Annotated in this window: 56 protein-coding genes (1 of these 56 running past the window's edge); 16 read left to right on the forward strand and 40 right to left on the reverse strand. The window is 67.3% G+C overall.

Annotated elements, in window-relative coordinates:
• Positions 1-101: 101 nt before the first annotated feature.
• Positions 102-320 (reverse strand): hypothetical protein, encoded by a 219-nt coding sequence (locus J2852_RS25195; protein ID WP_209880995.1) that lies wholly within the window; start codon positions 318-320, stop codon positions 102-104.
• A gap of 720 nt (positions 321-1,040) precedes the next feature.
• On the opposite strand from J2852_RS25195, the gene J2852_RS32430 reads away from it, so the two are divergent.
• Positions 1,041-1,454 (forward strand): DUF6626 family protein, encoded by a 414-nt coding sequence (locus J2852_RS32430; RefSeq protein WP_425514405.1) that lies wholly within the window; start codon positions 1,041-1,043, stop codon positions 1,452-1,454.
• Here J2852_RS32430 and J2852_RS25200 read toward each other — a convergent pair.
• Entirely contained in the window at positions 1,381-1,575 is a 195-nt protein-coding gene (locus tag J2852_RS25200; RefSeq protein WP_209880997.1) for a hypothetical protein, read from the reverse strand. The two genes, J2852_RS32430 and J2852_RS25200, sit on opposite strands and share 74 nt — an antisense overlap.
• Before the next feature lie 189 nt (positions 1,576-1,764).
• On the opposite strand from J2852_RS25200, the gene J2852_RS25205 reads away from it, so the two are divergent.
• Together J2852_RS25205 and J2852_RS25210 are read left to right on the forward strand one after the other, a co-directional pair.
• Positions 1,765-2,235 (forward strand): DUF6641 family protein, encoded by a 471-nt coding sequence (locus tag J2852_RS25205; protein WP_209880999.1) that lies wholly within the window; start codon positions 1,765-1,767, stop codon positions 2,233-2,235.
• Entirely contained in the window at positions 2,232-2,573 is a 342-nt protein-coding gene (locus J2852_RS25210) for a DUF3768 domain-containing protein (RefSeq protein ID WP_211112333.1), read from the forward strand. Before J2852_RS25205 ends, J2852_RS25210 begins: the two co-directional genes overlap by 4 nt.
• Positions 2,574-2,768: 195 nt before the next feature.
• On the opposite strand, the gene J2852_RS25215 is transcribed toward J2852_RS25210, so the two are convergent.
• The gene (locus tag J2852_RS25215; RefSeq protein ID WP_209881001.1) at positions 2,769-3,818 is read right to left on the reverse strand and encodes a patatin-like phospholipase family protein; all 1,050 of its coding nucleotides are present in this window, start codon (positions 3,816-3,818) and stop codon (positions 2,769-2,771) included.
• 209 nt (positions 3,819-4,027) lie between these two features.
• Between J2852_RS25215 and J2852_RS25220 the strand changes: the two genes are divergently transcribed.
• Complete coding sequence (locus tag J2852_RS25220; protein ID WP_343206819.1) at positions 4,028-4,297, forward strand: hypothetical protein; 270 nt, start codon at positions 4,028-4,030, stop codon at positions 4,295-4,297.
• Between the two features lie 53 nt (positions 4,298-4,350).
• On the opposite strand, the gene J2852_RS25225 is transcribed toward J2852_RS25220, so the two are convergent.
• A complete protein-coding gene (locus J2852_RS25225; RefSeq protein WP_209881002.1) occupies positions 4,351-4,773 on the reverse strand; it encodes a flagellar basal body rod protein FlgC in 423 nt (140 codons plus the stop codon).
• A 216-nt stretch (positions 4,774-4,989) separates the two neighbouring features.
• On the opposite strand from J2852_RS25225, the gene J2852_RS25230 reads away from it, so the two are divergent.
• The gene (locus J2852_RS25230) at positions 4,990-5,814 is read left to right on the forward strand and encodes a PP2C family protein-serine/threonine phosphatase (protein ID WP_209881004.1); all 825 of its coding nucleotides are present in this window, start codon (positions 4,990-4,992) and stop codon (positions 5,812-5,814) included.
• On the opposite strand, the gene J2852_RS25235 is transcribed toward J2852_RS25230, so the two are convergent.
• The 8 genes from J2852_RS25235 to hyfB form a co-directional block, all read right to left on the reverse strand.
• Positions 5,811-7,388, reverse strand: coding sequence for a protein kinase domain-containing protein (locus J2852_RS25235; RefSeq protein WP_209881006.1), 1,578 nt, complete (start codon positions 7,386-7,388; stop codon positions 5,811-5,813). The genes J2852_RS25230 and J2852_RS25235 overlap by 4 nt on opposite strands.
• A 139-nt stretch (positions 7,389-7,527) precedes the next feature.
• Positions 7,528-7,818, reverse strand: coding sequence for a hypothetical protein (locus tag J2852_RS25240; protein ID WP_209881008.1), 291 nt, complete (start codon positions 7,816-7,818; stop codon positions 7,528-7,530).
• Positions 7,819-7,966: 148 nt separating this feature from the next.
• Positions 7,967-8,488: an NADH-quinone oxidoreductase subunit B family protein gene (locus J2852_RS25245; RefSeq protein ID WP_209881010.1), complete on the reverse strand. Its 522-nt coding sequence runs from the start codon at positions 8,486-8,488 to the stop codon at positions 7,967-7,969.
• Positions 8,489-8,514: 26 nt separating this feature from the next.
• Entirely contained in the window at positions 8,515-10,074 is a 1,560-nt protein-coding gene (locus J2852_RS25250) for a hydrogenase large subunit (protein ID WP_209881011.1), read from the reverse strand.
• 10 nt (positions 10,075-10,084) lie between these two features.
• Complete coding sequence (locus tag J2852_RS25255; protein ID WP_209881013.1) at positions 10,085-11,518, reverse strand: hydrogenase 4 subunit F; 1,434 nt, start codon at positions 11,516-11,518, stop codon at positions 10,085-10,087.
• Positions 11,515-12,177 carry a hydrogenase-4 component E gene (locus J2852_RS25260; RefSeq protein ID WP_209881015.1) on the reverse strand — a complete coding sequence of 221 codons (663 nt, stop codon included), beginning with the start codon at positions 12,175-12,177 and terminating at the stop codon, positions 11,515-11,517. The genes J2852_RS25255 and J2852_RS25260 overlap by 4 nt, the downstream gene beginning before the upstream one ends.
• A gap of 1 nt (position 12,178) precedes the next feature.
• The gene (locus tag J2852_RS25265) at positions 12,179-13,135 is read right to left on the reverse strand and encodes a respiratory chain complex I subunit 1 family protein (RefSeq protein ID WP_209881018.1); all 957 of its coding nucleotides are present in this window, start codon (positions 13,133-13,135) and stop codon (positions 12,179-12,181) included.
• The gene (gene hyfB, locus J2852_RS25270; RefSeq protein ID WP_246499974.1) at positions 13,132-15,153 is read right to left on the reverse strand and encodes a hydrogenase 4 subunit B; all 2,022 of its coding nucleotides are present in this window, start codon (positions 15,151-15,153) and stop codon (positions 13,132-13,134) included. The genes J2852_RS25265 and hyfB overlap by 4 nt, the downstream gene beginning before the upstream one ends.
• Positions 15,154-15,252: 99 nt before the next feature.
• Here hyfB and J2852_RS25275 point away from each other — a divergent pair, with 99 nt between their 5' ends.
• Positions 15,253-15,657 carry a hypothetical protein gene (locus tag J2852_RS25275; RefSeq protein WP_209881019.1) on the forward strand — a complete coding sequence of 135 codons (405 nt, stop codon included), beginning with the start codon at positions 15,253-15,255 and terminating at the stop codon, positions 15,655-15,657.
• Here J2852_RS25275 and J2852_RS25280 read toward each other — a convergent pair.
• Complete coding sequence (locus J2852_RS25280; protein WP_209881021.1) at positions 15,650-15,829, reverse strand: hypothetical protein; 180 nt, start codon at positions 15,827-15,829, stop codon at positions 15,650-15,652. The two genes, J2852_RS25275 and J2852_RS25280, sit on opposite strands and share 8 nt — an antisense overlap.
• On the opposite strand from J2852_RS25280, the gene J2852_RS25285 reads away from it, so the two are divergent.
• Entirely contained in the window at positions 15,819-18,197 is a 2,379-nt protein-coding gene (locus J2852_RS25285; protein ID WP_209881023.1) for a Tex family protein, read from the forward strand. The two genes, J2852_RS25280 and J2852_RS25285, sit on opposite strands and share 11 nt — an antisense overlap.
• Before the next feature lie 124 nt (positions 18,198-18,321).
• Positions 18,322-19,431 (forward strand): sensor domain-containing diguanylate cyclase, encoded by a 1,110-nt coding sequence (locus J2852_RS25290; protein ID WP_209881025.1) that lies wholly within the window; start codon positions 18,322-18,324, stop codon positions 19,429-19,431.
• A gap of 11 nt (positions 19,432-19,442) precedes the next feature.
• Here J2852_RS25290 and J2852_RS25295 read toward each other — a convergent pair whose 3' ends face one another.
• From J2852_RS25295 to J2852_RS25330, 8 genes are all read right to left on the reverse strand, one after another.
• Positions 19,443-20,078, reverse strand: coding sequence for a LysE family translocator (locus J2852_RS25295; RefSeq protein ID WP_209881027.1), 636 nt, complete (start codon positions 20,076-20,078; stop codon positions 19,443-19,445).
• 83 nt (positions 20,079-20,161) lie between these two features.
• Positions 20,162-20,506 carry a hypothetical protein gene (locus J2852_RS25300; RefSeq protein ID WP_209881029.1) on the reverse strand — a complete coding sequence of 115 codons (345 nt, stop codon included), beginning with the start codon at positions 20,504-20,506 and terminating at the stop codon, positions 20,162-20,164.
• A 32-nt stretch (positions 20,507-20,538) separates the two neighbouring features.
• Positions 20,539-20,844, reverse strand: a complete 306-nt coding sequence (locus tag J2852_RS25305; protein WP_246499975.1) for a hypothetical protein — start codon at positions 20,842-20,844, stop codon at positions 20,539-20,541.
• A 34-nt stretch (positions 20,845-20,878) separates the two neighbouring features.
• Positions 20,879-21,730 (reverse strand): hypothetical protein, encoded by an 852-nt coding sequence (locus J2852_RS25310; RefSeq protein ID WP_246499976.1) that lies wholly within the window; start codon positions 21,728-21,730, stop codon positions 20,879-20,881.
• Positions 21,727-22,698 (reverse strand): YqaJ viral recombinase family protein, encoded by a 972-nt coding sequence (locus tag J2852_RS25315; protein WP_209881033.1) that lies wholly within the window; start codon positions 22,696-22,698, stop codon positions 21,727-21,729. Before J2852_RS25315 ends, J2852_RS25310 begins: the two co-directional genes overlap by 4 nt.
• 317 nt (positions 22,699-23,015) lie before the next feature.
• Positions 23,016-23,651: a helix-turn-helix domain-containing protein gene (locus J2852_RS25320; protein WP_209881034.1), complete on the reverse strand. Its 636-nt coding sequence runs from the start codon at positions 23,649-23,651 to the stop codon at positions 23,016-23,018.
• 142 nt (positions 23,652-23,793) lie between these two features.
• Positions 23,794-24,234, reverse strand: coding sequence for a MarR family winged helix-turn-helix transcriptional regulator (locus J2852_RS25325; protein ID WP_209881036.1), 441 nt, complete (start codon positions 24,232-24,234; stop codon positions 23,794-23,796).
• 9 nt (positions 24,235-24,243) lie between these two features.
• Positions 24,244-24,744 carry a DUF2269 family protein gene (locus J2852_RS25330; RefSeq protein WP_209881038.1) on the reverse strand — a complete coding sequence of 167 codons (501 nt, stop codon included), beginning with the start codon at positions 24,742-24,744 and terminating at the stop codon, positions 24,244-24,246.
• Positions 24,745-24,894: 150 nt separating this feature from the next.
• Between J2852_RS25330 and J2852_RS25335 the strand changes: the two genes are divergently transcribed.
• From J2852_RS25335 to J2852_RS25350, 4 genes are all read left to right on the forward strand, one after another.
• Positions 24,895-25,593 (forward strand): lysozyme inhibitor LprI family protein, encoded by a 699-nt coding sequence (locus J2852_RS25335; RefSeq protein WP_246499977.1) that lies wholly within the window; start codon positions 24,895-24,897, stop codon positions 25,591-25,593.
• 34 nt (positions 25,594-25,627) lie between these two features.
• On the forward strand, positions 25,628-25,948 hold the full coding sequence (locus J2852_RS25340; RefSeq protein ID WP_209881039.1) for a heavy metal-binding domain-containing protein: 321 nt from the start codon (positions 25,628-25,630) through the stop codon (positions 25,946-25,948).
• Positions 25,949-26,035: 87 nt separating this feature from the next.
• Positions 26,036-27,232 (forward strand): E22 family MetX-like putative esterase, encoded by a 1,197-nt coding sequence (locus tag J2852_RS25345; protein WP_209881041.1) that lies wholly within the window; start codon positions 26,036-26,038, stop codon positions 27,230-27,232.
• Positions 27,233-27,378: 146 nt separating this feature from the next.
• A complete protein-coding gene (locus tag J2852_RS25350) occupies positions 27,379-28,203 on the forward strand; it encodes a hypothetical protein (RefSeq protein ID WP_209881043.1) in 825 nt (274 codons plus the stop codon).
• Between the two features lie 43 nt (positions 28,204-28,246).
• On the opposite strand, the gene J2852_RS25355 is transcribed toward J2852_RS25350, so the two are convergent.
• The 14 genes from J2852_RS25355 to J2852_RS25420 form a co-directional block, all read right to left on the reverse strand.
• Complete coding sequence (locus J2852_RS25355; RefSeq protein ID WP_209881045.1) at positions 28,247-28,705, reverse strand: hypothetical protein; 459 nt, start codon at positions 28,703-28,705, stop codon at positions 28,247-28,249.
• A 4-nt stretch (positions 28,706-28,709) separates the two neighbouring features.
• Positions 28,710-30,089 carry an exopolysaccharide Pel transporter PelG gene (gene pelG / locus J2852_RS25360; RefSeq protein ID WP_209881046.1) on the reverse strand — a complete coding sequence of 460 codons (1,380 nt, stop codon included), beginning with the start codon at positions 30,087-30,089 and terminating at the stop codon, positions 28,710-28,712.
• 1 nt (position 30,090) lies between these two features.
• A complete protein-coding gene (pelF, locus tag J2852_RS25365) occupies positions 30,091-31,608 on the reverse strand; it encodes a GT4 family glycosyltransferase PelF (protein WP_209881048.1) in 1,518 nt (505 codons plus the stop codon).
• Positions 31,605-32,711, reverse strand: coding sequence for a tetratricopeptide repeat protein (locus J2852_RS25370; protein WP_209881050.1), 1,107 nt, complete (start codon positions 32,709-32,711; stop codon positions 31,605-31,607). Before J2852_RS25370 ends, pelF begins: the two co-directional genes overlap by 4 nt.
• Positions 32,708-34,096, reverse strand: a complete 1,389-nt coding sequence (locus tag J2852_RS25375) for a GAF domain-containing protein (RefSeq protein WP_209881052.1) — start codon at positions 34,094-34,096, stop codon at positions 32,708-32,710. The genes J2852_RS25370 and J2852_RS25375 overlap by 4 nt, the downstream gene beginning before the upstream one ends.
• Positions 34,097-34,113: 17 nt before the next feature.
• Entirely contained in the window at positions 34,114-34,707 is a 594-nt protein-coding gene (locus tag J2852_RS25380) for a FlgO family outer membrane protein (RefSeq protein WP_209881054.1), read from the reverse strand.
• Between the two features lie 69 nt (positions 34,708-34,776).
• Entirely contained in the window at positions 34,777-36,369 is a 1,593-nt protein-coding gene (locus J2852_RS25385) for a tetratricopeptide repeat protein (protein WP_209881056.1), read from the reverse strand.
• A 127-nt stretch (positions 36,370-36,496) separates the two neighbouring features.
• On the reverse strand, positions 36,497-39,553 hold the full coding sequence (locus J2852_RS25390) for a tetratricopeptide repeat protein (RefSeq protein ID WP_209881058.1): 3,057 nt from the start codon (positions 39,551-39,553) through the stop codon (positions 36,497-36,499).
• A gap of 13 nt (positions 39,554-39,566) precedes the next feature.
• Positions 39,567-41,828 carry a polysaccharide deacetylase family protein gene (locus J2852_RS25395; RefSeq protein WP_209881060.1) on the reverse strand — a complete coding sequence of 754 codons (2,262 nt, stop codon included), beginning with the start codon at positions 41,826-41,828 and terminating at the stop codon, positions 39,567-39,569.
• Complete coding sequence (locus tag J2852_RS25400; protein WP_209881062.1) at positions 41,825-42,706, reverse strand: glycoside hydrolase family 191 protein; 882 nt, start codon at positions 42,704-42,706, stop codon at positions 41,825-41,827. Before J2852_RS25400 ends, J2852_RS25395 begins: the two co-directional genes overlap by 4 nt.
• A complete protein-coding gene (locus J2852_RS25405) occupies positions 42,694-43,620 on the reverse strand; it encodes an NAD-dependent epimerase/dehydratase family protein (RefSeq protein WP_209881064.1) in 927 nt (308 codons plus the stop codon). Before J2852_RS25405 ends, J2852_RS25400 begins: the two co-directional genes overlap by 13 nt.
• Before the next feature lie 90 nt (positions 43,621-43,710).
• Positions 43,711-44,115: a response regulator gene (locus tag J2852_RS25410; RefSeq protein ID WP_209881172.1), complete on the reverse strand. Its 405-nt coding sequence runs from the start codon at positions 44,113-44,115 to the stop codon at positions 43,711-43,713.
• Positions 44,116-44,334: 219 nt separating this feature from the next.
• Positions 44,335-44,694 carry a response regulator gene (locus J2852_RS25415; RefSeq protein WP_209881066.1) on the reverse strand — a complete coding sequence of 120 codons (360 nt, stop codon included), beginning with the start codon at positions 44,692-44,694 and terminating at the stop codon, positions 44,335-44,337.
• A gap of 8 nt (positions 44,695-44,702) precedes the next feature.
• Positions 44,703-46,526 carry an extracellular solute-binding protein gene (locus J2852_RS25420; protein ID WP_209881068.1) on the reverse strand — a complete coding sequence of 608 codons (1,824 nt, stop codon included), beginning with the start codon at positions 46,524-46,526 and terminating at the stop codon, positions 44,703-44,705.
• 141 nt (positions 46,527-46,667) lie between these two features.
• Between J2852_RS25420 and J2852_RS25425 the strand changes: the two genes are divergently transcribed.
• Positions 46,668-47,576 carry an EboA domain-containing protein gene (locus J2852_RS25425; RefSeq protein ID WP_209881070.1) on the forward strand — a complete coding sequence of 303 codons (909 nt, stop codon included), beginning with the start codon at positions 46,668-46,670 and terminating at the stop codon, positions 47,574-47,576.
• A gap of 102 nt (positions 47,577-47,678) precedes the next feature.
• Positions 47,679-48,299 carry a glutathione S-transferase family protein gene (locus J2852_RS25430; protein WP_209881073.1) on the forward strand — a complete coding sequence of 207 codons (621 nt, stop codon included), beginning with the start codon at positions 47,679-47,681 and terminating at the stop codon, positions 48,297-48,299.
• A gap of 56 nt (positions 48,300-48,355) precedes the next feature.
• On the opposite strand, the gene J2852_RS25435 is transcribed toward J2852_RS25430, so the two are convergent.
• From J2852_RS25435 to J2852_RS25445, 3 genes are all read right to left on the reverse strand, one after another.
• On the reverse strand, positions 48,356-49,441 hold the full coding sequence (locus tag J2852_RS25435; protein ID WP_209881075.1) for a TRAP transporter substrate-binding protein: 1,086 nt from the start codon (positions 49,439-49,441) through the stop codon (positions 48,356-48,358).
• A 144-nt stretch (positions 49,442-49,585) separates the two neighbouring features.
• Entirely contained in the window at positions 49,586-51,220 is a 1,635-nt protein-coding gene (locus J2852_RS25440; protein WP_209881077.1) for an alpha-amylase family glycosyl hydrolase, read from the reverse strand.
• An 85-nt stretch (positions 51,221-51,305) separates the two neighbouring features.
• Positions 51,306-51,575, reverse strand: a complete 270-nt coding sequence (locus J2852_RS25445) for a hypothetical protein (protein WP_209881079.1) — start codon at positions 51,573-51,575, stop codon at positions 51,306-51,308.
• 129 nt (positions 51,576-51,704) lie between these two features.
• Between J2852_RS25445 and J2852_RS25450 the strand changes: the two genes are divergently transcribed.
• On the forward strand, positions 51,705-52,826 hold the full coding sequence (locus J2852_RS25450; RefSeq protein WP_209881081.1) for a DNA topoisomerase IB: 1,122 nt from the start codon (positions 51,705-51,707) through the stop codon (positions 52,824-52,826).
• A gap of 48 nt (positions 52,827-52,874) precedes the next feature.
• Complete coding sequence (locus J2852_RS25455) at positions 52,875-53,207, forward strand: hypothetical protein (RefSeq protein ID WP_209881083.1); 333 nt, start codon at positions 52,875-52,877, stop codon at positions 53,205-53,207.
• Positions 53,208-53,261: 54 nt separating this feature from the next.
• Here J2852_RS25455 and J2852_RS25460 read toward each other — a convergent pair whose 3' ends face one another.
• On the reverse strand, positions 53,262-53,819 hold the full coding sequence (locus J2852_RS25460) for a cytochrome b (protein ID WP_246499978.1): 558 nt from the start codon (positions 53,817-53,819) through the stop codon (positions 53,262-53,264).
• 93 nt (positions 53,820-53,912) lie between these two features.
• Positions 53,913-55,085 carry the 3' portion of a PP2C family protein-serine/threonine phosphatase gene (locus J2852_RS25465; protein ID WP_209881087.1) on the reverse strand. 804 nt of this gene lie beyond the right edge of the window, so only the last 1,173 of its 1,977 coding nucleotides appear in the window; its start codon lies beyond the right edge, outside the window; it ends in the stop codon at positions 53,913-53,915.

The raw sequence follows: 55,085 nt of genomic DNA on the forward strand, positions 1-55,085 counted from the left end.
CAACGGTTCAATCAGTGCCCACAGGGCGTCGGAAACGAGAGGAGCTGCCATGCCCCTCCCAACAGCCAAATCCCGGTTTCGTTAGGCGCTCTAAGACGAACCTATGCGTCGCGGCTCGTTGCCGCGAGATCGCGCTGTCTGTCAGCAAGTGCCTTCTGCGCCTTCATCACGGCGGCGCGCTTCTTCGCCAACTTGCCTCGCTTTACCATCTGGTCGGCCTGCCGGCTTGCCGCATCCACTGTCGCATCGGGAAGACCGATCTTCGCGAGGTGCTGGTGCCATTGTTCTTTCGTAATCCCCATGATTTCGTGCAAACGCATCGTATGTAACTCCTGTGTATTCGTTAACGAATGCGCGAACGCTCACGCATTCGCGAACGTTTGGTGGTTTCGCGGTCTCGTAAACTCGCCCGGTAAACCACCAAACGTGATGTCTTCTGTTTTCTCGTCCTGCGTCAAAGCTGGAAGAGCACATTCCCCCCTGTGACAACCACTCACTTAAAGTGAAGCACTGGGTGCTTGCTGGTCGTCACAGGGAGGAATTGTTCGTTCTGCGTATAAAGCCCTCATCGCCCCTTCCGTCGAGGCATTCACAGCAGGCGGAAACCCGATTTCCTGCCATTGACCAGCTTCGCCGGTTCAGTCCTCTCATTCCCTGGCTTGCGCCAGTTTCGGTGCCGCACGACGACCCGGAAGGTGATCGCCGCGCAGGTGATGGTTGTGTGTGCTCGCCACAGAGCCATCGTCCTTTGTCGCCCTGCCATCAGCAGGGGTGTCCTACTTACGGGGCCGTTACCAGCCTCCTTATTCCGCCGACCGCCCTGGGTAGGTTGGTGCCATTACAGGGGTTACGTTGCGGTGCCCTCCTGGTGGGCTGGCCTACACTCCTCTCGGCCTTCGTGTGTTCCTATCGGCTCCCGCCGGTCCTTCCACACAGCGGATACGCAACCGCCATTCTGTTCCAGGTATGTGCTATTCGATAGGTATTTATACGCCACACGACGGCGAATTTATCAAAATGTTGCGGAGATGTGTGTAATAATGCTTAATCAGATTTACAATGTACTGGTGTCAGAGCGTATCTGCTCGTCACAAGTGGAATTTAGTCGTGTTTGGCTGGGATCAAGTAGCCGTTATTACAGTAATGTGCGCGCTACTGGTCGGCAGCCAAGCATTCAGGTACTGACAAGCCTTGCGCTTCGTCTTGAACGCCTTGCTGCCACGTTGGCGGAACGCAATCCCCGATCGGCGACGGCAAACCGCCTGCGACGCTGTGCGGACACCGTTTGGGGCAACATAGACCAGCGTAGCCTTTGCCGAACGCCTCGTCGCCGTACAGTGCGTTCCGCCTCGGTGCTTGCCCAAATAGCAGCCCTAGCGATCAAACGCGCTGGTTGCGCTTCTGGCGCGCTTCGCGTGCGGCGGCAATGCCAGCGACACATCGGTGCTGAATGAGGCGAACGCGAGCCTCAAAGTTCTCCATGCTCTCCTTCGACAATGGCTTGTTTCCTGGTTGAGTTGGGACTGGTAAGTCAGCATCGATATGCTGGATGTCGTCGATATAAGTCTTGTCCATGTTTGGTCTTCTCGTTGGAAATTAACGCTACTACACGAGTAGCAGGTGTATTTAGTCCGCTACGGCGAACAGCCCTTCACTTCAGGTGAAGAGGGTATTTTGAGATTTTAGGACCGTGACTCAACCTAGGGTATTGAATGGCGTTGCCACGGTGTTATCGTTGGGGATCAGAACAAATGGAGAACTCCAATGAGCATCCTGGACAGCCTGACGCTGACGAGCACCGCGAAGCGCATCGATACCAGCCCAGTCGGCACCGCTCGCCGCAAGTTGCTCGACGCGCTGGCGCTTCAGATTGAAGCCGCGACGGCAACGATCAAAGGCGAGGCGTTTATTCGCCGTGTCGGCCGGTGGGTGGAGGTCAATGGCACGAAGGAACGCCGTGACGTTCCGGTTCGTTTCCGGCCCTGGTGGTGGAAGGACGAGGCGGGAACGATCCACCTCCACATCCACTACGGCAACAGGCCACTCGAACTCAAGCCCGGCAAGGCCGCGATCACGGTCGGTGCGATGGACAACCTGCTGCCCACGCTGGAGCAGATCAAGCGGGCGGTGGCGGCGGGTGAACTCGACAAGGCGATGACCGAGGCGGTCGTGCGGCGGCAGCGCGTGCTGCAGAAGCCGGCCACGACCGTCAAGGCCGGAAAGACCGCGCATTGACCGGGGAGGTGAAGGGGCGTGCGGCAGAGATCGCACGCCTCAACGACCATCTACGCCGGACCTTCGAAGGCGGCCGGGTGGTCATCACCGCCGGTATCGCGGCACTCGATCCCCTTCGCGTCAATCTCATTCTGGCCGGAGTGCGGACATTCAGTGCATTCACGGCGGACAATGACCCGTGTGGCGAACATGATTGCGCGACCATGACGGTGCGAGACACGCAGATCATGTGGAAGATCGACTACTACGATCCCACGATGACCTACCTATCGACCGATGCCGCCGATCCCATCTCGGCCGTGCGGGTACTGACAATCATGTTGGCAAACGAGTATTAGAGACTGTTCCGTTTCCGGTCTCGTGCCCGCAATGTTGCGAACTCGTTGCGAACTGCCAAAGTGGGCTGAAAAATCGTTTTACATCAATGCATTATTTTCAGTGGAGTAAGCCACTGCATCACGCAGCAGCAGCCGATGGGGTGAGGCCTCATCCCCTCGCCCAATGGACGAGGGGATGGCGATGCCGTCTGGCGATCAGACCAGTTCCGGAACCTTTTCCTTCGTGGGAACCGGATTGCGGACCGACAGCGGATCGCGGGGCGTGCTCAGGGCGGAGACGACGGCCTGGAACGCCGCGCTGTTGCGGTCGAGCAAATCCTGCGTCAAGGCCTTCAGGTTGGCGATGTTCGCCTCGCTCGCGTCGTCCATCGCGTCGCTGGCGCCCTTAAGGCTGGTCTGGAAGCGGTAGTAGTCGTCGTTCGCAAGGATCTGGCGAAGCTGGTAGTCCACCGCGTCGGACGGGCCGCCCAGCGCGAGGTCGATGATGGTGGTGATACCCCAGCCCAGCGCGCCGCCGAGGATGTGGTGCGAAAGGTCGATCGGCTGGGTTAGCTGGCCGGTGCCGAGCGACAGGACGAAGAAGTTGTCGGCTTCGGGGAACAGCTTGTACGCGGAAGCGAGGGCGCACATGGCCGGGTTGTTGGCGACCATGCCGCCGTCGACCAGCGTGAAGCTGTCCTCCGGCGTGCCGGCGTTCTTGCGGTTGGTAATCTGGGCGGGCGGGAAATAGGTCGGCGCCGCCGAGGTCGCCCGGCAGACGTCGCGGAGCCGGAAATCCTCGGCCAGCACATCGGTGGACGGATCGCGCCGGCTGTCGGTGTCGCGGCGCGCGCGCCAGCTTTTGAAGAACTCCGGCCGGCGGCGGATGATGTCGTAGCTGGTCACCAGCAGTTCGGTGTCCGTCACGTCCGACAGCCATGCGTCGCCGAAATCCTCCTTCAGCAGCTTTTCGAGGCTGGCCGGGGAGTATTTGTCCGACACCACGCCTTCGACCGGGCTGAGCCAGGAGCTTGGGAAGATGTCCTTGCCCTTGTTCTCGTAAAGATCGACGAGGCTGGCCGCGTTCAGGTCCTCACGGCCGAGCGCCAGGGCGGCGGCGATGATGCCGCCCGTCGACGTTCCGGAAATCATGTGGAACGCCGAGGAGAGCTTGCCGACCTTTTCCTCAAGCGCCTTCAGAACCAGCGCGGGGATGAGGCCCCGGATTCCGCCGCCATCCACCGAAAGAATTCGAACCGTGGACATGAGACCACCCTTTTGAGATTTCCTTGGCCGCACACGCGCAATGAAAACGTAAATCAGATAAACTTCCCTTAAAAAGAGAATTTTCGCAGCGACAGGAGGGGCAAACACCCTGGAAGAAATCGGCATGTTGCGGCCAATCGCGCCTTGAAAGTGCGCGGGCTTGGGCGCATCTTCTTAATATGCAGTTAAATCCGGCCATATTGCCCCAGGTGGCAAAGCCCCAACCGCCGATCACCCCGGCGATGCAGTTGGCTTTGTCCCCGGCGGTGCAGGCCGCGCAGCAGACCACGGCCACGGTCAAGACCCAGACGGTTCAGGCGCCGCAGGCAGTCGGCAAGACCGATCCGACGCGGGACGTCCGCAACGCGACGCAGAGCGGGCAGGCCATGGACACGCAGGCGAACGCCGTGCAGGCGCGCACCAACGGGCGCGGCTATGGCATGGGCCACCGTGGTTCGATGCTGGACGTGACGGTGTAGGGCCGATCAGTCAAAAGGCGTTGTTGCGCGCGTCCCTTTTCAAACCGTCCTTTTCAAACTTTTGAATCCAGCAGGGACTTCATCATCTCGTCCTGGGTGCGGGCGACCGAAATGTTGGCCTGATAAGCCCGGCTGGCGGCGATTTGGTTCACCTGTTCACGGGCGAGATCGACGTTGGGGGCCGCAACCATCCCCTGCGCGTCGGCGTAAGAGGCGTCCGGCTCGTATTCCGGCAGATAGGCGGGGGTGATCGGCTTGAAGACGGCGCGGGTGCCGGCCGCTTCGGTGCCGAAACGCTGCTCGCTCTGCGCCACGTTGAGCGGCTGGTAGGGGGCAGGCTTGCCATCCGGGACCGTGCCGGCGGAGTCGGGCAGGGCGCCCTTGCTGCGGACGTTGGCGATGTTGGAGGCCGACGCCTCGACCCGGCGGGTCTGAGCCATCATGCCGCTGACGGCGATTTCAAGCGAGCTGGACATGGTGGGCGCTCCCAGCGGGCGGTTCGTGGTGAGAGTGTACCACCTCCGCGCGGACGAGGGAAACGCGGGCGCGGGAAATTGGGCCCGTATCTTTGCCGTGTATCTTTGCCTGTCCTTGGGCCATTATCGAAGCGCCATTGTCGGGTGCGGCCGGCGGCGGTTTCTCGCGTCGCCGCGCCCTCGGTCCAGCGCCTGGGTCCCGGAGCCGTCCGTTCCATGTTCCACACCGCCTTCGACATGATCGCCGCCGGCCGGACCGATGTCGGACGCACCCGGTCGCGCAACGAGGACAGCTTTCACCTGAGCCTCGAATCGGGGCTGGCGCTGGTGTGCGACGGCATGGGCGGGCATGCGGGCGGAGACGTCGCCAGCCGTACCGCCGTGGACGCCATCGCCGACTTCATCACCGAATGCGCTCCGGGCGAACCGCCGATGTCGGAGGGGGCCGAAGGCTGCGACGAGCGTACGCTCTCGGAATCCGTCGCGGTGGAACCGGCCGTGCAGAACGCGGTGGCGGTCGCGCGTTCGGCCGTGCAACTCGCCAACCGGCGCATCCACGCCCTAAACGTGGAGCGCGGTTTCGCCGAGGGGCGGGGCATGGGCACGACGGTGGTCGGGCTGTGGTGGGTGCCGGGGACCGGCAAGCTGATCGCCTTCCACGCCGGGGACAGCCGGTTGTACCGCCTGCGCGACGGTGAACTGCGCCAGATGACCAAGGACCACAGCCTGTATCAGATGTGGCTCGACGGCGGGCGACGAGGGACGGCGCCGCACAAGAACATCATCGTGCGCGCGCTGGGCACCGGAGAGCATGCCGATCCGGACATCTCCGTCCATGGGCTGATGCCGGATGATGTGTACCTGCTGTGCTCCGATGGGCTGAACGGCATGGTGCCGGATGCGGCGATCGCGCGAGTCCTGGACCGCGATGGGCGGCAGGGGGTGGAGGGCGCTTGCGCCCGGCTGGTCGATCTGGCCAACCAGGGCGGCGGGCACGACAACATCACGGTCGTCGTCGCCCGGTTCGCGCTGCGCGCTTAAGGCGCCGTCGTTGCTATGAACCGCGCGGTCGCGAGCGTCTGCGGGCCGGAGGCGTCCAGGGCGCGCTTCAATTCCGGCAGGTAAGCAGAGGCGGCTTCGGCCTCCGGTCGCGGAGTCGAGAACAGCGGCGATGCGCTGGCGACAACGACGATCAACTCGTTTCCGAACGGCGGGCCGATGGTCCAGAAGCGTCCCCCGGCGGCGCGGTCGCCAAGACGCCGCAAGGCGCGGGGGTCGGTCAGGCCGCTCGTCTCCAGCGGGTTGGGGAGCAGGTGCACGACGTTGCCGTCCGCCGTGTAGTAGTCCACCTGCAGATGCGCCGGAAAATCCGGGGCGGTGACGTCGAACACCAGCTCCTGACCGCCGCGGTAAATCGCATCGGACGCGGCCAAGCTGATCTTCAGCGGTGCCGGCGCCATGCCGTTGGCCGTGCGTGACGCCTCGATCAGCGTGAGCGGTTCGCACAGGGCGGGGGAGGCGAGGCGCAGGTCGATCCGGTGCGGTTGGCCTTGCGTGTGCTGATCGAGGATGGCGTGGAGCTGCGGACGGATTGATTCGCTGGTCGCCGTGCCGGTCACAGTGATCCGGCCGTCGTCCTCGGCGAGAGTCAGGACGGCACAGCGGATGTCCTGCAAGGATTTGCGCAGATCCGCAAGGGCAGGGGCGGCGGGTGGCGGTGGAGGCTCTTCCGGTTCGGGGGCGGCTTTGGCCTGCCGTTCGGGCTCTTCCTCAACGGAAGGCGGGCTGGGCGGCGGTTCGGGAGCAGCCGGGACGATCGGTGCTTCCGGTGAGGAAGCCTGGGACGGCGGGGGCAGAGGCTCCGAAAGGGCATACCCCAGGGCACCGGCTGCGGCAGCCAGGGCCAGCGATGCGGTGATGAACAACGGCGCCCGGCTGCGGGATTTGACCCTTGGAGCCGCCGCGTTCCGGATTTCGGCGACGGCTTCCGCGAAGGTGGCGGCCGTAGGGAAATCGGTGGTCAGCAGCGCCGTCACGGCGGGTGAGGGCGCTTCACCCCGCACCAGAGTGGCCAGGATGGCGCGCGCGGCCTTGATGTCGTCGGCCGGGCCGGCGTCGGGCGCAACGAGGCCGCCGCTGCCGAATCCGGTGACCTTGATCGTGCCGTTCGCGTCGATCAGGACATCCGCCAGCCCCAGCGTTCCGTGTGTGAGACCGGCCCTATGGGCGTGGTCGAGCGCGGCCAGCAGCTGGGCCAGGATGGACAGCGCCTGATCGGAGGACGGAGGCTCGCCCGATTCCAGAATGCGGTCGAGGGGGCGGGCCTCCACACAATCCATGGCGACGAAGGCCGTGCCGCCATGCTCGCCCGAGGCTTGAATGGCGATGATGTTGGGGTGCGACAACCGCGCCGCGGCGCGGGCGTCACCGCGAAAGCGATCGAGGGCGGCATCGCCGATATTGGCGAGCGGGATTGTCTTCAGAGCGACTGTCCGGCCCGTCGCGGGATCGTACGCGCGATGGACGACGCCGGTCGCCCCACGGCCGATTTCGCCGAGAAGATCGTATTTCCCGAGCTTGCGCGTCCCGTGCGTCACGCCGTGTCCTTCATCCACGCATCCTGTTCTTTGTAGCGCGGATTCCGAACCCAGCCAACGGTGGAACATACCGGGGGATGGTTACCCCTGAGGTGGCATGAAAGTCATATAAGCAAGATTATGGAAAACAATTTGCGAGGATGGAGTAGGGTGGCAGTCAGAGGTTTGGCTTCGGCTTCTTTCGCGTGGATTGTTTGACCGGAGCCGGTTCCTCGTCGAAACGTTCGGCGGTCATGGGCCGGGGTTTGCGGCGCTGGGGCGGCGCGACGCCTCCGGCGGGAACGATCTCCTGCGTGTTGCGCGCGAAGGCGTCACCGCATTGGCCCCGCGCTTGCGCGTCAGCGAGTTCCGTATCGCCCAACTGCCAGCAATCGACCGTGTGCACGGCGCACCCCGGCAGAGCGAGCGCCAACAGCACGGCCATACGTTTCAGCGCTTTTGCGCCCATGCCCCCGAGGACCCGCGTTTGTCACAGCTGCCTGCGACTATACGGCGGTCGCGCGGCGGCGGTTCGGGGCGATGCGACTCACCCTATGGTGCGTCGGCGTTAGCACGTTCGTCCATCCAGCCGGCCGTTCATCGGGTTGGCGTCCGTTTCACGTCGCGGCGCTGGTCTCCAGTAGGGCCAGCAGGCCGGCCAGCAGCTCGGCCGGGCGTGGCGGGCAGCCGGGAATGCGCAGATCCACGGGCACGACCTCCTCCACCGGGCCGACGCAGGCGTAACTGTCCTTGAACACGCCGCCGCCGATGGCGCAATCGCCGCAGGCGATCACCCATTTCGGGTCCGGCGTGGCGTCCCAAGTGCGGTACAGCGCCTCGCGCATGTTCTTGGTCACCGGGCCGGTCACCAGCAGGACGTCGGCGTGACGCGGTGAGGCGACGAAGCGGATGCCGAAGCGCTCCAGATCGTAGATCGGGTTGTTCAGCGCGTGGATTTCCAGTTCGCACCCGTTGCAGGATCCAGCATCCACCTCGCGGATGGACAGGCTGCGGCCGAGCCGCGCCTTGGCCGCCTTCTGGAGTTTGTCGGCCAGTTCGGCCAGCGCCGGGTCGGAGGGTGCCGGGGCCGCTTCGGTGACGGGGCCGCCCGTCAGGGATCGGAGGATATGTCTGAACAAATCTTGATCTCCTCAGGGGCGGCCCCCTACAGGTCGTGGCCCGAGTAGGAACAGTTGAACGACTTGTTGCACAGCGGGAAGTCGGCCACGATGTTGCCCTCGATGGCGGCCTCCAGCAACGGCCACTGGAACCAGGAGGCGTCGCGCGGGTGGCAGCGGTCGATGGTGCCGTCGCCGTTCACCCGCACCCAGGTCAGGATTTCGCCGCGGAAGGCCTCCACCAGCGCCATCCCCTCCCGTGCTGTTTCGCCCTGCCCTTCGACCGGAACGCATGGCAACGGCGTGGTGCCGTCGAGGCCGCGCGGCACGCCAGGAATGCGCTTGACGATCTGCTCGATCAGGCTGAGCGACTGTTCGACCTCGCGGATACGGATCCAGACGCGGGCGTTCACGTCGCCCTCGGTCAGGACGGGAACTTCGAACTCCAGGTCGTCGTAGGGGGCGTAGCCGGGACTGCGGCGCGCGTCGAGCCCCCGGCCGGAGGCGCGGCCGACATAGCCGCCGGTGCCGAAACGGTTGACCAGCCCCGTCGAGACGATGCCCGTGGACACGGTGCGGTCCTGCAGGGACGCCTTGCCGTCGTAGATCGTGACCAGTGGCGCGAAACGCTTGCGCAGATCGGCGACGAGGTCGAGCAGCAGCGCCGGCCCCCGTTCCGGAATGTCCACCGACACGCCGCCGGGGACCACGCGGTCCATCATCAGGCGGTGGCCAAAGCACGTGTCGGCGACGCGCAGCACGCGCTCGCGCAGTTGGCTCATCTCAGCCAGCATGAAGGCGAAGGCGGCGTCGTTGCACACCGCGCCGATGTCGCCGAAGTGGTTGGCGATGCGCTCCAGCTCCGCCATCAGGGCGCGCAGCCACACGGCGCGCGGCGGCACCTCGACGCCAAGCGCCGCTTCCACCGCGCGGGCGAAGGCGAGGCTGTGCGCGACCGTGCTGTCGCCCGACACACGAGCGGCAAGGCGGGCGGCGTCCCCGATGGACTTGCCGCGCATCAGCCCCTCGATGCCCTTGTGCACGTAGCCGAGGCGTTCTTCCAGCCGCACCACCGTCTCGCCGTTGGCGGTGAAGCGGAAATGGCCGGGTTCGATGATGCCGGCGTGGACCGGGCCGACCGGGATCTGGTGCAGCCCCTCCCCTTCGACGGGCAGGAAGGTGTAGGGGCCGGGGTTCGGCGCCGGGGCGGCGGGGTGGTCGGACAGCGGCCGGCGCACGCCCCAGGCGTCGTGGTCGAGCCAGGAGCGCGGGTCGGTGGTCCGCTCGGCGGTCAGACCGAACAGATCGTGGATGGCGCGTTCCAGCCGGTTGGCCGAGGGGCGCACGGGGCTGAGGCTGGGGAAACGGCCTTGCGGGCAGTCCAGGCTGACCACGGCGATGTCGCCCGCCAGATCCTCGCGGAAGGCGGCGTGCACGGCGTGCTGCTCCCCCCACAGGCCGAGCAGGGTCCAGGCGTTGCCGGCCAGTTCCTCGATCATGGCCAGCCAGCCCTCGCGGGTCAGCCTGTAGCGCGGCCAGGGGCGGTGGCCCTCGACCGGAGTGCCGATGCGGTTCAGAAGACCGAACAGGGGTTGCTCTCCGTACATGCCGCCTCCCCTACCCCAGCAACGCTGCGACGGTCTGGAACCACGCGACCAGCGGTCCCGGAAGCCAGACGCCCGCCACCAGAACGAGGCCGAGATGGGCGTAGAGCGGCACGAGGGAACCACGGACCGGCGCCGATTCCCCGCCCGGTTCGCCGAAGCACAACTGCTGCACGCGCAGGACCAGCGCGCCGAAGGCCAGAAGGATGCCGAGTGTCAGCGGGATCGCCAGCAGCGGTTCGCGGGCGAAGGTGCTGGTGATCAGCAGGAACTCGCTCATGAAGATGCCGAAAGGCGGCAGGCCGGCGATGGCGACCACGCCGACCAGCAGGCCCCAGCCCAGCACCGGATGGCTGACGGTCAGGCCGGTAATCTTCTCCAGCCGCTGCGTCCCCTTGGCCTGGGCGACGTGGCCGACGGCGTAAAAGATCGCCGATTTGGTCAGACTGTGCATGGCCATGTGCAGCAGGCCCGCGAAGTTGGCGAGCGGCCCGCCCATGCCGAAGGCGAAGGTGATGATGCCCATATGCTCGATGGAGCTGTAGGCGAAGAAGCGTTTGATGTCGCGCCGCCGGTACAGCATCAGCCCGGCCAGCAGCAGCGAGGCGAGGCCCATGGCGATCATCAGCGGGCCGGGCGCGATGGCCTCCCCGTTCGCGGCGAGCAGCATCTTGAAGCGCAGCACGGCGTAGAGCGCCACGTTGAGGAGCAGGCCGGAAAGCACGGCGGAGATGGGCGTCGGACCTTCCGCGTGGGCGTCGGGCAGCCACGCGTGCAGCGGCGCCAGACCGACCTTGGTGCCGTAGCCGATCAGCAGGAACACGAAGGCGAGATTCAAGATGTCCGCGTTGACCCTGGCGACGTGCTTCATAAGCTCCGTCCAGGTCATCGCGGCCATGCCCGGTCCCATCACCGGCTGCGCCGCGAGATACATCAGGATGGTGCCGAACAGCGCCAGGGCGATGCCGACGCCGCAGAGGATGAAGTATTTCCACGCCGCCTCGATGCTGGCGGCGGTGCGGTAGAGGCTGACCATCAGAACGGTGGTCAGGGTCGCCCCCTCCACCGCCACCCACATGACGCCCAGGTTGTTGGCGCTGAGCGCCAGCAGCATGGTGAACATGAAGGCCTGATACATGGCGTGGTAGAAGCGCAGATCGCGCGGGGTCAGCTTTCCGGCCGCGACCTCGTGCCCGATGTAGCTGGCGGAAAAGATGCTGGTGGTCAGCCCGACGAAGGCGGTCAGCGCGATCAGGTAGATGTTGAAGGCGTCCACCACGAACAGCGCGTTGCCGGCCGGCCCCGTGCGGAACAGCACCAGCGCGGCGAGCAGCGTCACGGCGGAGAAGGCGATGTTCAGCCGGGCGGCCAGACGGTAGCCGGGGACCAGCGCCAGAATGGCGGCGGAGAGCAGCGGGGTCGCGACGATGACGTAAATCGGGCTCAATCGCTTTCCCCCCGGAAGCTCTCGATCTTCTGCATGTCGAGCGTGTCGAACCGTTCGCGGATGTGGAAGAGGAAGATGCCGAAGATGATGAAGGCCACCATGACCGAAAAGGCGATGGACATCTCCACCACCAGCGGCATGCCGGCGACGCCCACGGCGGCCAGAATCAGCCCATTCTCGATGGACATGAAGCCGACCACCTGACTGACCGCGTTGCGCCGGGAAATCATCATCAGCAGGCCGAGCAGCACCACCGACAGCGACAGAGCGAGGTTCTCGCGGGTCAGGGCGGTGGCGTCGGCCGTCACCGGCAGCACCAGAAGGATCGACAGCGTGACCAGCGACACGCCCGCCACCATCGTCAGGCCGATGGACAAAGCCGGTTCGATGGTGCGATGGATGTTCATCTTCACGATGATCCGGTGCAGCGCGACCGGCATGACGATGGCCTTCAGGGACAAGGTCAGCAGCGCCGTGATGTAGAGGTGCGGCTCCCCGTGCGAGAAGGCCTGCCACGCCGCCGTGGCGGTCAGGGCCAGGGCTTGGAGCGTGAAGACGCGCAGCAGCGAGAACAGCCGGCGCTGGTAGAGCAGCGCGAAGCTCATCAGGAGCACCACGGCCCCCAGCATGTGCGCGGCATCGTAACCGAGGTCGATCACGTCACACCCCCCGCGACACGTAGAGGAAAATGGCGCCCAGCAGGCTCAGCAGCAGCGCGCCGCCCAGGAACTCGCTCACGCGGAAGACGCGCATCTTGGCGATGGAGGTCTCGAACAGCGCCAGCAGCGCGCCGGCGACGGCAAGCTTGCCCGCGAAGACCAGCACGCCCCACAGCGCCGCCAGCAAACCGGACCCGGCCGACGCCATGCCCCAGGGGGCGAAGATGCAGGCGATCAGCGCGACGTAGAGCAGCAGCTTCAGCATGCTCGCCGCCTCGACCAGGGCCAGATGGCGGCCGGAATACTCCAGCACCATGGCCTCGTGCACCATGGTCAGTTCCAGGTGCGTCGCCGGGTTGTCGATGGGAATGCGGGCGTTCTCGGCGATCGCCACCATCACCAGCGCGATCAGCGCCAGGGCCAGCGAAATGCGCAGCCCGACCGCACCCGACATCATGAAGTCGGCGATCTCCGCCAGCGAGGTCGTGCGCACCAGGATGGAGACGGAGAAGACCACCATCAGCATGGCCGGCTCGGCCAGTGCTGCGATCATCATCTCGCGCGAGGACCCGATGCCGCCGAAGCTGGTGCCGACGTCCATGCCGGCCAGCGCCAGGAAGAAACGGGCGGAGCCCAGCAGCGCGATCAGCGCGATCAGGTCGGCCGTCGGGGCGAGCGCCAGCTGCGTGGTGAAGATCGGTACCAGCCCGGCCGCCAGCCAGATGGCCGTGAACATCACGTAGGGCACGGCGCGGAACAGCCAGGAGGCGTTGCGGGCCAGCACCACCTCCTTACGCAGCAGGCGCAGCAGGTCGCGGTAGGGCTGGAGCACGGACGGCCCGCGCCGGCCGACGAGCCGCGCCTTGACCAGCCGGACCCAGCCGGTCAACAGCGGGGCCAGCGCCAGGACCAGCGCCAACTGCACGATCTGATAGAGGGTGGCGAGCAAGGCGTTCATTGCTGCGTCACCGCCACCATGACCAGCAGCAGAACCAGCGCCAGGAACATCAGCGTCAGGTACCGGCGGATCGTCATGTACTGAAGCACGTTCGCCCGGTCGGCCAGCCAGTCGACAACCTTTCCGATGGGCGCGAAGAAGGCGACCCAGGCGGGATCGGTCCAGGTGACCGACAGGCGCGCGGGGCGCGTGTCGCCGGGCTCCGGCATGTCCACATGGTCGCGCGCGCGGAACACGGTGCTGCCGAAGGCGCGGCGAATCGGCTGGCCGAAGCTGGACGGCGTGTATTGCGTGACCGCCGCCGGATCCGGCCCCTCGAACCCGCAGCCCCAGGGGATCGACCAGCGCACCCGGTCGCTCGCCCGGCGGTGGATGACGACGACCAGCAGGATCGACAGCAGCGCGATCACCGCCAGCAGGATCAGGCCGTTGTAGGAATTGCCGATGGCCGAGGTCGGGGCCAGCCAGAACCAGGGCTGATAGGCGCGGTCGTCGAAGGGGCCCGCCTCCACCATCAGCCGCACGGCCGGTTCGAACAGTCGAATGATCGGGGTGGGCAGCACGCCCAGCACCACGCACAGCAGCGCGGGGACCGCCATGCCCAGCCGCATCGCCCAGCCGACCTCCCGCGCCTCCTCCGCCGCGAAGGAGCGCGGGCGGCCGAGGAAGGCGGTGCCGTAGAGGCGCACGAAGCAGGCGGCGGCCAGAGCGGCGGCGAGCGCCAGAAGCGCGCCGACCACGGCGATGCCGATCTTCAACGACCATTCCGGCAGGGCCGGAGCGTTCAGGATGGCCTGGAACAGCAGCCATTCGCCGACGAAGCCGTTCAGCGGCGGCAGCGCCGAGATGGCCGCGGCACCGATCAGCGCCAGAAAAGCCGTCGTCGGCATCTTGTGGATCAGCCCGCCCAAACGGTTCAGGTCGCGCGTTCCGGTCGCGGTCAGCACCGCGCCGGCCGTGTAGAACAGCAGGCTCTTGAACAGGGAGTGGTTGACGACGTGCAGCAGCGCCGCCGCCAGCGCCAGCGCGGCGATGACCGGCGTGTGGCTGGCCTTGAACACCAGCGCGAGGCCGAGCGCGATGACGATGGCCCCGATGTTCTCCACCGTCGAATAGGCCAGCAGCTTTTTCAGATCGTCCTGCATCAGCGCGTAGAGCACGCCCATCACGGCGGTCACCGCGCCGAAGGCCAGCATGATGCCGCCCCACCACCAGTCCGGCTCGCCCAGCAGGTCGAACAGCACGCGGATCATGGCGTAGACCGCCACCTTGGTCATCACGCCGGACATCAGGGCGGAAACGTGGCTGGGCGCGGCCGGATGGGCCAGCGGCAGCCAGACGTGCAGCGGCACGACACCCGCTTTCGACCCCGCCCCCATCAGCACCAGGATCACGCCCAGCGCCGCCGCCGTCGCGGACGGCGCGTGGCTGCGGATGGCATCGAAGCTGTAGTCGCCGTGGTCGGTCGCCAGCAGGCCGAAGGCCAGCAGCAGGCAGGCCGTGCCGAAGCTCGCCATGATCAGGTAGATGCGCGCGGCGCGCGGCGTCTCCGGCTCCCGATGGGTGGAAAGGACCAGCAGCCAGGAGGCCAGCGACATGAACTCCCACGACACCAGGAAGCTGAAGGCGTCGTCGGCGATCAGCACCATGTTCATGCCGGCCAGGAACAGGGGATAGAGCGGCAGGACCGGGCCGCCGTGGTGGTCGCGGTGCGCGCGTTCATAACCCCAGCCGAACAGGCTGGCGGTGACGCCGCCGAAGTTCACGACCAGAAGGAAGAAGGCCGACAGCGCGTCGGCACGAAGGTGCGCCTGGATCCAGGGCAAGCCCACCGGCAGCACCAGCGTGTCGGCCGCCCCTCCTCCCCCCAGCCGCAGCACGGCCCACAGCGCGACCAGCGCGCAGGCGGCGGCCGTGCCGCCATAGACGATTCCGGAAGCCTGCGGGAATCGCTTCGCCGCAACCCCCGTCACCGCCATCGCGAAAAGAAAGGCGATTGCCGAGACGAGAAGGCCCAAGGGAGGAGAACCGTTCGGATTAAGCTTATAATCAGTAAGGATGTTTCCCGTGGGCGATGCAAGCGGAAAACATCCGTCGCGTTCGCGTTTCGAGCGACCATGCGCCGCAGGGCACAAGCAGACAGAACTGAGCGGGCAAAAAAAAGCGGCTCACCGGAGATCGGGAGCCGCTCGAAAGTCGATTTGGGAGGAAACGCAACCAAGTTGCTGAAGACCGTTCTACGCCCCAGCGCTGAAGAAATGGTTAACGCATTAACCAAAAATCTTCACTACGACGATTTTTCTGCGCGGGCGGACTCTGCGCAAAAGAAAAGCGGCTCAGCCGACAATGCAGCGAGCCGCTCGAAAGTTTGGTTCGGGAGGAAACGCAACCAAGTTGCAGGCGAAGATATACGCGCAGCATGGTTAACACGACGTAAACGACGAGAGCATTTTTTTCGCCTACTCTTTTTTGCGGACAGCTACCTCTTTATCGCGGACCTTCGCGTCGGTTCGTTCAATTGAACGGCTGCCCGATACACAGTGCGTTGTCGGCGATGTCGCGCTCTACCGGCGGCAAGCCCGCCTCACAGCCCACCCCGGCATACCCCAGATCGCCACTGGCCGGGGGCGCCCCCTTCGCGGTATAGGAGCCCCCTTCTCCTTCCAACAGCGTCCGGTCTTCCATGCTGTCCATCAGCCAGCGCATCGCCGACGAGCTTTCGGTTCGTGAATCCCAGGTCGCCTCGGCCGTCAAGCTGCTCGACGAGGGTTCCACGGTTCCCTTCATCGCCCGTTACCGCAAGGAAGCCACGGGCGGCCTCGACGACACGCAGCTGCGCAATCTCGAAGAGCGACTCGGCTACTTGCGCGAGCTGGAAGACCGCCGCGCCGCGATCCTGTCATCGGTGCAGGAACAGGGCAAGCTGACGCCGGAGCTGGAGCTTCAGATCAAGCAGGCGGACACCAAGACGCGCCTGGAAGACCTTTATCTGCCCTACAAGCCGAAGCGCCGCACCAAGGCGCAGATCGCCCGCGAGGCCGGGCTGGAGCCGCTGGCCGATCGGCTGCTGGCCGACCCGACCAAGAACCCGGAGGCCGAAGCCGCCGCCTTCGTCAGCGCCGAGAAGCAGGTCGCCGACGTGAAGGCCGCCCTCGACGGCGCCCGCCATATCCTGGTGGAGCGCTTCGGCGAAGACGCCGAACTGGTCGGTCGCTTGCGCGCCACCATGGCCGAAAAGGGTGTCGTCACCTCCAAGGTGATCGAGGAGAAGAAGGCGGAAGGCGCCAAATTCTCCGACTATTTCGACTTTGACGAGCCCTGGGCCAAGGTGCCCTCGCACCGCGCGCTGGCGCTGTTCCGTGGCCGGGCGCAGGGCGTTCTGGACATCCGCCTGGATCTGCCGGTCGAGGACGGCCAGCCGCACCCGGCCGAACGCACCATCGCCGCCCACACCGGGATCAAGATCCTTTCTTCTTCCGAGGGGGGCCGCCCCGCCGACAAGTGGCTGTCCGACGTGGTGCGCTGGACCTGGAAGCTGAAGATCGGCCCGCACGTCGAGACCGACCTAATGGGCGACCTGCGGGAGCGCGCGGAGGACGAGGCGATTCGCGTCTTCGCCCGCAACCTGCACGATCTGCTGCTGGCCGCCCCCGCCGGTCCGCGCACGACCATCGGCCTTGATCCGGGCATCCGCACCGGCGTGAAGGTCGCGGTGGTGGACGCCACCGGCAAGCTGGTGGACACCACGACCATCTACCCGCACCAGCCGAAGAACGACTGGGACGGCTCCATCGCCGTGCTGGCCGCCCTGGCGGTCCGCCATAAGGCGGAGCTGATCTCCATCGGCAACGGCACGGCCAGCCGCGAGACCGACAAGCTGGCCAACGACCTGATGAAGCGCCATCCCGAGCTGGCTCTGACCAAGCTGGTGGTCAGCGAGGCCGGCGCGTCGGTCTATTCCGCGTCGGAAACGGCGGCGGCGGAGTTCCCGAAGCTGGACGTGTCCTTGCGCGGCGCGGTGTCCATCGCCCGGCGCCTTCAGGATCCGCTGGCCGAGCTGGTGAAGATCGAGCCGAAGTCCATCGGCGTCGGCCAGTACCAGCACGACGTCTCGGCCGGCAAGCTCGCCCGCTCGCTCGACGCGGTGGTCGAGGACTGCGTGAACGCGGTCGGCGTGGACCTGAACACGGCGTCCATCCCGCTGCTGACCCGCGTGTCCGGTCTGAACGAGACCATCGCCCGCAACATCGTGGAATACCGCGACCAGAACGGCGCCTTCCGCTCGCGCAAGCAACTGCTCGACGTGCCGCGCCTGGGGCCGAAGACGTTCGAGCAGGCGGCCGGCTTCCTGCGCATCCGCGAGGGCGAGAACCCGCTGGACACCTCCGCCGTCCACCCCGAGGCCTACCCGCTGGTCGAGCGCATCCTGAAGAAGACCGGGCGCGATTTGGGTTCGGTCATCGGCGACGCGCGTTTCCTGCGTTCCCTCAACGCGGAGGAGTTCACCGACGAGCGCTTCGGCGTGCCGACGGTCGAGGACATCCTGAAGGAGCTGGAAAAGCCCGGACGCGACCCGCGCCCCGAATTCAAGACCGCCGAGTTCAAGGAAGGCGTGGAGGAGCTGAAGGACCTTCAGGTCGGCATGGTGCTGGAGGGTGTGGTCACCAACGTAACCGCCTTCGGCGCCTTCGTGGATGTGGGCGTGCACCAGGACGGTCTGGTCCACATCTCGCAGCTGTCCACCAGCTTCGTGAAGGACCCGCACACGGTCGTGAAGGCCGGCGACATCGTGAAGGTCAAGGTGCTGGAGGTGGACATCCCGCGCAAGCGCATCGGCCTGACCATGCGCCTGACCGACGCCGCCCCCCGCCCGGCGACCCCCCGTTCAGCGAACAATGGGCCGGAGAAGGCGCAGGCTCCTCGTGGCGAGCGTCCGCGCGAGGACCGTCGCCCCGCCGCCCAGCCGGCAAAGCCGGCTCCGAAACCCGCCAAGGCGCCGGAGCCGATCAACAACGCCTTCGCCGAGGCCTTCGCGCGGGCGCAGGCTGGCAAGAAGCGGTAATCCGGCACGGGATGAACGGGTGCGGGGGCTTGAGACATCGGCGGCTCCCCTGCCCGTCATCCGTGGACGGTCTGCCCTGAACGCGTTAGCTTCGCCCGGACGGGACCCTTTCCACGCGGATCGAATGATATCCACAGCCACCAGGATCGTCGGTGTTTACGCCGGGCTTGCCTCCGCGTGGGTGGTCGGGTCCGACTGGGCGCTGGACCTGGTCGGCCTGGGGGAATCCGTCGTCATCCAGAACATCAAGGGCGCCGGGTTCGTCGCCTGCACCTCGCTTGTGCTCTGGGTGTTCCTGCGCCGGGCCTTCGCCCGCCGCGCGCGGTCGGAGGAGGCCTTGCGCTCGACCATGGAGCGGCTGGCCCAGTCGGAGGCCGATCTGCGCTCCATCATCGAAAATCTGCCCGATGCCTTCTACCGGGTCGATCTCGACGGGCGGATCACCATGGTCTCTCCCCACTTTGCGCAGGAGTTCGGATTCACGCGGGACGAGGTGATCGGTACCGAGATGGCCGACCGCTACGCCGAGGTGGATGGTCGCGCCAAGTTCCTGGAGGCGCTGGAGGCGGGTGGCGGGCAGGTTCGGCATTACGGTGTTGCCATGCGGCGCAAGGACGGCAGCCCGATCTGGATTTCGGCCAACGCCTACGTCCGCCGGGATCTCTCCGGCAAGCCCATTGGCATCGAAGGCGTGGCGCGCAACGTCACCGAACAGCACAGGATGGAGGAGCGGCTGCGCTACCTCGCCGGGCACGACGCGCTGACCGGCCTGTGCAACCGCATCCGGTTCGAGGATCGCTTGCAGCACGCCATCACGCGGGCGCGGCGGGAGAACCGCATGCTGGCGCTGCTGTTCCTCGACCTCGACGGGTTCAAGGAGATCAACGACACCTACGGGCACCACAAGGGCGACGAGATCCTGGTGGTGATCGGTCAGCGCCTGACCACGGTCCTGCGCGACAGCGATTCCACCGCGCGCATGGGCGGTGATGAGTTCGCCGTGCTGCTGGAGGGCGGCATCACGACCGACGCAGCGCGGGTGGTGGCGGAAAAGATCATCGCCGCCATCGGCGCCCCCCTACCCGGCATCGAACTGTCCGTGTCGGCCAGCGTCGGCATCGCGATCTACCCGCGCGACGGCCTCAATTCCGACGCGCTGCTGAAAAGCGCCGACCAATCCATGTACCGGGCCAAGCGCCTGGGCAAGAACCGCTGCGAGCTGGCGCCCTATTAACCCGGCCTCCCTTAACCCGGCCGGCCGGCTTCGAACACCAGCCGCAGGCCGAGCGCGCCGATGACCGACGCGGCCAGCCGGTCGATCCACGCCTTGGAGCGCAGATAGGCCGAACGCGGACGCCCCGCCGAGAAGGCCAGCGCGACGACGGCGTACCAGCCGGCTTCGATCAGGAACACGGCGGGCGGTAGCGTCAGCAGCACCCAGGCCGGCGGCGTGGCCGGCAGCAGCGCCGCGAAGATGCTGCCGTAGACGATGGCCGTCTTCGGGTTGCTGAGCTGCGTTGCGAGCGCGAAGGTGAAGGATCGGCCGACGCCGCCGGGCTGCGCGCCGTCCGTGTCCGGAACGGTGATCGTCTCGCGAGCCCCGCGCCAGATCCGCACGGCGAGATAGATGAGGTACAGGCCGCCCGCCAGTTTCAGGCCCAGATACAGCCAGCCCACCTGCGACAGCAGCGTGTGCAGGCCGAGAAGGGCCAGGGCGGCGAAGGTGACTCCGCCGACGCCCATGCCCAGCGCCGCCGCGAGGCCGGCTTGGCGCGATACTGCGATGGAGGTGCGCGCGACCAGCACGAAACTCGGCCCCGGACTGATCGCACCGATCGCCAGCGCGCCGAGGATGCTGAACAAGGCGATGGTGGCGTCCATGGGCGGCTCCGCTGTTGGTCGAGGGAAGCAGGGTAGAACGAAATCCGGCGCGGACCGACCCGGATTTCGTCACGGCGGGTGCGTTATTCCGCCGCCATCATGACGCTGGAGGACTTGCGCGCCTTGCCGCGCTTCGGGCCGGTCGGGATGAGGCCGAGCGTCCGGCCGACCTCTTCCTGCGTCGGCTTGCGCTGGTAGGCGGCCACATAGCGGTCCAGCGCCGCGAGGCATTCGGCCATGGTGCCGGAACCCACCGCTTTGCAGTCCTCGAACGCGTGCGGTTCGGGGCGGTACCAGTGGGTGATGTAGCAGTCCTGGCTGCCCCCATTGTTTTGATGGCCCAGGCTGAGGGTGAGGGCGAAGCGGCCCTCGTGCCCGATACGGGCGTGAGCCGCGCGCAGCCGGGCCTGGACCTCCTCGATCGTCATGGTTTCCCTGTCCTTTTTGATCTGGCTTTCGATCAGGCCGCTTCCTGAAGCAGCCGTTCTTCCAACCGGCGAGCCCACTCGGCGTCACGGGCGAGCAGGTCGATGACGGCGCGGGTCGGACCCGCCGTTTCCGCTGGCGTGTCGGGGCGCAGCAGGCTGGCCAGCCGCATGGCCTGCGTCTCCGCCTCCGCCTCGACCCAGCGGGCGTAGTGGCGCCGCCGGTCCGCCTCGTTCCAGTACCAGCGCGGAAGCTGGGCGTGGGTCCGCTCCATCTCGCCCTCCCAGGCGCTCATGCGGAAGAGCCCGCTGGGAGAGCGTTCGGCGTGGGATACGTTCATGACGCCTCCCCCAAGAAAATCCGAGTCAGGCGGCTCAGGCGGCCTCCAGGCCGTCGTCGCCGCCTTCCTCGCGCTTGATGATCTCAGCCTTCTTCTGGGCGAAAAGGCCGGTGATGCGGTGCTGGGCTGCCCGGTCGATGGCGCCGATCTCGCGCAGGCGCGTGCCGACGCCGGACCGCCAGACCTCCTCCAGGTCGTCGAGGTCGAGGCAGGCGTTCAGGCGCTTGCGAACCTCCTCCTCGAAGGCGGCGATGGCGGCGGGTTGCAGGTCCGGGTTGGCCTTGGCGGCGTAGAACGCCTCCGATTCCTCCCGGTACTTGCTGTCTTCGTACTGGCCCATATGGATGTCGGCGGCGAGGCCGAGCTGCACGAGGCACTTACCCACCGCGTCGGTCATCGACATCTTGAAGCACTCGTCGTCCGGCGCCTCGATGCCGTTGCGGCGGCGGACCATTTCGGTGCCGCCCCACTGCGGGCCGGTGAAGCACTTCTCGCCCGTTTCCGGATCGACGTACCAGACGCGGGCGCAGATGAAGACCATGCGTTCGGCGATGGTCCAGTCCACCTGCTCATAGCCCCAGCCCTTGCCGACCGGACCGAACACCTCGGTCATCATCTGCAAACGCCAGGTCGGGTCGATCTGCGTGCCGCGGAAACCGCCGGAGCGGGTGAAGGGCTTGGTCGCCTTCGGGTCCGTCCGCTTCAGCTTGTTCCACAAGTGCATGTTGTCGAATTTGGGGGAGGGCGCGGCCGTGCCCTTCATGTCCGAGGCTGCCATCTCCTTCGCCGCCGCCTCCGTCGCCCCGTGCGCCTTGGAACCGCTAACCTTCGGCTCGGCCTTGCTCTCGGCCTTTTCGGCTTCGGCGACGGTGTCGGTCTTGCTCATTCGTCCCATCGGTCGGGTCCTTTGCTCGTCAGATTCGTCTCGTCTCTCCCCTCACCCCAGCCGCCGCTGAGAACAGCGCCCAGGCTCGGGTCAGGGGACATCGAACTCGGGGGCTCCCACGGTTCGGCATAATCCAGCGCCCGCTTGGGCGGCGCGCCGTAGCGAAGCGACAACCGGCCCTCGCGGTCGCGCGCGAGGTACAGGCCGCGCCCCGGCTCGTCACCGGCGAAAAAGGCGACGCGGGCGTCGGCCGGCATCAGCGCCTTCAGGGCGGCCTCCGCCTCCTTCACCGCGAGCGCGGTCGAGCGCTGCTCCACCAGCACGGCGGCCAGCGAGACGAAGCGGTTGTGCCGGGCCATGTCCACCACCCGGCGCGTCTCGTAGACCGGCGCGTCGAAGGGCAGCGGATCGCTCGGCTCCACATCGTTGGCGACGTGCCACCAGAAGGCGGTCAGGTTCTCCAGCAACGCCTCGCAGTCCTCCTCCATCCTGCGAACACGCACGATTGCGTGCCCGTTCGGGCGCAGGATCGACAACAGCCCACGGTCCATTCCCATCACCGTCAGCTGGTGCTGAAGCTGCCAGTGGTAGCGCTGCGCCAGTTCCGCGTCCGACTGGAAGCCGCCGGAGAACTTGGCCTCCACCACCATGTCCGGTGTGGTTGCGGTCTCCCCATCCTCCCAGGTCAGGAAGTCGGGGTGCGCGACCATCCAGTCATGTTCGGGGTGGATCCAGGTCTCCTCGGCCGCCACGCAGCGCACGCCGGTGGCATGCTCCACGAAGCGGGGGTGCAAATGTTCAGTGGCGATGCCGATCTGGACGGCGGCGACGAGGTCTAGGTTGGCCGGTTCGGTGCGCCCGGTCTTCTCGCGCCACAGCGCCAGCCAGTCGCCCGCCATGACGCGGCCGGCGTCGGAAGACCCGACACGCCCTGCCCGCGCGGCGCGCTGCGCGTCCGAAATCGCCATTCCCCTGCCGGCCCCCAAGCCGTCTTTCCGGTCTTGATGCGCTCTCGCAGCACCCCGTCATTAACCATAATGCCGGACGCCAAATATGGGCTGCGAACATGCAGGATTCAAGAACAAAAAGAGAACCTGAGGCGTGGCCGTAAGGATCGAAAATTCGAATGTTTTCAGGATGGTAAGTGGAGGATGAAACAGTCCCGGCAGCGCTGCTCCGGAAAGCCGGTTTGGCGACACAGATGGACACCGATGAACACTGATGGTCGGATGCCTCGTTAATGCCTCATCTGTGTTTGTTGGTGTCCATCTGCATCAAATTATTTTCAAATTCGCAGAGCGCGCATGACGTGCACCGCCACTCCGGCGACGTTCGCTTCGTCGATGGCGGTCGGGCGACATTCGGGATCGGTGCTCACCGGGAGAAGCTGCGGCGGGAAGAAGCGGTAACCGCACACGGTCCCATTCCCCACCGTGACCACCACGTCGCCGGCCCGTGGCTCCAGCACGTCGGTGGGTTCCAGCACCACGCAGTCGTCGGGCAGGACGCCGGCCGCATTCAGGCTCTTGGACGCGATGGTCAGCGCGAAGGCGCGGCGCGAGGCCGGCCGGTCCACGGCGATGCTGCGGGAGCCGTCGCGCAAAGCGGAGGCAATGAACGCCTCCCCTGCCCGCTTGCCGAGGCCCAGGAAGGCGCGCACCTGCTCCACGGTCAGCAGAGGCACGCGAGACACCGGCGGGTAGGCGGTTTCGTCAAGGAAGCGGGGCTCGGAGCCGGCGACGCGGGCGAGCCGGCCCAGGGTCTCGGCGCTTGGCACGCTGCCGCGCGCAGGGTCGCGCAAAAAGCGCGTCAGGTTGGTGGCCGTGACGCCGGCCAAGCGCGCCCAGGCCCCGGCGCTCCAGCCGCGCGCCTCCATCACTCCGGTCATCCAGCGCAGGATTGCCCGCCGCGTGTCGTCCATCGTCCTGTTTCCGCAGCCTGATCAGAGCCGACAGAATGAGAACGTGGGCGGAACGCACAAGGGTTCTTCGCCTATGTCACAATTTCGTTGAAGATACGCTGCGATTTCGCAGTATCGCCTTGGACTCTATGGGTTGAAGCCTCTACAGGCCGGAGTCCCGCTCCAGATTCACGATCATGACGCCGATGAGGCGGCGAAGCTCCGCCTGTTCCTCCTCGCTCAGCCCTTTGATGGCCGTCTGGTTGACGGTGCGCGCGGCGGCGGTGGCCGGCTCCTCCAGATCGCGGGCGCGCGCGGTCAAGTGGATCAGCGAACGGCGGCCGTCGTTGGGGTCGGGCTCGCGCCGGATCAGGCCGTCCCGCTCCATCCGGTTCAGGGTGTTGGCCATGGTCGGCTGCTCGATCTGCACGATGCGGCACAGTTCCGCCTGGGTCAGCCCCTCGCGCTCCCACAAGGCCAGGAGGACGGGGAACTGGCCCGGCGACAGGCCGTATGGCTGGATGCGCCGCTCCAGCGCCCGCGCGAACAGGCGGGCGAGGTGGTTGACCATATACCCGAAGGAATCAGTGCGGCGCAGGACCATGGCAGTGGCTCATGCGTTGGACAGCCGACGAGTACGATAACGCCGCCACGCCGGTTTGGCGATGCCCAGCGCCATGGCAATCACCGCCATCACCAGATTCACCCCTCCGGCGATTGCTTCCACCTTCAGCGCATCCAGGTAGACCAGCGCGTCGAACGCGGTTCCGCCAAGCCTGGTTGCCTCGGCGGCCATGATGCGGCCGGCGGGAACGACCAGCAGCAGAGCGTTCGCCACGATCAGCAGCCCCAGCCCGGCATGGACCGCCAGCCACGGCGCGCGGCGCGGGTCGATTCGTTTCAGCACCATCATGGCGAAGCCGGTCGCGACGGCGACAGCGAGCCCCGGCAGCGTGACCATGTTGGTGATGTCGAGAATGCCCCCGCGCGCGGTCAGCACGGCCATCGCATCGTCGCTCCACGGCACGGTCAGGCCGCTGACAATGTGGCCGAAAACGCTGCCGACGAAAGCCGCGACACCAACCAGATGCAGGAGTTTGAGCAGCTTGAACATGGTCAATCTCCATGACGCCTATTTGAATAGCATGCTATTATGATGCCGCTTGCATAGCAAGCTATATTGATTGTACTCCGATGCGTTGACCGCGCCTGATTGCCCGGACAGGCTTGTGCCATGGTTTCGGCCACCCCGGATCGAAGGAACATGACTATGCGCGTCCTGATGCCGCTCGCTGTGATGGTGCTTGCAGTGATGATGCTCGCCTGCCCGTCCCTGTCCTGGGCGGCCAGCTTTTCCTGCGCAAAGGCATCGACGCCAACGGAAAAGGCCATCTGCGCCGACGCGGGCCTGTCGAAGCTCGACGAGCGCCTGTCCGCCGCCTATCGCGATGGCATTAAGCTGCTGTCCGGAGCGAGCCCGGAGGAGAACGAGGCGCGGTCGGCGGTGAAAGCCGACCAGCGGGCGTGGCTCGGCGAGCGCAACGCCTGCGGTGCCGATACTGCGTGCCTGCGCACCGCCTACGAGCGCCGGGTGGCGGTCCTGACCTTCCACCCCGATCCCGGCGCGCCGTCGCCCGCCGACCGTTTCGTCGGCAAATTCGATTACGAGGACTTCATGGGCATCACTGCCATGGCGCTGCGCGATGGGCGGGTGGCCGTCAGCGTCAGCGGCGCCGAACCGACCACGGCCAAGTGGGTGTGCGATTTCGCCGGCATCGGCCAGTTGGACAAGGCGGGCAAGCTGTTGGTCGGCGCGCCCGACGCGGAGGGCAACGGCCTGATCCTGGAGGCCAAGGGGGCGTCCACCGTCGAAATCCCGGACCACCCCGCCAACCGGGCCGCCAGTTCCAACTGGTGCGGCATGAACGGCACCTTCATGCGAGCCTACAGGAGCACCAAGTAACACGGGCCGATTTCACAAGTTGGGAGAGCGCACTATGATCATCACCAGCACCGACAACGTCGAGGGCCGCCGGGTCACCCATTATCTGGGCATGGTCGCCGGGGAGGCGATCCTGGGCGTGAACATGTTCCGCGACCTGTTCTCCGGCATCCGCGACATCGTCGGCGGGCGGGCCGGCGGCTATCAGAACGCGTTGCGCGACGCGCGCGAGGCGGCCTTCGCCGACCTGGAGGAGGCGGCACGCGCGCTGGGCGCCGACGCGGTTATCGGCGTGGACATCGATTACGAGGTGCTGGGCAAGGAAAACGGCATGCTGATGGTCTCCATCAACGGAACCGCCGTCCGTCTGGGGTAGCGCACTCAGCCGGTTGCCATACTGGACAGTGCCGGCCTGCCCCGTACACTCCTCCCCCAACGAAGAACATGAGGGGAGGAGTGTACAATGCGTGCAGTGGCGAAGCGCCTCGGCGGCGCCATCCTGGCCGCCGGGCTTTTGTGCGCCGCGCCGGCCTTCGCGCTCGACGCCATCGTCGAGAAGAAGGTGTTCGAAATGCCGTCCTACACCACCACGGGCGGCGGCACGATCAAGAACGTCCGCATCGGCTGGGAGAGCTACGGCAAGCTCAACGACGCCAAGGACAACGTCATCCTCGTCACGCACTTCTTCAGCGGCTCCAGCCACGCCGCCGGCAAATACAAGGCGGAGGACGCCGCTCCCGGCTATTGGGATTCGATCATCGGGCCGGGCAAGCCGCTGGACACCGACAAGTACTTCATCGTCAGTTCCGACACGCTGGTGAACCTGTCGCCCAAGGACCCGACGGTCGTCACCACCGGCCCGGCCAGCATCAACCCGGACACCGGCAAGCCCTACGGCATGACCTTCCCGGTCGTGACCATCCGCGACTTCGTGAACGTGCAGAAGGCGCTGCTCGACAGCTTGGGCGTCAAGTCGTTGCAGGCGGTCATGGGTGGTTCCATGGGCTCGCTCCAGGCGCTGGAGTGGGGAGCCGCCTATCCCGACATGGTCAAGCGCGTCATCGCCGCCATCGGCGGGGCGGAGGCCGATCCTTTCCTGATCGGCTGGCTGAACCTGTGGGCGGCACCCATCAAGCTCGACCCCAACTGGCAGGGCGGCGATTACTACGGCAAGGCGGAGCCGAAGGCCGGCCTGACCGAGGCGTTGAAGCTGGTCACCCTGCACGCCCGCCACTGGAAGTGGGCCGACGCCACCTTCGGCCGCAAGTGGGCCGAGGAGGGCAAAGACCCGCGCGCCGCCATGAACAACCAGTTCGCCATTGAGGTGTGGCTGGACAAGGCGGCTGCCGCCCGCGCGTCGGTCAGCGACGCCAACCACTTCCTCTATCTCGTGAAGGCCAACCAGACCTTCGTGGCCGGCAACGGCGGGTCGCTGGACGAGGGGCTGGCGAAGATCAAGGCGCCGGTCCTGCTGATCCCGTCCGCCGACGACATGGTCTTCCCGCCCGAACGCGCCATGCGTCCGCTGAAGGACCGGCTGGAGAAGCAGGGCGTGGCGGTGGAATACACCGATGCCATCACCTCCACGCTCGGCCATCTGGACGGTGTCGCGAACATCGCCAAAGCCGGCGACACCATCGCCAAGTTCCTGGCGAAGTAATGCCGGCCGGCGGAGCGGGGGCCGAAAGCCTCCGCTCCGCCGCCGGTTCGCAACGAAACGCCACCCGCAATAAGAGTTTCAGAAGTCGGTTATCTCTCTAAAATAGCGTGCGGGTTCCTGTTTCCCGCAACCGGATGCGCAACGCCATGACGATGACCGTCAAAGCCGTGATCCTCGGCGCCTTTCTGGGCTTTGCCGCCCTGCCCGCCTTGGCCCAGACCGTGCCGACCCCCGCCGGCCATCTGGCCGGGGTTTCCGGCAATCTCGCCAGCCTGCTCGGCGCGACCAAGTACGTCCACGAAACCGCCCTGGCCGGTGCCGTGGTGACGCCGATGGCCGGCGGCACCTACGACATCGAGTCCGATTGCTCCGGCTGGGTCTCGCACAATCTGGAGAAGCTGGCGCCGCACTACCAAGCGGTTCGCCAGTACCAGCCGCAGGTGGAGGGCGAGGCCGGCCGCCCCTATCCCCGCGCCAACGTCTACCGCCAGTATTTCGCCAACCTGCCGGCCGGCGCGCCGTTCCAGCGCATTTACAAGCTGGCCGACGTGAAGCCCGGCGACATCCTGGCCTGGTGCCTGCCCGGCCATTGCGGCATTCCCTACAGCGGCAAGCCGGCCGGCGACACCGGCCACGTCATGGTGGTGATGAGCACGCCGATTCGGAACGATGCCAACAGCGCCTATCTGATGGTTCTCGATTCGTCCTCGGTGACGCACTACGGCTTCAACACGCTGCCATCGTCGGTCCAGGCGGCCAATCCGGCCCTCGGGCAGAACTTTAGCCGTTATCCGACGATCCGCACCCAGACGGTGGACGGCAAACCGGTGACCAGCGGCGTCGGCCCTGGCTTCATCCTGTTCGGCACCGCCGCCGACGGCAGCGTCAACAGCTTTCAATTCGGCCCCGGCGACCATGTGAACGGCGAAGGCATCCTGTTCGCTGTCGGCCGTCCGCTGCCGCTGCAATAAGCCGCACTCCCCTCTTCCCGGCTTCGCCGCCGGGAAGAGGGCTTCAGCGCCTCGGTCCGACGTAATGCGGCATCAGTTTGGCCTGATCGCCGACATAGACCGAGCAGCGGCTGTCCTGCCCGTCGAAGAAATAGACCTTGCCCGGCTTGCGCTGGTTTTGCGGGTCATCGAGGTTCGCGCCGCCGGAGAAGGCCACGCCGTAACGCTTGTCCTTCGTCCGCGCCGCGTAGAAGCCGTCGCTCTGCTGGATGAAGGCGCCGCGCTGGCACAGGCGCGACAGCGTCCGGTCGAACGTCGCGACATTCTTGAGCCCGTCCGGCAGATTATAGACCACTTGGCTGCGCTGGTACTGGATCCGGGGCGGGATGAACTCCTGCGGGGTGACGGTACGATCCAGCGGGCGCAGGTGGTCGGGGTCGGTGCGCTCGGCCCTCAGAGGTCCGTCCGCCGTGGCGGGCGCCGCCGCGAGCGAAAGGACAAGAGCCAGGATGAGCGCCTGCATGGCCTCACCGCACCGATGGGTTGTTGGCGACGAAGGCAAAATAGGGCAGCCGCCGCAGCGCGTCGGCCACCATCAGGTATGCCAGCGCGAAAGCCAGCAGCGACGACAGGAAATAGCCGTAGCCGTACCACGCGAAGCCCATGTCGCTGAACAGCAGGGTGAAGCCCGCGTTGGCCGCCAGATAGAACAACTGGGCGCACAGGTTGCGCTTGCGCAGGTCGAAATAGGCCAGGATCACCGTGCAGAACAGGAACAGCACCTGGAAGAAGGCCCCCAGCGTGCCGAAACGGAACATGCCGATCTGCTGGTAATGCAGCCCCAGCGCCCCGACGATGCTGGGCGCCAGAAAGATCGTCACGGCGCAGACCGCCCCTTGCAGGATGATCAGGTTGCGGGAGCTTTCCAGCAGGGCCGCGATGATGGACTTATGGTTGCGGGCGATCTGGTCGTAGGTCGCGTGGCTCTGGATGTCCCGGTAGAAGCCCTGGTAGCGTTCGAAAAAGCGCGTCTCGATGTTCACGGTGAACAGGGTCAGCGCCGGCACGATGGTCAGGTAGGCGACGAACATGGCGCTGTCGTAGGCGGAGTAGATCACCATGGCGCCGGACACCGTTTCCCGCTCCGGCACGAACCACATGATCCACTTGTCCACCCAGACCGCGAGGTTGGCGAACAACCCGACCAGCGCCAAGTCCCAGTATTTGCGGAAGTACGCCATGAAGGCGAACAGCCGCGCGACGCGGTACGGATACTCCGCGAACACCCGCGCGATCAGCCCGAACTGGATGACCGCCAGACCCGCCGAAAAGCCCCAGACCATCCCGGTTGGTCCGGCGAAGGCGCCGAGCACCCCCGTGGCCACCGTGGCCGCCAGCATGCCGAAGCCGAAGGCGGTGGTCACCGCCACATAATCCTTCAGCGCCGACAGGAAGATCGACACGACCCAGATGCCGCTGACCAGGAAGAAGTTGATCAGCGCCGCCGCCGCCATCGGCGCGGGCAGGTCGCTGAGGAACAGATAAAACGGCCCGGCCGTCAGCGCGGCGATGGCGTAGGCGAGGCCCAATGTGGCCAGCAGCATGCCGGGTGCGGTGTCCACCTGCTTGGCGTAGATGGCATCGGCCAGATAGCGCGTGGCGACCATCACCAGCGGGCCGGTGAAGACGACCGAGAAGCAGAAATTGTAGATCACCACCACGCGAAAGAGCGTCAGCTCCTCCATCGCCACCAGATCCTTGCCGACGAGGTTGATGCCGGCGAGCGCCAGGATGGTGAACATCCACGGCCCGGAGGTGATGAAGGCCGAATGCGCGTAGCCCTGCAACACGCCCAGAAGGTCGTCGCGGCGGGCCAGCTTGCGGAGCGCGAAACCGATACCGGCCATGTCACGCGGCCCTTTCGGCCAGCGTCGGGCGCGTCGGCATGGCGATGTGCTCGTCGTAGATGGCGCGGTAGATGCGGTCGATCTCCACCTTGTCGTAATAACGGGCGACGCGCTGCCTGATGGCCTCCGCGCAGCGTTCCCGCCAGGGGCGGTCGAGCAGCAGGGCGCGCAGTTCCCGCGCCGTTTCCAGCGGGCTGGCCAGCGGCGTGATCGCACCGCCCGGCCCCAGAGGCGGGTCTTCGTCCGCCCGGCCGAGCAGCAGTTCGGCGCAGGATCCCACGTCGGTCGCCACAGTCGGCACGCCGGACGCGCCGGCCTCCAGGATCACCAGCGGCTGCGCCTCGCTGACGCTGGTCAGCGCGATGGCGTCCACCTTGCCGAGCCAATCGGTCAGCTTCACCCGGCCGGCGAAGATCACCGTCTGCTCCAGCCCCAGGTGCTTCACGATGGTCCGGCATTCCTCGACATAGCCGGGGTCTTCCTCCAGCGGGCCGAGGATCATCGCCTTCAGGTCGGGGATGTCCTCGCGCAGGATTCCGGCGGCGCGGATGTAGGTCTTCACGTCCTTGATGGGCACGACGCGCCCGATCAGGGCGATGGTCGGGGGCCGGTCGGAGGTGTCGCGCTGAACCTTGGAATATCCAGCATAATCAATGCCGTTTGGGACGATCTTCAACTTGTTCGGGTCGGCGCCCTGGCGCTTCTGGAATTCCTGATTGCCGCCGTAGAGCGTGATGATCCGGTCGCAGGCGTCGTAGCAGGCCTTCGAGTAGCTTGCGAAGGTATCGAGCCAAAGGTCTCTCAGATCACGTTTTTTCCTCTCCACGACCAGCGAGGTGTCGCCCCCCTCGAACAGCCATTCGGCCATCAGGATCTCGATGCGGCGCTCGTTGGTGTAGATGCCGTGCTCGGTCAGCAGCGCCGGACGGCCGGTTTCCAACCTCGCGCGGGCTGCGAACAAACCGGCATAACCCGTTGAAATTGCGTGATAGACCTTGGCCGACGGCATGGGCGCCAGCATGGTGGCGAACAGCCCGCTCATCAGCGCGCGGGAGCCCCAGAAATACTCAAGGAACGAGGCGTCCGGCAACGTCTCCCGGCACAGCCGCACGACCATGCGGAAGGCGTCTTCCGAGTTCAGCAGGATGCGCCGCCCGACCCGGCGGCGCTTGGGCGCCAGCAGGCGGACGATCTCTTCCACCTCCTCCAGCCCGCCGCCCTGTTGTAGGCGCTTCAGCGGCGGCTCGATCCGGTCCAGCAGGCCGGCAGCGCCGGGCACCCAGGGCCAGCCTGGATCGGGATCCTGAAGGTAGACGTGTGACAGCCCCTTCACGTTCGGGGGCAATTCGTAGGCCAGCTTGCGCCGGCTGCGGTCGGCGACCAGCGCGACAACGTGGAAGGTCAGGTCGGCGTGTGCCTTGATAAGGTCGTGCGTCCAGGTGGACACGCCACCCGCGACATAGGGATAGGAGCCCTCCATCAGCAGGCAGACGTCCACCGGCTCGAAACTGTCGGTCATGCGGCCACCGCCTCCGGCTCCTCGGCCATCTCGTGCCAGAGGGCGACGACGCTCTTCAGCGCGTCCGGCAGTTCGGAGGCATCGCCCAGCAGATCCGGGCGGCGGTGCGACAGGTTGCGCAGGTCCGCATAGCGGTGCAGGCGGAACAGGCTTTCCGCGTACCAGAACAGGATGCGCCGGTCGCCGGCACGGTCGATCAGGGGTTCCAGCGTGCTCGCCGCCTCCTCCACCAGCCCGCAGCGCAGCAGAAGGCGGCCGAGGTCGTGGCGGATTTCGTCGTCGTCGGGCGCCAGCTCCAGGCAGCGGCGATAGCCGTTCAGGGCCTTGTCGCGGATTTCCTGCTCTCGGTTGGAGTCCAGAAGGCCGCAGAAGGCATAGTCGTCCAGATGCCGGGCGAGCGCGTAACGGGTCGCCACGTCCTGCGGGTTGCTCTGCGCGGCGTGGTCGAGCATCAGCCAGCGTTCGTTGAACTCATGCTCCACGCGGGCGGTGGCGGTCGCCGCCTGAACACGCACGGACGGGTCCGCGTCGGCCAGACCGGCCTTCAGCGCCGGGGTGAAGGCGGGACGGAAGTGGCGGGCGACCAAAGCGATCACCGCCTGCTTCTGCGGCGGAGTGCCCACGGACATCACGTCGGTGAAGGATTCGCCCGCCGCCAGATGCGCGGTCTCGCGGCCGGACACGATCAGTTCGTACAGCTCCTGCGCCGGCTCCGCCTGGCTTTCCGGGAACAGCGACAGATACCATTCCTGGAAGCCGGTGGCGTAGCGGTGGAAGATGGCGTGCAGGGCCGTGGTCATCAGCGTGCAGCCCGGCCCCAATGGCCCCAGGAAGGGCGTGGTGACCAGCAGCAGCCCGGCCAGACGCAAGTCCAACTCCCGCCGCGCCCGCGAGCGCACCCACCACGCGAGCGCGATCAGGGTGACGAGATGCACGGCGATGGCGCCATAGGCACCGCTCGGCACCGGCAGCATCCCGAAGGCGAGCGCCGCTGCGCCGGCCTCGGCACCCAGCGCCAGCAGGGAAACCAGCAGCAGTTCCCCGGTGCCATGGCGCGGGGCCTCCTCCAGCACCGCGTCGGCGGGCATCGGATCGTCGGTCATGCGGCACCCACCTTCTGCGCGGTGAAGGCGATGGGAATGTTCGCCAGCGGACCGGGCAGCGCCTTGCGCACCGCCGATTCCAGTTTGGCCGCGACGATCTGGGCCTGCTCAACCGGCGTGCCGGGCAGCACGACGCCGAACACCAGCCCGTGCTGGCCGAAGTCGCAGGCGAGGTCGGTGTCGCGCAGGCTTTCGCGCACCGCCTTGCCGATGGCCGCGGCGACCTCCGCACGCTGGCCGGCGCTGAGGCGCGACAGGCCGGACGGGCGGATGGTGATGCTGGTCGTCTCAAAGCCCAGGCGGCGGCCGAGATGGGCCAGGAACTCCGCCTGACGGTCGATGAAGCCGGAGGAGTAGAGCGCGCCGTCCTGGGTGAACAGGCGCTGTTCGTTCAGTTCGCGGAACTGGCGGGCCTTGGCGAGCGCGGTGCCGATCCATTCGCACAGGATGCGGAAATTCTCCACGCTGTTGACGCTGAGGTCCATGAAGCCGAGGCTTTCAATCTTCACCATGCCGACGACCTCGCCCGTATCGTCGCTGACCAGCGGTCCGGCCAGCACGCCTTCGCCCTGAAGGATGCGTTCATCCTCATGCTTGGCGACGCAGAGCATGCGCTGACGCCCGACCACCGTTTCGAACAGCTGCGAGGAATTGTCGAACCAGCGGGCGTAGTTGTCCTCGTCGTCCCAGCCCTCGTTCGTCACCGATTCCAGGACGTCGTTGTTGAGCAGAAAGAGGGAGAACTTCTCCGGCCGCATGACCGTGCGGATCAGGTCGGCGACGCCCAGCATCACCTCGCCCTCGTCCAGCCTGTCGATGGAACGGGCCGCCTGATAGAGCGTGAAGACCGTGCGAAGCTGGCCGGCGACGCGGGTCTCCAGGCTTTCCTTCACCGACTTCAGCTGCCGGTAGGAGCGGGCGATGGCGTCCGACTCCTTGCGGGCGAGGTCCAGGCTGGCGCGCAACTCGTCCCGCTCGCGGATCTGGCGCATGCGCAGTTCGCCGAACAGGACCGAGGCGACCAGCCACAGGATCGGCTCCCGGCTGACGGCGTAGAGGTACTGGTAAAAATCCTGGGTGATCAGCTGTTCCGGCATGTTGCCGAGGCGCAGCGCGATGGACGCGGCGACGGCGGCCAGCACGCCCTCGTTCGTGCCGTACTGGATGGACAGCAGCAGGACCGGGATCCAGAAGGGGTGCGGCTGGATGCCGTCGAAACGCTCCCCCGCTCCCACCGTGAAATCCAGCCCGAAGGCCACCAGGAAAAACAGCGCCAGTTCGATCAGCGCCACCCGGCGGAAGCCCAGGAACCGGCGCGACCCGGCGGGGGTATTCGCCGCCGGGGAAGTGGCCGGGGTTTCCGGATCCAGGGTGGACGCGCTCATGACTGATCCTCAGTCCGTCAGCCGGCGACGGCGCCGCGCAGGGCGTCGAGCATGCGGGAGACGACGCGCTGGGCGACGTTGTTGACGCTGTCGCGGGTGAAATAACCGCGCCCGACCTGGGACTGGCTCGACGCCCACAGCACGGAACCATCGGACGCGCGGACCAGACGGGCGTTCAGGCCGACCACCGGCTCCTCCCGCAGGCCGTGCTGGTAGCCGTACTCGGTGACGCTGCCGACCAGCACCGCGTCCACACCCAGCGTCCGGCCGACGTCCTGGGCGTAGGTGCTCTCGGCCAGCTTCTCCACGTCCACCTTGGCGGCGATCAGCTGGTTGCGCACGCGGCTGGCTTCCACGACGCGGTAGAGGCCGAGGCTGTAAAGCTCGGTGGACACCAGTTCCGACGCGATCATGCCGGCGTTCTGGTGGTTGGTCAGGTTCTCGAACGGCAGGACGGCGACCGTCGCGCCGCGCGGCAGGACGCCGCCGCCATCGACGAAGTCGCGGCTGTTGCCGCGCCCGATGCTGCACGCCGACACCGCCAGGGCCAAGGCCATCGCCGCCAGCACCCGCAACCCCTTCACCACCCGTTTCCGCTTATCCGTCGTCATGTCGTCCGTTGCCCTGCCAATGGTTCGCCCCCTCCCGCACCCGTATAGCGCGAGAAGGATACCGACCGATTAATACCGCCAGATCAGATAGCCGCCCGCCGCCGTGGCCGCGGCCCCCGTGCCGCGCGCGGTGGAGCGGGTGTAGCTGGCCCGAAGGCCGAGTTCGAGATGTTCGAGAGGTTCATACGCCAGGGCGACGGCGCCCTGCGGGCCGCCCTTGTTGAAGCGATCGTAGGCGTATCCGGCCTGAAGGCTGTAGCGCCAATAATCGGTCAGCGCGTCGTCGAGGTTGAGCTGAAACGCGTGCACCTCCCGCGTCGCCACGGGCAGCGGCACGAAAAGGTTGCCCAGCGCGTTTGTGCGCTCGGCTTGGCGGCCGACATATTCGGCGTCCAGCAGATAGGCGACGCTGGTCACCGGCCCTTCCTGGTTCAGGACGTAGCGCAGCGAACCCTCCACCGTCGCCGAGCGCGCCAGATCCGGCTCACCCGACAGGCCGTAGCGGTTCCATCCGGCACCGATGGTGGCGATCCAGCGTTCCTTCAGGCGTTCCTCATGCTGGACAAAGACGCGGTCGCGCCGCCCGGCGCCGACGATGCCCTCGATGAAGGTGTAGGTCGGTTCGCGCCAGGACAGGCCCGCGCGGGTCTCCGAATCCTCGTCGCGCCAGCCGTGGGTGTAGCCGGCGCCAACCGTCTTCGGCGCGGCGAACAGGGCGAGGCGCGATTGCTGCAACTCCGGCCAGTCGTGCAGGAGGGCCAGTTCGGCGCGGCTGCGGACTCCGTGAAACGGCTCCACCCGGCCGTCCGACCGCACGGCCTGATCCACGTCCACGGTTCGGTGTTCCAGCGCGTAGAGGAAGGTCGTGTTCCCGCCGGCCTCGACGTTGCCGGTCAGGCGGCCGATGCGCTGCACGTCGGCGTTCTCCACATGGAACAGGTCCCAGTCCAGCCGCGCCTGCTCGCCGCGTTCCCGCAGCAGGCGCGCCTTGCCGGTCACCAGCGACGGCTCGTCCGGCGTCAATTCCAGCGCGCGGTCGTAGAGCCGCACCGCCTCGCGCCAGCGGCCGAGCCGCTCCTCCACCTGGGCCAGCAGAGCGGTGGACTGCGCGTCGTTGGGCTGGGCGGCCAGCAGATCGACCAGCAGCGCGCGGGCCTGGCGCAGGTCGTTCTGTTCCATCAGAGTCAGCGCCCGGAAATAGTCGATGCGGCGTTGCGCGGCCCGCTCCGCCGCCTCCGCTTCCGGCGAGCGGCGCAGGCTGCGCGTCTCCTGGGCGAGGTCGATGCGCACGCCCGTGGGCTCGGCCGTCACCGTCGCGGTCACGCCCTGCCCCAGCACCAACAGAACGCTGTCGTAGCCGTACAGGACGTTGTCCACCCAGCCCTGGAGGCGGTCCGGGATGCCTTCCAGGGGTGCCTCTCCCAGCGGACGGGAGAAGCGCAGCGACAGTTCGCGGTCGTTGAGGCTGTGCTCCGCTGACACCGTGCCGGGCCACGACATGGTCAGCTGCGCGCCCTTCTCCCCGCGCACCGCGTCGATGCGGACGGGAGTCGTTTGGGCGAAGGCGGGGGTGGCGAAACTTAAGACGGTAAGGAAGATTGCCGCAACGAGCCCCCACCCAACCCTCCCCCACCTGCGGCTCTCAGCGAATGCCAGAGGCATTCGCCTGACGCCGTCAGCGCAAACCTTTGGTTTGCGCGAGAGGCGGGGGAGGGCTTTAAACTCCTTCCCCCGCGCAGTGGGGGAAGGTTGGGATGGGGGCCCGTCGCTGGCGCGCATGCAAATAGCTTTACGGAAGGCTGAGCACACGGCGCGCCTCCTTCAACCGTCCGTTCTCGATCAGCATGGCGGCGTAATCGGCCTTCAACTGGCGGTCGTTGGGGCGAAGCTTGCGCAATCCTTCGAACAGCGCAACCGCGTCGTCCACCTTGCCCAGTCGGTTCAGCAGGTTCGCCTCCGTCTGCACGAGGCTGTCGCTCTTCGACTTCTGCGCCCGGATCTGTTCCAGGGAACGGCGGTAGAAGGGCACGGCCTCGGTCGGGCGCTTCAGCGCGGTCAGCGCCTCGCCCAGGAAATAGTTGGCTTCGTAATCGCCCGGTCCCTTGGCGAGGAACCGGCGCAGCAGCCGTTCCGCGTCGCCCAGCCGGTTTTCGTCGTAGGCCAGCATGCCGAGCTGGCGCAGCGAGTCGCCATCCTCCGGCTTCAGCGACAGCAGCGCGTGCCATGCGTCGGCCGCCGCCGCGCGCTGGCGGGTCTGCTCGGCAAGGCGGGCGTAGCGGCGCAGCCGTTCCGGATCGCGCTCCTGCGGCACGGCGGAGCGGACGGCCTCGGCCAGCTCCCTGCCCTTGCCTTCGGTGGCGAGCGCCTCGATGTAGGGGGCCTTCAGGTCGCGGGCGGCGGGCGTGCCGCCCTGCCCCAGCCGCTCGGCGACGCGACGCGCGCCGCCCAACTCGGCCAGCTTGTCGTACCACGCCGCCTGTTCGGCCGGTGTCCTGGCCGCCTTGGCACGCCCCTCCATCCAATCGAGCGCCGCCGCCGGCGGGCGCGGCCCCCAGAGGTAGGTGAGCTGCTTGAAGTCCGGGCTGTCCGGCCCCTGTCCGGCCGCCAGACGCATCAGCGCCTGTTCGGCGGCCGGCTTGTCGCCCTGGTCGAGCAGGGCGAAGGCGATCTCCCGCCGTTCCTTGGCCGGCACCCGCTCGTCCCCGGCCCGCGCCAGCAGGTAGTGCCGCAGTTCGTCCTTGCGGCCGAGCTTGGTCAGGGCCTCGCGGTAGAGGCCATCCCACGGTCCGCCGTTGCCGCCGGCCAACTGCTTCAGCACCGGCAGCGCCCGTGCCGGCCCGGCGGTTTCCAGAAGGAGGAAGGCGCGCTGTTCCCGCCCCTTCGCGTCGAGATCCGGGCGGGCAAGGTCCGCCTCCAGCACGTCGGCCAGTTCGGCGACGGCGCCCGCGCCCTTCGCCGCGTCGGCGTAGGCGTAAAGCCATTCGATGCCCTGCCGCTTCGCGCGCTCCCGCAGGTACGGCAGGGCCGGGCGGTAGGCCTTGTGCTCCAGCAGCGCGTAGAGGATCGCAGCCTCCTCCTCGTCGCCGAGACCGCCCTTGCCGAGCTTGGCGGCCAGGAAGCGGGTCAGTTCCTCGCTGCGGCCGAGCGCGCCGAGGGCGGCGATGTAGGCGGTTTCCACCTCCGGCCCACCATCGGCCAGCAGGTCGGTCAGGTGCGGCAGAGCCTCGTTCGCCCGCTTGGCGGAGAGCAACGCGCTCGCCAGGGCGAAGCGGCTGCGCGGCGTGGGGGCCATGGCAAAGACACGCTCGGCCGCCTTCAGGGCCAGCGCGGACTCGCCCCGCTCGGCGGCGATGGTGGCGATGTCCTGCAACAACGCCTCGTCCAGGGTCGGGTGCGCGTCCAGCCACGCGGCCACTTGCTTCGCATCGCCGGCCCGCGCCGCCAGACGCACCCAGCCGACATCGGCGGCCAGCGACGGCGACGCCCGGCGCCGGGCGTCGAACCACGCGAAGCCGGCCTTCACGTGGTCGAGGTCAAGGAACAGGCCGCTCAGCTCTTCCAGCACGTCGTCGGGAACGTTGCCCGCCAGTGGCAGCCGGTCGAAGGCCGCCGAGGCTTTCGCGCGCTGGCCGGCGCGGTCGAGCAGGCGCACGGCGGCCAGATGTTCGGCCAGCGGCAGCGCGGCGTCGGCCAAGGACTGCTCCGCCCAGCGCACCGCAGCCGCCTTGTCGTTGCGGGCAAGCGCGATGTTGGCGGCGAGCAAGGGCTGCTCGGTCAGGAAGCCCTCGCCCAAATCCCGGACCATGCGGTCGAGAAAAGCGACGTCACGCTCCCGGAAGGCCGCGTCGGCCAGACCAGCCAGCGCCCAGCCCGGCACAAGGTTCAGGTCACGCGGCTTGGCGGTCGCCAGCGCCTTGCGCCCCATGCCCGCGTTCATCTGCAAGGCGACGAGGCGGCCGAGCGTCAGATCGTCCACCGGACCGGGCAGCGCGTCCAGCCGCGCCCGCGCCTCGTCCAGCCGGCCGGCGGCGATCTGAAGGTCGATGAAGGTCAGCTCGATGGCGAGCGGGTGGCCCGGCTTGGCCGCCTCCGGCTCCAGCAGCTTCAGCGCCAGTTCCGGCCGGCCGGCGGCGGACAGCTGGCTGACCAGCCCGATGGCGTCGGACGGCGTCGGGTTCTCGCCCATCCAGCGCTGGGCGCGGGTGAAGGCCTCGTCGTCGCGGTCGAGGTCGATCAGCAGGCTCATCAACAGCTCGCGGCTGTCGGCCTCGATGGCGCCGTTGGCGCGGTCGTCGGCCCGGATCAGCCAATCCACCGCCGCCGCATGCTCGCCGCGCGCGGCCAGCAGCGCCGCAAGCTCCTGCTGCGTCTGGACGTCATCGGGGCGCAGTTCGCAATAGCGGATCAGCGCCGCCACCTGCCGCTCGATCTGGCCGTGAAAGCCGGCGAGATAGGCCAGTTCCCGGTTGGTTTCGTCGGTCGGCTTCAAGCGGGCCAGGGCTTCCAGATTCTCCAGATAGTCGCCGACGCGCTGGGCGTCCTGGTAGAGCCGGCCGAGCAGCTGGCGCCCTTCCACCTGATCCGGTTCCCGGGCGATGAACTCTTCCATCAGGACGATGGCCCGATCGACGGCACCGTCCTGAAGGTAAAGCTTGGTCAGCGGCATGACCGTGCCGGCCGAACGGTCGCCGGCCGTGAAGCGCTGTTCGTAGGCGGCGCGCGCGGTGTGGAAATCCTGATCGCGGAACTTCTGCAAGGCGAGTTCGCCGCCGCGCGGGATCAGCAGCAGGCTGACGCCGACACCGAAGGCGAGCACGATCAGGACGACCAGGATGTTGGCGCGCATGGGGCCGCCTCTCCTACCGTGCCACGGGCTGCACGCGCAGCGTCAGCGGCTGGATGGCGGAGGTCTCCACCGTCACGGACAGGCGGCGGTCGGCGGCGGCCTCGGCCTCGCCGCGCCACAGAACGGTGCCGTTGCGCTCCGCCGTCACGGCGTAGCGGCCGGGCGCCGGCACATGCCAAGCCATCTCTCCGTTGCCGTAACCCTGCGCGGCGACGCGGAAGCCCGCGCCGTCAGCCGCCAGCCCCCGGAACACCCAGCGCCCTTGGACGAGGTACGGCTTGGGCGCCGGCGGGTCGATGTCCGCGCGATCCACATCGGTCAGGGCCACCACCGGCTCCGCCACGGCGGGATCCAGCGCCACATAAAGGCTGCCCTGGTGATGCCGCTGCCCCAGCACGCCGACCGAGTGCGCGAAATCCACGGCCGTGAAGTTCGCCCGGTCGAACCGCAGCGTGGCCAGGTCGCCGCGCCCCGCGATGCGCCAGCGGCGTTCACCGTCGGGGATGAAGCGGGCGGTGTAGAAGCCCCCGGCCAGGGCGGCGTAGGCGGAAGCCGTGATCGGGGCGATCTCCGCCTCGCGGGCGGCGATCAGGTTCTTGCGCAGGGCGTTGATGCTGGCCGGCTTCTGCCCGGAATACATGTGGTAGTAGACGTTGAAAGGCTTCAGCCGCAGCGGGCTTTCCGTGTTGCGGACCGTGTTGATCAGGTTCTGGAACCCGAAGAAGCGGTTGGTCCACAGGTCGGTGTAGGTGTTCTCGTTGCTGTTGCCCGAATAGATCTGCCGCTCCGTTCCCACCGGCAGGCCGACCGGCGGCACGCTGGTGACGGACGGGTAGTCCGCGTCGAATCGCGAATCGCCGCCGTTCATGTTGTAAGCGCCGGCCTTGCGCGTCGCGGCGATGGCGGCCTCGTAGGGCGAGGTGTCGCCCGGCCATTGGACGAGCGCGGCCGGCTTTCCCTCCGGTGCCAGCGTCGTGAAGTAGGCCAGCGAACCGCCGATCTCCTTGTTCAGGTCGAAGGGCTCTTGCAGATAGGCGCGCGGCACCGAATAGGCGCCGAGGTCGGCGACCTCGCCCGCCGCCTCATAGGTGGCCGGCGGCTTGTTGCGGCCGAGCAAGCGGTCCATCACGCCGCGTTTCGGGGCGCCGCCATGCTCTTCGAAGGCCGCCTCCTTGTCGGGCGTGTAGTCTTCGAAGAAGCGCCATTGGAACGGGTGGGTCCAGGTGTGGCTGGCCGGTTCCACCTGCGGCAGGGCGAACAGGCGCCGGGTTCCGGCCACCAGCTCCGGCGTTCCCTTCCAGGCCGGATCGATGTCGCCGCCGATGGGCGCCACAGTGACGGGCAGGTCGGGAAAAGCCTCGATGGCCTCGCGCCGCACCACGTCGACGGACAGCACCTTGTCCTTGTTGTAGGGCTGGACCTCGGTCTGGTTGCGCCAGCCGTCGCCGTCGATGTGGCTGAAATAGATGCGCCGGCCGGAGAGGGTGGTCACGTCCGGCTTCGGCAGGTCGTCCGTGGCGAAGGCCGCGCGGAAGAACGCGAACGGATCGACGATCCAGAGCTTCCGGTTGATCTCCGCGTCGTAGTAGCGGGCGTAGCCCTCGGTCACGAAGCCGCCGGACGGGCCCGTGACCACCAGATGGCTGTCGGACGCCTCGTCCCCGCCGCGCCGCATGACCAGATGCGAGGTGAAGCGTCCGTCCACCTTGCGGAACAGCGGATAACCCGGCAACACGCCGACCAACGGGCGCTCGTAGCCGATCATCCCATCGGCCAGAACCGGGCGGGAACGGTAGGTCAGATCGGAATAGCCGTCGTCGTCGCGCAGCCCGAACCGGGCGAAGAAGCGGTTGACCACCGCCAGCGGGGTTGCGGGACCGTTGCGGCTGGCGCGCGTGCCCGTCTGCCCCAGCACGGCGAAGCGCACGCCCCGGTCCATGGCCGCCGCCGCCCAGGCGATGTAGGCGCGCGGATCCTCGAACGGCTCGCCCGCGAACCACGTGACGACGCCGCGCAGGTCGGGATAGCGCGACAGGTCGGGCAGACCGTCCGCCACGTTCCAGTAGACGACGCTGAGACCCAGATGGTTCAGCGGCATTTCCGCCATGGAGTGGATGCGGGTGAGGCGGATCCTCTCCTCCTCCCGCAGGTCCACCAGGGCCAGGACGGTGCGCGGCACCGGCCGGACCTCCGCCGCGCGCGCCGGCCCGAAAAAGGTCACGACGGCGAGGAGGAGGAGAGTCGAAAGGGTCCGGATGAGCGTCCGCGCGCTCACGGAGCGGGTTCCCGCACAATGCGGTCGAGATCCACGACCGACACGTAGGGCGAAAAGCCGTTGGCCCGCTGGCGCGCGTAGATGCGCTTGATGCCCTCGGTGTCCGCAGGGTCCCAATAATCGAGCGAGAACAGGCCGAGCTTCGGGTTGAGGCGCTGGGCGTCCTGCAACGCCAAGACCTGGAACCGGTAATCCTCCTCGGTCTGGAGGTGCGGCCGCTTCGCCTCGAAGTCCCAGCCGGCGTAGACGCTCTCGCCCAGCGCGTAGTCGAGCACGCCCGCCACGTCCGGCAGGATCTCGTAGGCGCGGTTCTGCATGATGCGGATGTTCGGCCAGTTGGCCCGGATCGCCCGAACCAGCCGGGCCGCCCCTTCCGTCATGCCGGCCCAGCGCTTGGGTTCGGTGCGTTCCAGATGCGGCGGGTTGTCCAGCGTGTCGAGGAAGATGCCGTCGAAGCCCAGCCGCAGGATGGCCGGAACAAGTTCCTCCACCACCAGCTTGACCCACCGCTTGTCGCGGACGTCCACGTAAAAGCTGCCGGGCCAGTTGGGGTTTTCCTCCGACAGGATGCCCCAGCCCTTCACCCGGTCGAACCAGGGGCGGTGCTGCTCCACCTCGCCCAGGCTGATGTAGCCGAGCAGGGTCTTGCCCCGGTCCTTCAGCGGGCGCAGCGGCGGATGATACTTGCTGTCGAGCACCAGCAGCCGGTACGGCTCGAACGCCTTCACCGGTTCCTTGTCGGCGTAATAGACGACCCAGGGCACATCGCCCTTGGGCACATCATTGGGTGCGGCCCCGGCCGCGTGCGGCAGCATCATCACCCCGGCTCCGCCCAGCATGCCGCCCAGTATGGCGCGCCGCCCGATCAGGCCAGCCATGCCAGCGTGTCCCGCAAGCCGTCTTCCAGCGACGTTTCGCAGGCCATGCCGAAGGCGGCGACCAGACGCGACGGGTCGCCGATGGACACCCGGATGTCGCCGGCGCGCGCCGGGCCATGACGGCGGTCCAGCGGCTTGCCGGAAATCTCGGCCAGCACCTCGGCCAGCCGGTTCACCGAGGTCGGCTTCCCGGTGCAGACGTTGTAGACGGGGGCGCCCGCCTGCGGCTTCTCCATAGCGGCGGTCAGATAGCGCACAAGGTCCTTCACGTAGACGAAATCGCGCACCTGCTCGCCGTCGCCGTTGATGGTGATGGCATCGCCGCGCACGATGCGCCCGGCGAAGATGGAGATGACGCCGGAATAGGGCGATTTCGGATCCTGGCGCGGCCCGAACACGTTGAAGAAGCGGAAGCCCGTGGTCGGCACGCCATGCACGCCGTCGGCGACGCGGGCGTGCAGTTCGCAGCCCAGCTTGTCGGCGCCGTAGGCGGACAGCGGCCGGGTCGCGGCGTCCTCGTTCAGCGGCATGTTCGGGTTGTCGCCATAGACGGCGGCCGACGAGGCGTAGACGACCGGAACCGGCCCGTCCGCCCTGGCGCGGCGCGCGGCGTCGAACACGGCGATGGTGCCGGACAGGTTGGCGTGGTGCGTCTCAAGCCACGCCTCGCGCGAACGGTCCACCGACGCCACGGCGGCAAGGTGGAAGCAGCCGTCCACGCCGGCCATGGCAGCCTCGACCGCCACCGCGTCGGCGACGTCGCCGACCGTCACGGGCACGCCCGCCGGCAGGTTCTCGCGCTTGCCGGTGGACAGGTCGTCCAGCACCCGCACCTCATGCCCGGCGGACAGCAGCCGCTCGATCAGGTGCGAGCCGATGAAGCCGCAGCCGCCGGTGACGAGATAACGCGCCATGCTTGCCAACCCTATTCTCGGTTATGTCGGAGCCGGTTTTACGCAACCGGCGCGCGTTTGGATCACCCCGACTGGATCGCGCCGCTTCCGTCACGCCATTTGGGCAGAGGCGGCCCCGTTCAGGAAGCCGGCGACGGTGGTCAGGAATTCCTTGGGCTTGATCGGCTTGGAGACGTGCCCGTTGAAACCGGCGTCGGCCAGCCGCCGCTTGTCGGCGGGGGTGGCGAGGTTGGTCACGGCGACCACCGGCGTGGCTGCCAGCGCCGCGTCGCCGCGAATCTGCTTGATCAGTTCCACGCCGGAAACATTGGGCATGACGATGTCCATGACGACCAGATCCGGCGTGATCTCCCGCATCAGATCCATGACGATGCGCGGATCGTCCGCCTCCACGACGGTGTAGCCGCCCTCTTCCAGGCAGCGAACGAACAGCTTGCGCATCAACACATTGTCCTCGACCACGAGGATGGTTTGCGCCTTTTCCAGCGAATCCATAGTCACGCCGCTTGCCGATTGAGGGAGACCACCGCCCGGCCGGTCGCCGCAATGCGATCCACGCCCAGAGCCATCGTTGAAATTCCTGTACGCCAGATTGGTTATAAATGGGTTATGAATGGATCGACATTTACGTTAATCCGTTGGAAACCGTCAAGTTGACCACATGGCAACTTTTGGTGACCAAGGCCGGCGAATTGACGCATGCGAACGGCCAACCTAAAGATGCCGCCGCACCGCAATCACAATCTGCTCGGGTTTGCAGGGACAGCGCAGGGCGCCGACGGCGGAAAGGCGCTCGGCCGCCTCCTCCTCGGCCCCGGCCTCGACCAGAACCAGAACGGGGATGTGCGACAGATCCGGGTCGCGCAGTTGGGCGGCGCGGAACTCCCACCCGTTCATCACCGGCATCATCAGGTCGAGGACGATCAGATCGGGACGCAGGCCCGAATCGAGCGCGTCCAGCGCCGCCCGCCCGTCCGCTGCCTCCCGCACCTCGAACCCCTCGGCTCGCAGGGCGTCCGCCATTGTGGCCCGCAGCGCGTCGTCGTCCTCGACCACCAGGATCATGTCGGCCATGGCACGCCTCAGCGCGGTTGCTGCTCGGCCATCGACGGGGCGTCGGTCAGCCACCAGGCGTCGAAGGCCAGCGAATAGGGTGGCAGCGTCGCCGGCCGCTTCAGCCGGTTCCAATAGGCCACCCGATACACGCCCGAATACCAGTGCGGCACCACATAGTGGCTCCACAGCAGAACGCGGTCGAGCGCCGACACGGCGGTCTTCAGCTCCTCCTCGGTTCCGGCGCGGATGATTCGGGCGATCAGGCTGTCCACCACCTCGCTACGGATGCCGGCAAGGTTCTGGCTACCCGGCCGGTTCGCCGCGTCGGAACCCCAGAAATCCGCCTGCTCGTTGCCCGGCGACAGCGACTGCCCCCAGACGTGAACGACCATGTCGAAGTCGAAATCGCGGATCCGGTTCTGGTACTGCGCCGGGTCAACCGTCCGCACGGTCGCCTGGATGCCCAGCCGCTTCAGGTTCTCGACGAACGGCAGGGTCACGCGCTCGAAGGTCGGGCTGTCCAGCAGGATTTCGAAGGTCAGCGGCCGGCCGGTGGCGGAGAAGACACGCGTCCCGTTGCGCACCTCCGATCCCGCCTCGTCCAGCAGGCGCTTGGCCTCCAGCAGGTTGCGCCGCATGCCGTTCGGCCCTTCGGTGGTCGGGGCGCGGTAGGCCGGGCCGAACACCTCCTCCGGGATCTTGCCGCGCAACGGTTCCAGCAGGGCCAGTTCCCGCCCCTGCGGCGTTCCCTTCGATTGCAGGGGGGAGTTCTCAAAATAGCTTTCGGTGCGCTTGTAGGCCCCATAGAACAGCGTCTGGTTCGTCCATTCGAAGTCGAAGGCATGCGCGATGGCCCAGCGCACCTTCGAATTCTCGAAGATAGGCCGGCGGGTGTTGAAGACGAAGCCCTGCATGCCGGCCGGGACCTCGTTGGGGATTTCCTCCACCGTCACCTTGCCTTCGCGCACCGCGTCGAAGTTGTAGCCGGTGGCCCAGGTCTTGGCGGTCGCCTCCTGGCGGAAGTCGTAGAGCCCGCCGCGAAACGCCTGCAATGCGACGCTTTCGTCGCGGTAATACTCGTAGGTCATGCTGCCGAAGTTGTTCCGGCCGACATTCACCGGCAGATCCTTGCCCCAGTAATCCGCCACCCGCTCGTAGGTGATAGAGCGCCCCGGATCGACGGACGCGATCCGGTAGGGTCCGCTGCCCAGCGGCGGTTCCAGCGTGGTCGCGTCGAATTGCCGGCCCTCCCAGTAATGCTTGGGCAGCACCGGCAGCTGGCCAACGATCATGGGAAGCTCGCGGTTGTCGCCGGGCTTGAAGGTGAAGCGGACGCGGCGTTCCCCCTCGGCCTCCACCTTGTCCACGGCGGCGTAGTAGCTGCGGTAAAAGGGGTGGCTCCGGGTCAGCGCCTGGAAGGTGAAGACCACGTCGTCGGCGGTCACCGGCCGGCCGTCGTGCCAGCGGGCGGCGTCGTTCAGATCGAAGGCGACCCAGGACCGGTCCTCCGGCACCTCGACGGTGCGGGCGAGCTGCCCGTATTCGGTGAAGGGCTCGTCCGCGGCCCCCGCCATCAGCGTGTCGTAAATGGCCGTCGACCCGGCCGCCGGCACGCCCTTCAGTGTGAAGGGGTTCAGCGTGTCGAAGGAGCCGGTCGCCTGCAAGGTCACCCGCCCGCCCTTCGGCGCGTCCGGGTTGATGTAGTCGAAATGCTTGAAGCCGGGGCCGTATTTCGGCTCGCCGTGGAGCGCCATGCCATGGCGCGGCTCCGCCTTCGCCGGAAGGGCAAGCCCCGCCGCCGCCCCCGCCGCCATCGACGCCATCAGGACACACACGGCGATCCGTCGCATTGCTCCGCCCCTCTCCCGCTCTCGCTTCTCTTCGGCCTTCAACAGATGGGGCATCCGGGTCGGCACGGCGCCTTCTCCTTTCGGAACCTTCAGCCCAGCCGCCGGTTGTCCGTAACGTTATCCCCAAAGGGATTTCCCGCCATGGACCAACCCTACCACCCCATCGACACGCAGCACGTCCTGTTTCTCCTCCGCCAATGGCTGAAGGCCGTGTCGCCGCCCGCCGGGGTCGAATGGTTGGACGATGTGCGCGACTCCCTGAACGAGGGGGCGATGGACGGTGCCTTTTTCGATGCCTTCGCCGCCGTGCCCAAGCGCGTTGGACACGCGCCTCTGAAGCTGGCGCGCGAGGACATGGACGAGGCGCGCAAGGCCCGCAACGGCTGGCACCCGCAGCGCTGGACCGCCGACACGGCGGCGCGGGTCATGCTGCTGCTCAGCTACGACGACAGCGATCCGGCGTCCTACGGCGACATGCTGACCGGCTTGCTGAAGGAAGGGCACGCGGCGACCTCGGCGGCGCTGTACCGCGCGCTGCCGCTGCTGCCCTACCCGGAACGGCACGTAACCTGGGCCACCGCCGCCACCCGGTCCGACCATCGGGATCTGTTCGAAGCGCTGGCCGTCTGCAACCCCTACCCCGCCGAACGCTTCGACGAGGCCGCCTGGAACAGCCTGATCATGAAGGCGGTCTTCCTCGGCGTGCCGCTGATCGAAGTGGAGGGGCTGGAGCGCCGCGCGAACCACGTTCTCGCCCACGAACTGCGCGACTACACCCACCAGCGGGCCGCCGCCGGCCACCCGCCCAGCCCGGCCATATGGCAGGCCATCGGCGTCTACGCCACCGGCCCGCTGCTGGACGACATGGAGCGGATGATCAACTCCAAGGACCCGGCGCAACGGCAGGCGGCCTCCCTCGTGCTGTGCCGCAGCCACGACCCGCGCGCCCTGCGCATCCTGGCCGACCACCACGACCTGCGCGACGCGGTGACCGCCGGGCGGCTGACCTGGGAGGGGGTGGGAACCCGGTCCCTGCGCGCGGCGGGCTGAGGCTGTCCGCCGGCTTGGTTTCCGCTGGCGCGAGGGGCGGCTTGCGGTCATGGTTTCCCCAACCGCGCGAACGCGCGCACCCTAAGGAGGGAGACACAATCCGTGACCGCCGCCTTCACCGTCCACGGCAACTTCAATTCCCAGCCCGCGACCCGCGTGGTGCTGTTCCTCAGCATGGCCGGCGTGCCCTTCGTCTACCGCCATGTGGATCTGCGCGGCCAGCAGCAGAAGACCCCGGAGTATCTCGCCATCAACCGCTTCGGCCGGGTGCCGACGCTGGTACACGGCGACGTCAGCGTGTCCGAATCCGGCGTGATCCTGACCTATCTGGCCGAGAAGACGGGCCAGTTCGGCGGCCGGGACGAGCGGGAGAAGCTGCGGCTTGCCGAATGGCTAAGCTGGCTTGCCGACGTGTTGCTTCCGGTGCAGCGCGCCCGCGCGGTGCGCAAGTTCAACGGCGACGCCAATGCCCTGCCCTGGCTGGACGCCGGGGCGGCCAGCGGCATGGCCCAGTTCGACGATCACCTCGCCAACCACAGCTTCGTCGATGGCGATCGCCTGACCATCGCCGACATCTTTGCCTTCCCCTTGATCGATCTGGTCGATGAGGCGGCCATCGACCTCGGCAAATACCCCAACGTCAAGGCGTGGCACGCCCGCATGCTGGCCCAGCCCGGCGTCAAGCGGCAGTATGAGCTGATGCCCCAGCAGAACGTCGGGTAAGGACAAAGAAAAAGCCCCTCTCCCCGGGTAGGGAGAGGGGCTTCGTCTTCAGGCGCTTACTTCTTGCCGGCGACCGACGAGACGAAGTTGTCGTACGGAATTTCCGCCACGCGGAACCACAGGTTGGTTTCCTCGATGAACGGCTTCCAGCTCTCGTAGACCGTCTTGAAGTTCGGGTTGGTCTTCGCGATCTCCTCGTAATGCTCGAAGGCGATCTTGTGGGCCTGCTCCATCAGGTCGCGCGGGAAGGCGCGCAGGATGGCGCCCTTGCCGACCAGACGCTTCAGGGCCTTGGCGTTCTCCGCGTCGTACCGCGCGGTCATGTAGGTGTTCGCCTCGGCGCAGGCGGCCGTCAGGATCGACTGGTAGGCCTTCGGCAGCTTCTCGTATTCCTGAAGGTTGCAGTAGAGGGAGACCTGCGGGCCGCCCTCCCACCAGCCGGGATAGTAGTAGTACTTGGCGACCTGGACGAAGCCCAGGCGCTCGTCGTCATAGGGGCCGACGAACTCGGTGGCGTCGATGGTGCCCTTCTCCAGCGCCGGGTACACGTCGCTGCCGGCGATCTGGGTCGGGGTGGCGCCCATCTTGGCCATGATCTGGCCGGTGATGCCGGCGATGCGGATCTTCAGGCCCTGGAAGTCGGCGGCCGACTTGATTTCCTTGCGGTACCAGCCGCCCATCTGCACGCCGGTGTTGCCGGCCGGGAACTGGATGACATTGTGGTTCTTCATGAACGCGCGCAACAGATCCAGGCCGCCGGACTGCATCCAGGCGTTCATCTGGCGGGCGTTCGGACCGAAGGGCAGCGCCGTGTCGAAGGCGAAGGTCGGGTCCTTGCCGACGTAGTAATAGCCACAGGTGTGGCCGCACTGGACCGTGCCGTTCTGCACCGCGTCGAGCACCTGGAGGCCCGGCACGATCTCACCCGCGGGATGGACGCGGATGTTGAACTTGCCGTCAGTGCTCTCGGCCACGCGGCGAGCGATCACCTCCGACGCGCCGACCAGGATGTCGGTGCTCTTCGGGAAGCTCGACGCCAGACGCCACTGGATCTCCGGCTGGGACTGGGCAATGGCCGGGGCGGCAACGCCGGCAACCGCCAGACCGGCACCCGCCGACGTCAGGAACGCACGTCTTTTCACGATTCTTCTCCCGTGGACTCGCCTTCCCTTTCGAATCAAACGGCCTCTGGGACCGCTTGTTACGAGGGATTGATTAGGAGTGTAACAAAGCAGTGTTCCAAGGCCAACTCACCGCACAAATCCGCATGACAGGTCTTCGTCATATTACCCGGCCGCCGTGAGCAGCCCCAGGAAGGCCGAAAGCGGCGGCAGCACCAGCGTCCGCCCGTCCGCCGTGACCTCCGGCGCCGCTCCGCCGGGTGCGCGCGGCAGGTCCAGTGCGACAAGACGCGGCTTGCGCTTCAGCGGATATTCCGCCGGCTCGTTGGCGAAGTTGAAGACAGCCAGCAGATGTTCGCCCTCGGCGGTCCGCTGGAAGGCCAGCACGGAGTCCCTGTCCTCCACCGCCTCCACCCCGCCGACGGTCAGGGCGGCGTGGTTGCGGCGCACGCGCAGCGCCTGCCGCCAAATGTCCAGCGGGCTGCCGAGGGTGCGCTCCTGCCGGTCGATGGCAAGCGGAAGATGGGATTCCGGCACTGGCAGCCACGGCTCGCCCGCCGTGGAGAAACCGGCGTTGGCCGCCCCGGCGCGCCAGGGCATGGGCGTACGGCTGCCGTCGCGCCCCTGGAATTCCGGCCAGTAGGTCATGCCGAAGGGGTCGCGCAGTTGGTGGCGCTCCAACTGTGCGTTGGGCAGCGCCAGTTCCTCCCCCTGATACAGACAGATCGTCCCCGGCAACGCGGCGAACAGCGCGGCCAGCAGGGCGTTGAACCGCTCCGGATCGGCGCCGGGCGGCAACCAGCGGCTTGCCGCGCGCTCCACGTCGTGGTTGGAGAAGCTCCAGCAGATCGCGTCGGGCCGGGGCGTGCCGGTCAGCGCGTGGGCGAATCCCTTGGCCGAGAAGGGCTGCTTGGCGAGCGACAGCGTGTAGGCGGCGTGCAGCCCCTGCGGCCCGCAATAACTGGCGATGCGCTGGCCGGCGCCGGGCTGGCTCGACAGTTCGCCCAACAGCACCCGCCCCGGATACCGGTCCACCACCGCGCGCAGCTTGCCCAGCACGTCGCGCACCGAAGGGTGCATCATGTCGTGGAGATGCCGTTGCAACGCGAAGGGCTTCAGCGGCGGTTCCGGCGCCCGCCACACGGCGGCGGGGTTGGAGCGCAGTTCCGGATCGTGCGCGAAGAAGTCCACCGCGTCGATGCGGAAGCCGTCCACCCCACGTTCCAGCCAGAAGGCGGCGGTGTCGCAAACCGCCTGCATCGCCGCCTCGCATCGCAGGTTCAGCGACGGCTGGCTGGCCAGGAAATGGTGCAGATAGTACTGGCGCCGGCGAGGCTCCCAGGTCCAGGCGGCACCGCCGAAGACCGACAGCCAGTTGTTGGGCGGCGTCCCGTCCGGGCGCGGGTCGGCCCAGACGTACCAGTCCGCGAATTCCCCCTCGCGCGAACGGCGGCTTGCCTCGAACCAGGCATGCGAATCGGAGGTGTGGCCGCAGACCAGATCGACGATCACCTTCAGCCCGCGCGTGTAGGCCTTCTGCACGATGTGGTCGAAAGTCGCCAGCCGTCCCATGCGGGGATCGACGTTGCGGTGGTCGGTGATGTCGTAACCGAAATCCTTCAGCGGCGACGGGTAGAAGGGGCTGATCCACACACCGTCCACACCGAGCGACGCGACGTGATCGAGCCCGTCCAGCACGCCGTCCAGATCGCCCCAGCCGTCGCCGTTCCGGTCGAGAAAGCTCAACGGGTAGATCTGGTAAAGGGCCGCGCCGCGCAGCCAGTTCGAACCCTGGGACATGGACACCCTCCGCACCTCACTTGCGCGAAGGGTCCGCATCTACTCCTAACGATCGGTTAGCGGCGCAATATGGTCACGCCGCGCATCAGTCCTTTTTCGGCGGCAGCCGATTCGGCGCGAAGGCCGACAGCCACGGAGCCCAGGCCTGCTGCACCATGGCGCTCCACGCCTGCATCGGCGCCGCCCAAAGCCCCATCATCGGGAACGCCGGCCCGATCATGCCGCGCACAGCGTCGAAGGACGGGGTCGCGGTGATTTGCATGGTGATGATCTCGGCCCCCCGCTCCTTGTCCTCGCGGTGGAGAATCTGAATGTCCAGGTTGGGCAGGGCGGCGGTCAGCTTCGTCTCTTCCATCGTCCGACTCCGTATGGGCACCGCTTCAGGATACGGACTCCGCACCTGCGAAGGAACCCTTCCGAACGTTCAGGCAACCAAAGGGGCGCATCGGCCGTTGTAACGGGAAAACACCGACAGGTTCCCGTCATGGATGGCCCCGTTCCGACCGCCGCCGACATCGACCCGAAGGAGGCCGCCGCCTGCGCCGGTCTGATCTACGTCTCCGACGAGGAGTCGGGCATCAAGCGCCGCCGGGCCGGCAAGGGCTTCACCTACAAATGGCCGGACGGCCGGACGGTCACGGAAGACGACACGCTGGAGCGCATCCGCAAGCTGGCCATCCCGCCCGCCTACCGCGACGTCTGGATCTGTCCGGACCCCGAAGGCCACATCCAGGCCACGGGCCGCGACGACAAGGGCCGCAAGCAGTACCGCTACCACCCGCGCTGGACCGAACTGCGCGAAGGCACCAAGTTCGGCCGCATGCTGGAGTTCTGCCGGGCGCTGCCCCGGATCCGGCAGCGGGTGGACCAGGATCTCTCCCTGCGCGGCCTGCAACGCGACAAGGTGCTGGCGACCGTCGTGCGCCTGCTGGAAACCACTCTGATCCGCGTCGGCAACGAGAGCTACGCCCGCGAGAACCAGAGCTACGGCCTGACCACGCTGCGCGACGACCACGCGGACATCGACGGCTCCGAAATCCGCTTTTCCTTCAAAGGCAAGTCTGGGAAGGAGTGGAACGTCGCCCTGAAGGACCGCCGGCTCGCCCGCGTCGTGCGCGCCTGCCAGGACGTGCCGGGCGAGGAGCTGTTCCAGTATGTGGACGAGGACGGGCAGCGCCGCGCCATCACCTCGGGCGACGTGAACGATTACCTGCGCGCCGCCACCGGCCAGGACTTCACCGCCAAGGACTTCCGCACCTGGGCCGGCACCGTGTTGGCCGCCATGGCGCTGAAGGAGTTCGAGAGCTTCGACACCAAGACCAAGGCCAAGCGCAACGTCACCCGCGCCATCGAGCAGGTCGCCGCGCGGCTCGGCAACACGGCCAGCGTCTGCCGCAAGAGCTACGTGCATCCGGAAATCCTCGACGCCTATCTGGAAGGCGACCTTCTGAACGCCCTCAAGAACGAGGTTGAGACCGAATTGCGCGAGGAACTGGACGGGCTGAACGCCGAGGAGGCGGCGGTGCTGGCCTTCCTGCGCGAACGCCTGGAGCGCGAGAGCCGGTCCCGCGCCGGCGAGGGAGCCCGCAGGCGCAACGCTGCGTGAACGCGCCTGTTCTGGTGGTTAAGCCTGTCGCACCAGGAGAGAACGACCATGGCAAAGACCACCACCGACCACGACGAGATTCGCCATTGGGCCGAGAGCCACGGCGGCAAGCCCGCCGTCGTTCGCAGCACGCACCACCCAGGCACCGGGCAGAAGAAAGGCCGCAAGACCGGCGTCGGCCTGCTGCGCCTGATGTTCCCGAAAGCCCGCCAGTCCGACCACGACGAGCTGGAGGAGATCGGCTGGGACGAGTTCTTCAAGCAGTTCGACGATTCGAAGCTGGCGCTGCTCTATGAGGAAGGCTCCAACTTCAACAAACTGATCGGCCGCGACACCGCCGAAAAGCGCGAGCACGGCGACCACAAGGCCGCAAGGCATTGAGCGTCCGTTGCCCCTCCCTTCCCGAATCGCCGGGGAGGGAGGGGACAAACCCGCCTACCGCGCCACCCGCTCGCCCCAGGGCAGCATGCGGGTCAGCACGCCGTCCTTCAGCACATACTGATGGAACATGGCCGCCGCCGCGTGCAGGCCGGCGACGATCAGGATAAGGTTGCCCAGAACCTCGTGCGCCTCTCCCAGCAGGGCGCCCAGGTCCTTGCTCTCGCTCACCAGGGTGGGAAGCGCAAACAGGCCCCAGACCTCCACAGGGCGGCCCTTGGCCTGGGACATCAGCACGCCGACGAGCGGCACCGCGATCATCAGGCCATAGAGCGCCAGATGCCCGGCCTTGGCGGCAAGCGCCATCAGGGGCGAGGTGCCGCCCGGCAGGGCCGGAGGCGGGCTGATGAAGCGCCAGGCCAGCCGCACCACGACCAGCAGCATCACGGTGGCGCCCACCGACTTGTGAAGGCCCATCAGCGCGGTGCGCTCGGGTCCGCGCGGCATGCCTTCCAGAACCTGGATCAGCAGGAAGGCGGCGATGATCAGCAGAGCCATGGCCCAATGCAGGATCTGCATGGGCAGGTCGTAACGTTGTCCAGCGGGGTTCGACATGGCCGTTCTCCGGTTTGCTTTGGTCATTCTCGCAAACAGGATGGCGGGCCCAACCTGAACCCCGCCTGAACGGACGGTATCAGGCCGCCCCTATCAGGCCAGGGTCGCCTCCACCGTGTCGGCCAGGGCCGGCACCAGTCGGCGCACGGTCAGGCAGACGATGTCGCCCGGCAGCCACTCGCCCCCGGTGTGGGCCTCGACCGCACGCAGGACCAGTTCCGACCGGTCGCGCGCCGACAGGGCGCGGCCCTGGTGCAGCACGGCGGCCAGCCGCTCCTCGCCGAACGGTTCGTGGACGGCGTTGCCCGCCTTCAGCACCATGTCGGTGCACAGGAACAGCGCGTCGTCCTGATCGAGGCGCGTGATCGCCTCGCCGTAGGGAACGCCCTTGCGCACGCCCAGAGCCGGGCCGCCCGCGTCGGCCAGCGATTCCACCGTCCCGTCGGCCAGCACGCGGCAGGGCGCGCGGTTGCCGGCGTTGGAGTGACGCAGCGTGCCGGTCACGCGGTCGTAAATGGCGACGAAGGCGGTGGCAAAGCCGTCGAACGGGCTCTGCCCGCACAGCCGGTCGTTGGCCCCCGCCAGGATGGCCGAGGGCGTCACGCCCGGCCGCGCCAGTTCACGGATCGTGCCGCGCACCATCAGCATCAGGAAGGCCGCCGGCACGCCCCCGCCGGACACGCCGGCCACCACCAGGACGGTCGTGCGCTCGTCCAGCTCGATCACGTCGTAGAAGTCGCCGCTGACGGCCGGGCCGGGGATCAGCGCGCCGAAGAACTGGCTGTCGCGGCCGGTGGGCAGCTGGCGCGGCAGCAGGTTCGCCTGCACGTCGCGGGCGGCGCGCTGCTCCTCCTCGATCAGGGATTCGGCGGCGGCCAGCTTCTCGGTCCGGGTCTCCAGCTCCGCCGTGCGCAGCAGAAGCTGGGCATCCAGCGTCTCCTCGCGGGCGGCGGCCTCCATGGCCATGCCCCGGAAGACGCGGGCGAGACGGCCCATCTCGTCGTTGCGCTCGGTCGCCTCGTTCAGGGTGAAGGGGTTGAAGCGTCCGGCCTCGACCGCCGCGACGGCCTCGCCCAGCCGCTCGATGGGGGCCATCTGGCGGCGCGCGAAGCGGATGGCGCCGGCGATGCCCAGACCCAACACCAGCACGCCCAGCAGTCCGCCGATCTTCAGCTGGCGGCTGAGCGCCTGCGCGGCGTCGGCGGCCGGCAGGCGAACTACGGCAACCCCGGCACCCTGGCCGGCCACGGCCTTGACCGGCGCGAA

Origin of the sequence: Azospirillum soli, from assembly GCF_017876165.1 — a bacterium.
GTDB lineage: Bacteria > Pseudomonadota > Alphaproteobacteria > Azospirillales > Azospirillaceae > Azospirillum > Azospirillum soli.

What these genes read in the sequence shown, in the direction of transcription:
- J2852_RS25195 (WP_209880995.1), bottom strand. Translation starts at nt 320, where the DNA reads ATGCGTTTGCACGAAATCATGGGGATTACGAAAGAACAATGGCACCAG.
- J2852_RS32430 (WP_425514405.1), top strand. Translation starts at nt 1,041, where the DNA reads ATGCTTAATCAGATTTACAATGTACTGGTGTCAGAGCGTATCTGCTCG.
- J2852_RS25200 (WP_209880997.1), bottom strand. Translation starts at nt 1,575, where the DNA reads ATGGACAAGACTTATATCGACGACATCCAGCATATCGATGCTGACTTA.
- J2852_RS25205 (WP_209880999.1), top strand. Translation starts at nt 1,765, where the DNA reads ATGAGCATCCTGGACAGCCTGACGCTGACGAGCACCGCGAAGCGCATC.
- J2852_RS25215 (WP_209881001.1), bottom strand. Translation starts at nt 3,818, where the DNA reads ATGTCCACGGTTCGAATTCTTTCGGTGGATGGCGGCGGAATCCGGGGC.
- J2852_RS25225 (WP_209881002.1), bottom strand. Translation starts at nt 4,773, where the DNA reads ATGTCCAGCTCGCTTGAAATCGCCGTCAGCGGCATGATGGCTCAGACC.
- J2852_RS25230 (WP_209881004.1), top strand. Translation starts at nt 4,990, where the DNA reads ATGTTCCACACCGCCTTCGACATGATCGCCGCCGGCCGGACCGATGTC.
- J2852_RS25240 (WP_209881008.1), bottom strand. Translation starts at nt 7,818, where the DNA reads ATGGGCGCAAAAGCGCTGAAACGTATGGCCGTGCTGTTGGCGCTCGCT.
- J2852_RS25250 (WP_209881011.1), bottom strand. Translation starts at nt 10,074, where the DNA reads ATGTACGGAGAGCAACCCCTGTTCGGTCTTCTGAACCGCATCGGCACT.
- J2852_RS25265 (WP_209881018.1), bottom strand. Translation starts at nt 13,135, where the DNA reads ATGAACGCCTTGCTCGCCACCCTCTATCAGATCGTGCAGTTGGCGCTG.
- J2852_RS25275 (WP_209881019.1), top strand. Translation starts at nt 15,253, where the DNA reads ATGCGCCGCAGGGCACAAGCAGACAGAACTGAGCGGGCAAAAAAAAGC.
- J2852_RS25285 (WP_209881023.1), top strand. Translation starts at nt 15,819, where the DNA reads ATGCTGTCCATCAGCCAGCGCATCGCCGACGAGCTTTCGGTTCGTGAA.
- J2852_RS25280 (WP_209881021.1), bottom strand. Translation starts at nt 15,829, where the DNA reads ATGGACAGCATGGAAGACCGGACGCTGTTGGAAGGAGAAGGGGGCTCC.
- J2852_RS25290 (WP_209881025.1), top strand. Translation starts at nt 18,322, where the DNA reads ATGATATCCACAGCCACCAGGATCGTCGGTGTTTACGCCGGGCTTGCC.
- J2852_RS25295 (WP_209881027.1), bottom strand. Translation starts at nt 20,078, where the DNA reads ATGGACGCCACCATCGCCTTGTTCAGCATCCTCGGCGCGCTGGCGATC.
- J2852_RS25300 (WP_209881029.1), bottom strand. Translation starts at nt 20,506, where the DNA reads ATGACGATCGAGGAGGTCCAGGCCCGGCTGCGCGCGGCTCACGCCCGT.
- J2852_RS25305 (WP_246499975.1), bottom strand. Translation starts at nt 20,844, where the DNA reads ATGAACGTATCCCACGCCGAACGCTCTCCCAGCGGGCTCTTCCGCATG.
- J2852_RS25310 (WP_246499976.1), bottom strand. Translation starts at nt 21,730, where the DNA reads ATGAGCAAGACCGACACCGTCGCCGAAGCCGAAAAGGCCGAGAGCAAG.
- J2852_RS25315 (WP_209881033.1), bottom strand. Translation starts at nt 22,698, where the DNA reads ATGGCGATTTCGGACGCGCAGCGCGCCGCGCGGGCAGGGCGTGTCGGG.
- J2852_RS25320 (WP_209881034.1), bottom strand. Translation starts at nt 23,651, where the DNA reads ATGGACGACACGCGGCGGGCAATCCTGCGCTGGATGACCGGAGTGATG.
- J2852_RS25325 (WP_209881036.1), bottom strand. Translation starts at nt 24,234, where the DNA reads ATGGTCCTGCGCCGCACTGATTCCTTCGGGTATATGGTCAACCACCTC.
- J2852_RS25330 (WP_209881038.1), bottom strand. Translation starts at nt 24,744, where the DNA reads ATGTTCAAGCTGCTCAAACTCCTGCATCTGGTTGGTGTCGCGGCTTTC.
- J2852_RS25335 (WP_246499977.1), top strand. Translation starts at nt 24,895, where the DNA reads ATGACTATGCGCGTCCTGATGCCGCTCGCTGTGATGGTGCTTGCAGTG.
- J2852_RS25340 (WP_209881039.1), top strand. Translation starts at nt 25,628, where the DNA reads ATGATCATCACCAGCACCGACAACGTCGAGGGCCGCCGGGTCACCCAT.
- J2852_RS25345 (WP_209881041.1), top strand. Translation starts at nt 26,036, where the DNA reads ATGCGTGCAGTGGCGAAGCGCCTCGGCGGCGCCATCCTGGCCGCCGGG.
- J2852_RS25350 (WP_209881043.1), top strand. Translation starts at nt 27,379, where the DNA reads ATGACGATGACCGTCAAAGCCGTGATCCTCGGCGCCTTTCTGGGCTTT.
- J2852_RS25355 (WP_209881045.1), bottom strand. Translation starts at nt 28,705, where the DNA reads ATGCAGGCGCTCATCCTGGCTCTTGTCCTTTCGCTCGCGGCGGCGCCC.
- pelG (WP_209881046.1), bottom strand. Translation starts at nt 30,089, where the DNA reads ATGGCCGGTATCGGTTTCGCGCTCCGCAAGCTGGCCCGCCGCGACGAC.
- pelF (WP_209881048.1), bottom strand. Translation starts at nt 31,608, where the DNA reads ATGACCGACAGTTTCGAGCCGGTGGACGTCTGCCTGCTGATGGAGGGC.
- J2852_RS25370 (WP_209881050.1), bottom strand. Translation starts at nt 32,711, where the DNA reads ATGACCGACGATCCGATGCCCGCCGACGCGGTGCTGGAGGAGGCCCCG.
- J2852_RS25375 (WP_209881052.1), bottom strand. Translation starts at nt 34,096, where the DNA reads ATGAGCGCGTCCACCCTGGATCCGGAAACCCCGGCCACTTCCCCGGCG.
- J2852_RS25380 (WP_209881054.1), bottom strand. Translation starts at nt 34,707, where the DNA reads ATGACGACGGATAAGCGGAAACGGGTGGTGAAGGGGTTGCGGGTGCTG.
- J2852_RS25385 (WP_209881056.1), bottom strand. Translation starts at nt 36,369, where the DNA reads ATGCCTCTGGCATTCGCTGAGAGCCGCAGGTGGGGGAGGGTTGGGTGG.
- J2852_RS25390 (WP_209881058.1), bottom strand. Translation starts at nt 39,553, where the DNA reads ATGCGCGCCAACATCCTGGTCGTCCTGATCGTGCTCGCCTTCGGTGTC.
- J2852_RS25400 (WP_209881062.1), bottom strand. Translation starts at nt 42,706, where the DNA reads ATGGCTGGCCTGATCGGGCGGCGCGCCATACTGGGCGGCATGCTGGGC.
- J2852_RS25405 (WP_209881064.1), bottom strand. Translation starts at nt 43,620, where the DNA reads ATGGCGCGTTATCTCGTCACCGGCGGCTGCGGCTTCATCGGCTCGCAC.
- J2852_RS25410 (WP_209881172.1), bottom strand. Translation starts at nt 44,115, where the DNA reads ATGGATTCGCTGGAAAAGGCGCAAACCATCCTCGTGGTCGAGGACAAT.
- J2852_RS25415 (WP_209881066.1), bottom strand. Translation starts at nt 44,694, where the DNA reads ATGGCCGACATGATCCTGGTGGTCGAGGACGACGACGCGCTGCGGGCC.
- J2852_RS25420 (WP_209881068.1), bottom strand. Translation starts at nt 46,526, where the DNA reads ATGCGACGGATCGCCGTGTGTGTCCTGATGGCGTCGATGGCGGCGGGG.
- J2852_RS25425 (WP_209881070.1), top strand. Translation starts at nt 46,668, where the DNA reads ATGGACCAACCCTACCACCCCATCGACACGCAGCACGTCCTGTTTCTC.
- J2852_RS25440 (WP_209881077.1), bottom strand. Translation starts at nt 51,220, where the DNA reads ATGTCCCAGGGTTCGAACTGGCTGCGCGGCGCGGCCCTTTACCAGATC.
- J2852_RS25445 (WP_209881079.1), bottom strand. Translation starts at nt 51,575, where the DNA reads ATGGAAGAGACGAAGCTGACCGCCGCCCTGCCCAACCTGGACATTCAG.
- J2852_RS25450 (WP_209881081.1), top strand. Translation starts at nt 51,705, where the DNA reads ATGGATGGCCCCGTTCCGACCGCCGCCGACATCGACCCGAAGGAGGCC.
- J2852_RS25455 (WP_209881083.1), top strand. Translation starts at nt 52,875, where the DNA reads ATGGCAAAGACCACCACCGACCACGACGAGATTCGCCATTGGGCCGAG.
- J2852_RS25460 (WP_246499978.1), bottom strand. Translation starts at nt 53,819, where the DNA reads ATGTCGAACCCCGCTGGACAACGTTACGACCTGCCCATGCAGATCCTG.